General features: G+C 68.6%; 55 protein-coding genes (2 of these 55 only partly in view). 16 read left to right on the top strand and 39 right to left on the bottom strand.

Annotation, left to right across the window (positions count from 1 at the left end; genetic code table 11):
- The 9 genes from rpsC to G6N60_RS05565 form a co-directional block, all read right to left on the bottom strand.
- On the bottom strand, positions 1 to 498 hold the 5' portion of the coding sequence (rpsC, locus tag G6N60_RS05605; RefSeq protein WP_163733699.1) for a 30S ribosomal protein S3. Its footprint begins 375 nt before the window's first position; only the first 498 of its 873 coding nucleotides appear in the window; it begins with the start codon at positions 496 to 498; its stop codon lies beyond the left edge, outside the window.
- Positions 498 to 1,049: a 50S ribosomal protein L22 gene (rplV, locus tag G6N60_RS05600; RefSeq protein ID WP_163733696.1), complete on the bottom strand. Its 552-nt coding sequence runs from the start codon at positions 1,047 to 1,049 to the stop codon at positions 498 to 500. Before rplV ends, rpsC begins: the two co-directional genes overlap by 1 nt.
- Positions 1,050 to 1,051: 2 nt before the next feature.
- Positions 1,052 to 1,333 carry a 30S ribosomal protein S19 gene (gene rpsS, locus G6N60_RS05595; protein ID WP_057167020.1) on the bottom strand — a complete coding sequence of 94 codons (282 nt, stop codon included), beginning with the start codon at positions 1,331 to 1,333 and terminating at the stop codon, positions 1,052 to 1,054.
- A gap of 12 nt (positions 1,334 to 1,345) precedes the next feature.
- Positions 1,346 to 2,182 (bottom strand): 50S ribosomal protein L2, encoded by an 837-nt coding sequence (gene rplB / locus G6N60_RS05590; protein WP_163733693.1) that lies wholly within the window; start codon positions 2,180 to 2,182, stop codon positions 1,346 to 1,348.
- Positions 2,183 to 2,216: 34 nt separating this feature from the next.
- Complete coding sequence (gene rplW, locus G6N60_RS05585) at positions 2,217 to 2,519, bottom strand: 50S ribosomal protein L23 (protein WP_163733691.1); 303 nt, start codon at positions 2,517 to 2,519, stop codon at positions 2,217 to 2,219.
- Positions 2,519 to 3,196 (bottom strand): 50S ribosomal protein L4, encoded by a 678-nt coding sequence (gene rplD / locus G6N60_RS05580; RefSeq protein WP_163733689.1) that lies wholly within the window; start codon positions 3,194 to 3,196, stop codon positions 2,519 to 2,521. Before rplD ends, rplW begins: the two co-directional genes overlap by 1 nt.
- Positions 3,196 to 3,849, bottom strand: coding sequence for a 50S ribosomal protein L3 (gene rplC, locus G6N60_RS05575; RefSeq protein WP_163733684.1), 654 nt, complete (start codon positions 3,847 to 3,849; stop codon positions 3,196 to 3,198). Before rplC ends, rplD begins: the two co-directional genes overlap by 1 nt.
- Positions 3,850 to 3,875: 26 nt before the next feature.
- Entirely contained in the window at positions 3,876 to 4,181 is a 306-nt protein-coding gene (rpsJ, locus tag G6N60_RS05570; protein WP_003883485.1) for a 30S ribosomal protein S10, read from the bottom strand.
- Positions 4,182 to 4,571: 390 nt separating this feature from the next.
- Positions 4,572 to 6,155, bottom strand: a complete 1,584-nt coding sequence (locus G6N60_RS05565; RefSeq protein WP_163733681.1) for a carboxylesterase/lipase family protein — start codon at positions 6,153 to 6,155, stop codon at positions 4,572 to 4,574.
- Positions 6,156 to 6,269: 114 nt separating this feature from the next.
- Here G6N60_RS05565 and G6N60_RS05560 point away from each other — a divergent pair, with 114 nt between their 5' ends.
- Complete coding sequence (locus G6N60_RS05560; RefSeq protein WP_163733679.1) at positions 6,270 to 7,520, top strand: cytochrome P450; 1,251 nt, start codon at positions 6,270 to 6,272, stop codon at positions 7,518 to 7,520.
- On the opposite strand, the gene G6N60_RS05555 is transcribed toward G6N60_RS05560, so the two are convergent.
- Positions 7,517 to 8,146 carry a TetR/AcrR family transcriptional regulator gene (locus G6N60_RS05555; protein ID WP_163733676.1) on the bottom strand — a complete coding sequence of 210 codons (630 nt, stop codon included), beginning with the start codon at positions 8,144 to 8,146 and terminating at the stop codon, positions 7,517 to 7,519. The two genes, G6N60_RS05560 and G6N60_RS05555, sit on opposite strands and share 4 nt — an antisense overlap.
- 92 nt (positions 8,147 to 8,238) lie before the next feature.
- On the opposite strand from G6N60_RS05555, the gene G6N60_RS05550 reads away from it, so the two are divergent.
- Positions 8,239 to 8,406 carry a hypothetical protein gene (locus G6N60_RS05550; RefSeq protein WP_163733673.1) on the top strand — a complete coding sequence of 56 codons (168 nt, stop codon included), beginning with the start codon at positions 8,239 to 8,241 and terminating at the stop codon, positions 8,404 to 8,406.
- The gene (locus tag G6N60_RS05545) at positions 8,394 to 9,059 is read left to right on the top strand and encodes an aspartate/glutamate racemase family protein (protein WP_163733670.1); all 666 of its coding nucleotides are present in this window, start codon (positions 8,394 to 8,396) and stop codon (positions 9,057 to 9,059) included. Before G6N60_RS05550 ends, G6N60_RS05545 begins: the two co-directional genes overlap by 13 nt.
- Here the strand turns inward: G6N60_RS05545 and mftG are convergent.
- From mftG to mftA, 7 genes are all read right to left on the bottom strand, one after another.
- Entirely contained in the window at positions 9,049 to 10,461 is a 1,413-nt protein-coding gene (gene mftG, locus G6N60_RS05540; protein ID WP_163733667.1) for a mycofactocin dehydrogenase MftG, read from the bottom strand. The two genes, G6N60_RS05545 and mftG, sit on opposite strands and share 11 nt — an antisense overlap.
- Positions 10,462 to 10,469: 8 nt before the next feature.
- Positions 10,470 to 11,882, bottom strand: coding sequence for a mycofactocin biosynthesis glycosyltransferase MftF (gene mftF / locus G6N60_RS05535; RefSeq protein ID WP_163733664.1), 1,413 nt, complete (start codon positions 11,880 to 11,882; stop codon positions 10,470 to 10,472).
- The gene (gene mftE / locus G6N60_RS05530; protein ID WP_163733661.1) at positions 11,879 to 12,610 is read right to left on the bottom strand and encodes a mycofactocin biosynthesis peptidyl-dipeptidase MftE; all 732 of its coding nucleotides are present in this window, start codon (positions 12,608 to 12,610) and stop codon (positions 11,879 to 11,881) included. Before mftE ends, mftF begins: the two co-directional genes overlap by 4 nt.
- Positions 12,611 to 12,738: 128 nt before the next feature.
- The gene (gene mftD, locus G6N60_RS05525) at positions 12,739 to 13,923 is read right to left on the bottom strand and encodes a pre-mycofactocin synthase MftD (RefSeq protein ID WP_163733656.1); all 1,185 of its coding nucleotides are present in this window, start codon (positions 13,921 to 13,923) and stop codon (positions 12,739 to 12,741) included.
- Positions 13,924 to 13,926: 3 nt separating this feature from the next.
- A complete protein-coding gene (gene mftC, locus G6N60_RS05520) occupies positions 13,927 to 15,123 on the bottom strand; it encodes a mycofactocin radical SAM maturase (RefSeq protein ID WP_163733653.1) in 1,197 nt (398 codons plus the stop codon).
- Positions 15,120 to 15,419: a mycofactocin biosynthesis chaperone MftB gene (gene mftB, locus G6N60_RS05515; protein WP_163733650.1), complete on the bottom strand. Its 300-nt coding sequence runs from the start codon at positions 15,417 to 15,419 to the stop codon at positions 15,120 to 15,122. Before mftB ends, mftC begins: the two co-directional genes overlap by 4 nt.
- Positions 15,420 to 15,421: 2 nt before the next feature.
- Positions 15,422 to 15,517: a mycofactocin precursor MftA gene (gene mftA / locus G6N60_RS05510; RefSeq protein ID WP_163733646.1), complete on the bottom strand. Its 96-nt coding sequence runs from the start codon at positions 15,515 to 15,517 to the stop codon at positions 15,422 to 15,424.
- A gap of 91 nt (positions 15,518 to 15,608) precedes the next feature.
- Here mftA and mftR point away from each other — a divergent pair, with 91 nt between their 5' ends.
- The 3 genes from mftR to G6N60_RS05495 all read left to right on the top strand — a co-directional run bounded on the left by mftR (position 15,609) and on the right by G6N60_RS05495 (position 18,057).
- Positions 15,609 to 16,211, top strand: coding sequence for a mycofactocin system transcriptional regulator MftR (gene mftR, locus G6N60_RS05505; protein WP_246240344.1), 603 nt, complete (start codon positions 15,609 to 15,611; stop codon positions 16,209 to 16,211).
- 104 nt (positions 16,212 to 16,315) lie between these two features.
- A complete protein-coding gene (locus G6N60_RS05500) occupies positions 16,316 to 16,816 on the top strand; it encodes an RNA polymerase sigma factor (RefSeq protein ID WP_163733640.1) in 501 nt (166 codons plus the stop codon).
- The gene (locus G6N60_RS05495) at positions 16,813 to 18,057 is read left to right on the top strand and encodes a VOC family protein (protein ID WP_163733637.1); all 1,245 of its coding nucleotides are present in this window, start codon (positions 16,813 to 16,815) and stop codon (positions 18,055 to 18,057) included. Before G6N60_RS05500 ends, G6N60_RS05495 begins: the two co-directional genes overlap by 4 nt.
- A gap of 51 nt (positions 18,058 to 18,108) precedes the next feature.
- On the opposite strand, the gene G6N60_RS05490 is transcribed toward G6N60_RS05495, so the two are convergent.
- A complete protein-coding gene (locus G6N60_RS05490; protein WP_163733634.1) occupies positions 18,109 to 19,281 on the bottom strand; it encodes an NAD(P)/FAD-dependent oxidoreductase in 1,173 nt (390 codons plus the stop codon).
- Between the two features lie 44 nt (positions 19,282 to 19,325).
- Complete coding sequence (locus G6N60_RS05485; protein ID WP_163743509.1) at positions 19,326 to 19,772, bottom strand: Rv2324 family transcriptional regulator; 447 nt, start codon at positions 19,770 to 19,772, stop codon at positions 19,326 to 19,328.
- 123 nt (positions 19,773 to 19,895) lie between these two features.
- On the opposite strand from G6N60_RS05485, the gene ddaH reads away from it, so the two are divergent.
- Positions 19,896 to 20,744 carry a dimethylargininase gene (gene ddaH / locus G6N60_RS05480; RefSeq protein ID WP_163733631.1) on the top strand — a complete coding sequence of 283 codons (849 nt, stop codon included), beginning with the start codon at positions 19,896 to 19,898 and terminating at the stop codon, positions 20,742 to 20,744.
- Positions 20,741 to 21,976 (top strand): ornithine--oxo-acid transaminase, encoded by a 1,236-nt coding sequence (gene rocD / locus G6N60_RS05475; RefSeq protein ID WP_163733626.1) that lies wholly within the window; start codon positions 20,741 to 20,743, stop codon positions 21,974 to 21,976. The genes ddaH and rocD overlap by 4 nt, the downstream gene beginning before the upstream one ends.
- On the opposite strand, the gene G6N60_RS05470 is transcribed toward rocD, so the two are convergent.
- The 8 genes from G6N60_RS05470 to G6N60_RS05435 form a co-directional block, all read right to left on the bottom strand.
- Positions 21,973 to 22,815, bottom strand: coding sequence for a mycofactocin-coupled SDR family oxidoreductase (locus tag G6N60_RS05470; RefSeq protein ID WP_163733623.1), 843 nt, complete (start codon positions 22,813 to 22,815; stop codon positions 21,973 to 21,975). The genes rocD and G6N60_RS05470 overlap by 4 nt on opposite strands.
- A gap of 72 nt (positions 22,816 to 22,887) precedes the next feature.
- Entirely contained in the window at positions 22,888 to 23,745 is an 858-nt protein-coding gene (locus G6N60_RS05465) for an SHOCT domain-containing protein (protein ID WP_163733620.1), read from the bottom strand.
- 69 nt (positions 23,746 to 23,814) lie between these two features.
- Positions 23,815 to 24,585 carry a PP2C family protein-serine/threonine phosphatase gene (locus tag G6N60_RS05460; RefSeq protein ID WP_246240341.1) on the bottom strand — a complete coding sequence of 257 codons (771 nt, stop codon included), beginning with the start codon at positions 24,583 to 24,585 and terminating at the stop codon, positions 23,815 to 23,817.
- Between the two features lie 218 nt (positions 24,586 to 24,803).
- A complete protein-coding gene (gene tuf / locus G6N60_RS05455; protein ID WP_163733616.1) occupies positions 24,804 to 25,994 on the bottom strand; it encodes an elongation factor Tu in 1,191 nt (396 codons plus the stop codon).
- Positions 25,995 to 26,076: 82 nt separating this feature from the next.
- Positions 26,077 to 28,179, bottom strand: coding sequence for an elongation factor G (fusA, locus tag G6N60_RS05450; RefSeq protein ID WP_163733612.1), 2,103 nt, complete (start codon positions 28,177 to 28,179; stop codon positions 26,077 to 26,079).
- 76 nt (positions 28,180 to 28,255) lie between these two features.
- Entirely contained in the window at positions 28,256 to 28,726 is a 471-nt protein-coding gene (rpsG, locus tag G6N60_RS05445; protein WP_163733609.1) for a 30S ribosomal protein S7, read from the bottom strand.
- Positions 28,726 to 29,100 carry a 30S ribosomal protein S12 gene (rpsL, locus tag G6N60_RS05440; protein WP_163733607.1) on the bottom strand — a complete coding sequence of 125 codons (375 nt, stop codon included), beginning with the start codon at positions 29,098 to 29,100 and terminating at the stop codon, positions 28,726 to 28,728. Before rpsL ends, rpsG begins: the two co-directional genes overlap by 1 nt.
- Before the next feature lie 303 nt (positions 29,101 to 29,403).
- Positions 29,404 to 30,012: a TetR/AcrR family transcriptional regulator gene (locus G6N60_RS05435; RefSeq protein WP_163733604.1), complete on the bottom strand. Its 609-nt coding sequence runs from the start codon at positions 30,010 to 30,012 to the stop codon at positions 29,404 to 29,406.
- A 194-nt stretch (positions 30,013 to 30,206) separates the two neighbouring features.
- Between G6N60_RS05435 and G6N60_RS05430 the strand changes: the two genes are divergently transcribed.
- Both G6N60_RS05430 and G6N60_RS05425 read left to right on the top strand, forming a co-directional pair.
- On the top strand, positions 30,207 to 30,584 hold the full coding sequence (locus G6N60_RS05430) for a DUF3060 domain-containing protein (protein WP_163733602.1): 378 nt from the start codon (positions 30,207 to 30,209) through the stop codon (positions 30,582 to 30,584).
- A 2-nt stretch (positions 30,585 to 30,586) separates the two neighbouring features.
- Entirely contained in the window at positions 30,587 to 30,994 is a 408-nt protein-coding gene (locus G6N60_RS05425; protein ID WP_163733599.1) for a DUF3060 domain-containing protein, read from the top strand.
- A gap of 3 nt (positions 30,995 to 30,997) precedes the next feature.
- On the opposite strand, the gene G6N60_RS05420 is transcribed toward G6N60_RS05425, so the two are convergent.
- From G6N60_RS05420 to G6N60_RS05405, 4 genes are all read right to left on the bottom strand, one after another.
- Positions 30,998 to 31,777 carry a crotonase/enoyl-CoA hydratase family protein gene (locus G6N60_RS05420; RefSeq protein WP_163733596.1) on the bottom strand — a complete coding sequence of 260 codons (780 nt, stop codon included), beginning with the start codon at positions 31,775 to 31,777 and terminating at the stop codon, positions 30,998 to 31,000.
- On the bottom strand, positions 31,774 to 32,487 hold the full coding sequence (locus tag G6N60_RS05415) for a PaaX family transcriptional regulator C-terminal domain-containing protein (RefSeq protein WP_163743505.1): 714 nt from the start codon (positions 32,485 to 32,487) through the stop codon (positions 31,774 to 31,776). Before G6N60_RS05415 ends, G6N60_RS05420 begins: the two co-directional genes overlap by 4 nt.
- Positions 32,488 to 32,498: 11 nt before the next feature.
- A complete protein-coding gene (locus tag G6N60_RS05410; RefSeq protein WP_163733593.1) occupies positions 32,499 to 33,437 on the bottom strand; it encodes a crotonase/enoyl-CoA hydratase family protein in 939 nt (312 codons plus the stop codon).
- 85 nt (positions 33,438 to 33,522) lie between these two features.
- Positions 33,523 to 35,190: an acyl-CoA dehydrogenase family protein gene (locus G6N60_RS05405; RefSeq protein ID WP_163733590.1), complete on the bottom strand. Its 1,668-nt coding sequence runs from the start codon at positions 35,188 to 35,190 to the stop codon at positions 33,523 to 33,525.
- 62 nt (positions 35,191 to 35,252) lie between these two features.
- Between G6N60_RS05405 and G6N60_RS05400 the strand changes: the two genes are divergently transcribed.
- Positions 35,253 to 35,594, top strand: a complete 342-nt coding sequence (locus G6N60_RS05400; RefSeq protein WP_163733587.1) for a cupin domain-containing protein — start codon at positions 35,253 to 35,255, stop codon at positions 35,592 to 35,594.
- Positions 35,595 to 35,639: 45 nt separating this feature from the next.
- On the opposite strand, the gene G6N60_RS05395 is transcribed toward G6N60_RS05400, so the two are convergent.
- Genes G6N60_RS05395 through G6N60_RS05380 form a run of 4 tightly spaced genes read right to left on the bottom strand, consistent with a single transcriptional unit; the run spans position 35,640 to position 39,388 of the window.
- Entirely contained in the window at positions 35,640 to 36,389 is a 750-nt protein-coding gene (locus G6N60_RS05395; RefSeq protein ID WP_163733584.1) for a deoxyribonuclease IV, read from the bottom strand.
- A 31-nt stretch (positions 36,390 to 36,420) separates the two neighbouring features.
- Positions 36,421 to 37,359, bottom strand: a complete 939-nt coding sequence (locus G6N60_RS05390) for a 1-phosphofructokinase family hexose kinase (RefSeq protein WP_163733581.1) — start codon at positions 37,357 to 37,359, stop codon at positions 36,421 to 36,423.
- Complete coding sequence (locus G6N60_RS05385) at positions 37,356 to 38,129, bottom strand: DeoR/GlpR family DNA-binding transcription regulator (protein ID WP_163733578.1); 774 nt, start codon at positions 38,127 to 38,129, stop codon at positions 37,356 to 37,358. Before G6N60_RS05385 ends, G6N60_RS05390 begins: the two co-directional genes overlap by 4 nt.
- Positions 38,126 to 39,388 (bottom strand): FGGY family carbohydrate kinase, encoded by a 1,263-nt coding sequence (locus tag G6N60_RS05380; RefSeq protein WP_163733575.1) that lies wholly within the window; start codon positions 39,386 to 39,388, stop codon positions 38,126 to 38,128. The genes G6N60_RS05385 and G6N60_RS05380 overlap by 4 nt, the downstream gene beginning before the upstream one ends.
- A gap of 77 nt (positions 39,389 to 39,465) precedes the next feature.
- Between G6N60_RS05380 and G6N60_RS05375 the strand changes: the two genes are divergently transcribed.
- On the top strand, positions 39,466 to 40,305 hold the full coding sequence (locus G6N60_RS05375; protein ID WP_163733572.1) for a class II fructose-bisphosphate aldolase: 840 nt from the start codon (positions 39,466 to 39,468) through the stop codon (positions 40,303 to 40,305).
- Positions 40,306 to 40,379: 74 nt separating this feature from the next.
- Here the strand turns inward: G6N60_RS05375 and G6N60_RS05370 are convergent, their stop codons facing one another.
- The 3 genes from G6N60_RS05370 to rpoB all read right to left on the bottom strand — a co-directional run bounded on the left by G6N60_RS05370 (position 40,380) and on the right by rpoB (position 48,913).
- Positions 40,380 to 41,243 carry a type IV toxin-antitoxin system AbiEi family antitoxin domain-containing protein gene (locus G6N60_RS05370; protein WP_163733569.1) on the bottom strand — a complete coding sequence of 288 codons (864 nt, stop codon included), beginning with the start codon at positions 41,241 to 41,243 and terminating at the stop codon, positions 40,380 to 40,382.
- 140 nt (positions 41,244 to 41,383) lie between these two features.
- Entirely contained in the window at positions 41,384 to 45,334 is a 3,951-nt protein-coding gene (locus tag G6N60_RS05365) for a DNA-directed RNA polymerase subunit beta' (RefSeq protein WP_163733566.1), read from the bottom strand.
- Positions 45,335 to 45,394: 60 nt separating this feature from the next.
- A complete protein-coding gene (gene rpoB, locus G6N60_RS05360; protein ID WP_163733563.1) occupies positions 45,395 to 48,913 on the bottom strand; it encodes a DNA-directed RNA polymerase subunit beta in 3,519 nt (1,172 codons plus the stop codon).
- A 1,131-nt stretch (positions 48,914 to 50,044) separates the two neighbouring features.
- Here rpoB and G6N60_RS05355 point away from each other — a divergent pair.
- Positions 50,045 to 50,455, top strand: a complete 411-nt coding sequence (locus tag G6N60_RS05355; RefSeq protein ID WP_163733559.1) for a hypothetical protein — start codon at positions 50,045 to 50,047, stop codon at positions 50,453 to 50,455.
- An 83-nt stretch (positions 50,456 to 50,538) separates the two neighbouring features.
- Here the strand turns inward: G6N60_RS05355 and G6N60_RS05350 are convergent, their stop codons facing one another.
- Positions 50,539 to 52,278 (bottom strand): cellulase family glycosylhydrolase, encoded by a 1,740-nt coding sequence (locus tag G6N60_RS05350; protein ID WP_163733556.1) that lies wholly within the window; start codon positions 52,276 to 52,278, stop codon positions 50,539 to 50,541.
- Between the two features lie 1,003 nt (positions 52,279 to 53,281).
- Here G6N60_RS05350 and G6N60_RS05345 point away from each other — a divergent pair.
- The 3 genes in view from G6N60_RS05345 to G6N60_RS05335 are tightly spaced (at most 59 nt apart) and all read left to right on the top strand, a layout consistent with a single transcriptional unit that may run on beyond the window.
- The gene (locus tag G6N60_RS05345) at positions 53,282 to 55,234 is read left to right on the top strand and encodes a hypothetical protein (RefSeq protein ID WP_246241145.1); all 1,953 of its coding nucleotides are present in this window, start codon (positions 53,282 to 53,284) and stop codon (positions 55,232 to 55,234) included.
- Entirely contained in the window at positions 55,231 to 56,763 is a 1,533-nt protein-coding gene (locus tag G6N60_RS05340; RefSeq protein ID WP_246240338.1) for a hypothetical protein, read from the top strand. The genes G6N60_RS05345 and G6N60_RS05340 overlap by 4 nt, the downstream gene beginning before the upstream one ends.
- Positions 56,764 to 56,822: 59 nt before the next feature.
- Positions 56,823 to 57,165, top strand: the beginning of a protein-coding gene (locus tag G6N60_RS05335; RefSeq protein WP_246241142.1) for a glycosyltransferase. 1,133 nt of this gene lie beyond the right edge of the window; only the first 343 of its 1,476 coding nucleotides appear in the window; the start codon lies at positions 56,823 to 56,825; its stop codon lies off the right edge, out of view.

Raw genomic sequence — 57,165 nt, 5'->3', positions numbered from 1 at the left:
GCGACCCGAGCACTGCACCCGGATGCCCTTGACGTTCGGCTGACGCATGGCGGACTGAATCGCCTTGCGCATGGCGCGACGGAACGCGACGCGGTTGCTCAGCTGCTCGGCGACGCCCTGGGCCACCAGCTGGGCCACCGACTCGGGGCTCTTCACCTCGAGGATGTTGAGCTGCACCTGCTTGCCGGTCAGCTTCTCCAGCGTGCCGCGGATGCTGTCGGCGGCGGCGCCGCGACGGCCGATCACGATGCCGGGACGCGCGGTGTGGATGTCGACGCGAACCCGGTCGCGGGTCCGCTCGATCTCCACCTTCGCGACGCCGGCACGTTCCAGTTCGACGTTGCGCTCACCGGGGATGACGAACGGCGCGAAGAGGCGACGACGGATCGCGACGTCTTCCTTCACGTAGTCCTTGTACTGCTTGTCGGCGTACCAGCGGGACTTCCAGTCGGTGGTGATGCCGAGGCGGAAGCCGTGGGGATTGATCTTCTGGCCCACTACTCCGAGCCTCCCTTCGAGTCAGAGGTCTCTGCGGTTGGGGCCGAAGCCTTCGTCGGAGCTGCCTTCTTGGCAGGAGCCTTCTTGGCGGGCGCCTTCTTCGCCGGCGCGGTCGCCGCCGCCTTGCTGCCCTGCGCGCGACGCGCCCTGGCCGACGACGCCGAGGCCGAGCCCCGGGCGCCCTTGTCCTTGGCCGGACGGCTCTCGACGATCACCGTGATGTGGCTGGTGCGCTTGCGGATTCGGTACGCGCGACCCTGCGCGCGCGGCCGGATGCGCTTGGCGGTCGGGCCCTCGTCGGCGTACACCGATGCGACGATCAGCGTCGCCGGGTCCAGCCCGTCGTTGTTCTGCGCGTTGGCCGCGGCACTGGCGATCACCTTGGCCACCGGCTCACTGGCGGCCTGCGGCGCCCAGCGGAGGATGTCGAGGGCCTCGGTGACGGACTTGCCGCGCACCAGGTCGATCACCCGTCGGGCCTTGGAGGCCGAGATGCGCACGAAGCGCGCCTTGGCCACCGCGGACGGATATTCGGTCGTAGCTGTAGTCATCTCTACCGACGCTTCGCTTTCCGGTCGTCCTTGATGTGACCCTTGAACGTGCGGGTCGGGGCGAACTCGCCCAGCTTGTGCCCGACCATCGCCTCCGAGACGAACACCGGCACGTGCTTGCGGCCGTCGTGGACGGCGAAGGTGTGACCGATGAAGTCGGGGATGATGGTCGACCGACGCGACCAGGTCTTGATGACCTGCTTGGTGTTCTTCTCGTTCTGGACGTCGACCTTCTTCAGCAGATGGTCGTCGACGAACGGGCCCTTCTTCAGGCTGCGTGGCATCGCTGGATACTCCTAGCGCTTGTTCTTGCCGGTGCGACGGCGTCGGACGATGAGCTTGTCGCTCGGCTTGTTCTTGCGGGTGCGGCCCTCGGGCTTGCCCCACGGGCTGACCGGGTGGCGACCACCGGAGGTCTTGCCCTCACCACCGCCGTGCGGGTGGTCCACCGGGTTCATGACGACACCACGGACGGTGGGGCGCTTGCCCTTCCATCGCATCCGGCCGGCCTTGCCCCAGTTGATGTTGCCCTGCTCGGCGTTGCCGACCTCGCCGACGGTGGCGCGGCAGCGCACGTCGACGCGGCGGATCTCACCGCTGGGCATGCGCAGCGTCGCGTAGGTGCCTTCCTTGCCGAGCAGCTGGATGCTGACCCCGGCCGAGCGGCCCATCTTGGCGCCACCGCCGGGACGCAGTTCCACGGCGTGGATGACGGTACCGGCGGGGATGTTGCGCAGCGGCAGGTTGTTGCCCGGCTTGATGTCGGCGTTCGGCCCCTGTTCGATGCGGTCGCCCTGCGACAGTCCCTGCGGCGCGATGATGTAGCGCTTCTCGCCGTCGACGTAGTGCAGCAGTGCGATGTTCGCGGTGCGGTTGGGGTCGTACTCGATGTGCGCGACCTTGGCGTCGACGCCGTCCTTGTCGTGGCGACGGAAGTCGATGACGCGGTAGGCACGCTTGTGACCGCCACCCTTGTGCCGGGTGGTGATGCGTCCGTGCGCGTTGCGACCGCCGGTGCTGTGCAGCGGGCGGATGAGCGACTTCTCCGGCGTCGACCGAGTGACCTCGGCGAAGTCGGAGACGCTCGACCCGCGACGACCGGGGGTCGTCGGCTTGTACTTGCGAATGGCCATGTCTGTGTCTTGTCCTCTGTGCTTCCGCCGGCCGTTAGGCCGGTGCTCCGAACAGGTCGATGGGCTTGCTGCCCGCGGCCAGCGTGACGATGGCGCGCTTGGTGCTCTTGCGCTGGCCGACGCCGGCCCGGGTGCGCTTGCGCTTGCCGTTGCGGTTCAGCGTGTTGACCGAGTCGACCTTGACGCTGAAGATCTTCTCGATGGCGATCTTGATCTGCGTCTTGTTCGAGTCAGGGTGCACGACGAACGTGTAGGTGTTCTCCTCGATCAGCCCGTAGGACTTCTCGGAGATCACCGGCGCCAGGATGATGTCGCGGGGATCAGTGATGGTTGCCATCAGGCCGAGACCTCTTCCTTGTCTTCGGTGGCGCTGTGCGACGCGATGAAGGCGTTGAGCGCTTCCACGCTGAACACCAGGTCGTCGGCGTCGAGGACGTCGTAGGTGTTGAGCTGATCGGGCGCGATCACCTTGATGCCCGGCAGGTTGCGGACGCTCTTGGCGGCGACCTCGTCGGTGCGGCCGATGACGACGAGCACCTTGCGCTTTCCGGGCGTGCGCTCGGGGCGCAGCGTCTCGAGGAACGCCTTGACGGCCTTCGTCGACGGCGTCTGACCGCTGAGCAGCTCGGTGACCGCGAAGATGCGGTCGTTGCGGGCCCGGTCCGACAGCGCGCACCGCAGGGCGGCGGCGATCATCTTCTTCGGGGTCCGCTGGCTGTAGTCGCGCGGCTTGGGGCCGTGCACGATGCCACCGCCGGTGAACTGCGGCGCACGCGTCGAACCCTGACGGGCGCGGCCGGTGCCCTTCTGGCGGTACGGCTTCTTGCCGCCACCGGAGACCTCGGCGCGGGTCTTGGTCGAGTGCGTGCCCTGGCGTGCGGCGGCCAACTGCGCGATGACCACCTGGTGCATCAGCGCGATGTTGGGCTCGACGTCGAACAGCGCGGCGGGCAGCTCGACGCTGCCGTCCTGCTTGCCATCCGGGGTACGGACGTCAATGGACTTGCTAGCCATTACTTCTCACCTCGTTTGATCGCGGAGCGAACCACGACGAGCCCGCCGTTGCGGCCGGGGATGGCGCCCTTGATGAGGATCACGCCGTTCTCGGCGTCGACCTTGTGCACCTTCAGGTTCTGCGTCGTGATCTTGTCGCTGCCCATGCGGCCGGACATGCGGGTGCCCTTGAAGACGCGACCCGGCGTGGCGCAGCCACCGATCGAGCCGGGCCGACGGTGCACGGCCTGCGCGCCGTGCGCGGCGCCCTGACCCTTGAACCCGTGGCGCTTCATGGTGCCCGCGAAGCCCTTGCCCTTGCTGGTGCCGGTGACGTCGACGTAGCTGCCGTCGACGAAGATCTCGGCGGTCAGCTCCTGGCCGACCTCGTAGTCGGCGGCCGCGGACTCGTCGTCGAGCCGCAGCTCGGCGAGGTGCCTGCGCGGGTTGACGCCCGCGGCGGCGTACTGACCGGTGACCGGCTTGTTGACCTTGCGCGGGCTGATCTCGCCGTAGGCGAGTTGCACGGCGCTGTAGCCGTCGCGCTCGGTGGTGCGGATGCGGGTCACCACGTTGGGGCCGGCCTTGACGACCGTGACTGGGACGACCTTGTTGTTCTCGTCGAACACCTGCGTCATGCCCAGCTTGGTGCCCAGAATGCCTTTGCGTGCCATTGTTCTGGAATCTCCTACTGCGATGACTATTGAATGTTGACGTCGACGCTCGCCGGCAGATCGATGCGCATCAGGGCGTCAACGGTCTTCGGCGTCGGGTCGAGGATGTCGATCAGGCGCTTGTGGGTGCGCATCTCGAAGTGCTCCCGCGAGTCCTTGTACTTGTGCGGGGACCGGATGACGCAATAGACGTTCTTCTCGGTCGGCAGCGGCACCGGGCCCACGACGCTCGCGCCCGTACGGGTGACCGTCTCGACGATCTTGCGCGCCGAGGCATCGATGGCCTCGTGGTCATAGGCCTTGAGCCTGATGCGGATCTTTTGTCCCGCCACGCTTGTCCTACCTCACTATTAACGGGCCCACGATGGGGCCGTGCTCGTCTTGCCCGACCTAGTGCGCCACGCACTGGGTGCGTCACGCTGGCTATGCCGCCGCTGTTTACCTGTCTCTGGTTCACCGGCCCCCGCGCTCGGGTGTGTCGCCCTCGCGCACACTCTCCTGCGCCGCTGGTTTCGCCGCACTCGAGTGTTGGGACCGGACGCATCCGTAAGGACGCTGGTCGGATGCCCGAGCAGGTGTGAACCCGGCTCAAGGCAACCCGAACAGTATGCCTCAGATCCCGGTCTGCTCCAAATTCTTCCGCGATGCCGGTCGACCTGCGCCGACCGCGACGCCACCGCGAGGAATCCGCCCGCCGGCACGGCCGTCGCGGCGCGGCGTCCTCACCCCTGCACGCCCGCCCAGAACGGGCACTGGTGGACGTCGTCGAAGTCGGTCTCGACCCTGCTGCCGTCGGGGCGCAGCGACCATCGGTCCTCACCGGCACCGAACTTCGGCCAGTGCGGACCGGGGTTGCCGCCGCGGACGAACCGGGTCCAGGCGTCGATCATCTGATCGGAGAGCACCTGCTGGTCGGGGTTCAGCGGCGGGGCGCCGCCGATGTCGAACAGGTACCGCAGTTCCAGGGAGTGGCTCGCGCCCATCGGGAAGGGCAGCGTCCTGAACGGATCGGGCGCGGGAGCGCCGCGGTCGTTGAACTCGTAGGCGTAGACGTCCGCGTTCTTCGCCATCCCCTCGGCGGTGCGGTCGGCGACGCACGCGAACACGCCGTCGGTCACCGCGGCGGAGTAGGCCAGCGGCACGCTCCCCCGGTACCGCGTCAGCGGGTAGCGGGCGGCGACGGCGGGACCGTCGGTGCCGAACGTCTCGGCGAGCAGCTGGGGATACTGACCCTGCGTATACGGTCGATTCAGCCGGAGGTACTGCAGCGCGACGAACAGCGTGAACTCGTCGGCGTTGCTGCCGACCAGGACCGGCACCTTGGCCGCACGCCCCTCGCCGATCGCGACCATCGGATCCACCGGCAGGACGTCCGTACCGGTCACCGGGCCGCTCAGCGAGTCGTCGCCAATGTGGTAGTACCACACCGGTTTTCGCAGCTTGTTCGCCGGCAGCGCGCGCAGGCAGGCGGCGGCCGTCGCGGGGTTGCCGCAACCGGCGTCGCGGGCGTAGTCGAGGCTCGCGCGCTGGGCGACGGGGAGGGCGACCTGCGCCTGGCACGGGCCGCTCTGGATGAGCGCCGCCCGGAACAGGCCCGACGAGCCGGGGGCGACGAGGTGGTCGCAGACCGACATGCCGCCCGCGGACTCACCGGCGATCGTGACGGCGCCGGGGTCGCCGCCGAAGCGGGCGATGTTGTCGTGCACCCAGCGCAGCGCGGCCTGCTGGTCGGCCAGTCCGAAGTTGCCGACGGCGCCGGTGGAGCCCAGCGCGGGGTGGGCGAGGAAGCCCAGCGCGCCCAGTCGGTAGTTCAGGGTGACGACCACGACGTCGCCCCGGTCGACGAGCCAGTGCGAGTCGTACAGCCCACCGCTGCCGTTGATGAACGCGCCGCCGTGGATCCACACCATGACGGCGCGCTTGGCGCCCGACACCGGTGGCGTCCACACGTTGAGCGTCAGGCAGTCCTCGGACGTCTGACGGCCCATCTCCAGGTCGCTGGTGTCCTGCATGCAGCGGGGTCCGTTGTGCGTGGCGTCCCGCACCCCCGGCCAGGGCAGTGCCGGCGCGGGCGGTTGCCAGCGCAGCGGCCCGACCGGCGGTGCCGCATAGGGGATTCCGGCGAACAACCGATGGTCGGCGGTGACGACGCCACGCACCCACCCCGTCGCGGTCTGCACCAGTTCCGGATCGACGGGCGGCGCGGGCTTGGCGGCCTCGCCCTCACCACGCGCACACCCCGTGACGAGGACCAGGATGGCCAGGAGTATCGCGGTCGTGCGGCGCCCCACCGATTCAGATCGCATTGCCGCCGAGCCTACTGAACACCTGGATCCCGGCAATCCGACCCTGAGGTTCGGGCGGTCGCCATAAAATCCCGCTTGACACCCGTCAAGAGTCGACCGTGATTCAGGAGTCCGATGAGCACACCGATCGTGAACCCCGCCGCCAAGGTCCTGGCCGATCCCACGGCCTATGCCGACGACGACCGGCTGCACGCCGCGCTGGCCGAGCTGCGCGCTCACGATCCCGTTGCCTGGGTGGACGTTTGGCCCTACCGACCGTTCTGGGCGATCACCAAGCACGCCGACATCATGGCCATCGAACGCGACAACGAACTGTTCCTCAGCGAGCCGCGCCCGCTGCTGTCCACCGCCGCGGCCGACGACCTGGCCAAGGCGCAGCTCGAGGCGGGCATGGGCCTGCGGACGCTGATCCACATGGACGACCCGCACCATCGCAAGGTGCGCTCGATCGGCGCCGACTGGTTCCGCCCGAAGGCAATGCGCGCGCTCAAGGTCCGGGTGGACGAACTGGCGAGGCGCTACGTCGACAAGATGGCCGACATCGGACCGGAATGCGACTTCGTCACCGACGTCGCGGTCGACTTCCCGCTGTACGTGATCATGTCGCTGCTCGGGCTGCCCGAATCCGACTTCGGCCGCATGCACGCGCTCACCCAGGAGATGTTCGGCGGGGACGACGACGAGTACAAGCGCGGCACCACCCCCGAGGAGCAGATGGCCGTGCTCCTCGACTTCTTCGCCTACTTCTCGGAGTTGACGGCGTCGCGGCGCGCGCAGCCGACCGACGACCTGGCCTCGGCCATCGCCAACGGCACGATCGACGGTGAGCCGCTGTCCGAGGTGGACACCGCCTCGTACTACGTGATCGTGGCCAGCGCCGGCCACGACACCACGAAGGACGCCATCTCCGGCGGGATGCGCGCGCTGATCGACAATCCCGCCGAACTTCGACGGCTACGCGAGGATCCGGGTCTGATGCCGACCGCCGTCGAGGAGATGATCCGGTGGTCGACCCCCGTCAAGGAGTTTATGCGCACGGCGTCCGCCGACACCACGGTGCGCGGGGTGGACATCGCGGCCGGTGAGTCCGTGTATCTGGCGTACGTGTCGGGCAACCGCGACGAGGAGGTGTTCACCGACCCGTTCCGGTTCGACGTCGGCCGCGACCCCAACAAGCACGTGGCCTTCGGCTACGGCGTGCACTTCTGCCTGGGCGCCGCGCTCGCGCGGATGGAGATGAACAGCCTGTTCACCGAACTCGTCCCGCGGCTGTCGTCCGTCGAATTGGCCGGGCCCCCAGAGCTTTCCGCGACGACGTTCGTCGGGGGCCTCAAGCACCTCCCGATCAGGTACGCGCTGCGCTAGTCGTCGCCGGAACGCTTGGCGAAGGCGGTCAGGAAGCCGTCGACGGCCGCGACGGCGACCGCGCGGTAGTCGAAGTCGGCGAGCGTGCTGATCCGGCCGAAGGCCAGGGGTCCGATCAGTAGCGCGAAAGCCGTTGTGCGGTCGAAGGGTTTGAGCTCGGCCGCGGCCTGCGGACCGTCGAAGATGACGTCGAACGGCGCCGAGTACTGCTGAGCGATCCGCTCCCGCAGCGAGTGCAGCTCCGAACCGGGGGCACCGTCGGGCCGTGACGAGGGCACGTGATCGATGTCCGGCCCCAGCGCCAGCCACGACATGGCGGTCAGGATGGTGGGCGCCTCGGCGACCGACTCCCCCCAGGCCACCACGATCGCGGTCAACCGCTCCCGCAGCGTGCCGTCCTCCGGCGGCATCGGCGGCGGTGGGATCAGGCTGGTGAAGCTGGCGGCCAGCAGATCGTTGGCGCCGGAGAAGTGCCGGTACAGCGTCGCGCGCGCCACGTTGGCGCTGCTGGTGACGGCGTCGATGGTGACCGCACCGGGGCCGCCCGAGCGCAGGAGCGCCGTGGCGGCCTCCAGCAGCCGCGCCCGTGAGCGGGCGGGGCGTGGATCGCCTCGTCCCTCGGTCATCTCACCTCCCGCCCCGCACTCACTTTTGAGACTATGGGTTCATCACCAAGACTGTTAGTCTCGAAACGCTGCCGACGAAGGAGCGCACCGCCATGGTCGACACGCTCGCGTCGTCCGACCAGGATATCGATCCGGCGATGGCACGGCTGTCGCCCGCGCGCCGCTGGTGCTCGTTCGCCGTCTGGGCACCGGGCCGCGACGGCAGACGGTTCGGCCTCGTCGCACGCACCGGCCGTAAACTGGGCGCGTGCGGCTCCTGATCGTCAATCCCAACAGCACCGCGTCGATGACCGAGGCCATCGGGGCGAGCGCGCGCGCCGTCGCCGGGCCCGGCACCGAGGTCGTCGCGGTCAACCCCGTGGGCGGTCCCGCGAGCATCGAGAGCGACGACGACGAACGTCGTTGCCTCCCAGGGCTTCTCGACGAGGTCTTCAAGGCTGCGGCGTCCGCGCAGGCACCCGACGCCGTCGTGATCGCCTGCTTCGGCGACCCCGGCCTGGAACGGGTGCGCGCCGCGGTCGACGTGCCCGTGCTCGGCATCGCGCAGGCGGCCATGCACGCCGCGGCCCTGGGCGCAGGCAGCTTCTCGGTGGTGACCTCGATGTCGTCGACGGTGCCGACGGCGTGGTCGCTGGCGAAGACGTACACGCCCAGTCAGTGTCTCGGCGTGTACGCCTGCGACATCCCGGTGCTGGTGCTCGATTCCGATCCCGGCACGATCGAGCCGGTCGGCGATCTCTGCGAGAAGGCGCTGGCGCAGGACGGCAGCCGCGCCATCGTGCTCGGCTGCGCCGCGATGGCGCCGTTCGCCGCGCCGCTCGGTGCACGGCTCGGCGTCCCCGTCGTCGACGGGGTGGTGGCCGCCACTCTGCTGGCCGAGGCGCTGGTCACGATGCGCCGCGTCAACGGATGAATTCCGCTGCGCGGTGGCCGATCATCACGATCGTGGCGTGCGGTCCGCGGCTGGTGATGGCGGGCAGGATGGAGCCGTCGACGACCCACAGCCCCTCCAATCCCCGCACCCGGCAACGCTCGTCGAGCGGCGCCTGACCGTCTTCGCCCATCGGCACCGTGCCGCACAGGTGCTGCGACGTCGACCAGTTCGACTCCCTGGCGTGGTACCCCGACCCCGCCAGGTCGTGGGCGAGCTCGGCGCCCGCGGCGAGCAGTTCGACGTCGCGGGCGTCGTCGTCGTAGCGGTGCCGGATGAGCGGCGCCACGTCGGGATCGGCCGAGGCCAGGGTGACGGTGCCGCGGGAGTGCGGGCGCATGAGCGTCACCCCGAGGTGCGGCCGGTCCGCCGGATCGTGGTCGCCACCGATCATCGCCCCGAAACCCGTCGTGTAACAACGGATCTCGAGACCGGTTGCGGTGGTGAGCAGGGCTTCCAGCGGCGGATGCCCCGGCGCCGCGGGCCAGTCGACGGGCAGCACCCATTCGGGATGATCGACGCTGCGCGTCCCCACCGGTAGGTCGGCGAGCACTGGCACGCCCGCGGCGGACAGCAGCCCGGCCGGCCCGATGCCCGACAGCATGAGCAGGTGTGCCGAGCCGATCGCGCCCGCCGCGAGCACGACGCGGTCGGCGGTCAGTCGCTGCCGTCCCCGCGCGCCGACGCAGTCGACGCCGATGGCGCGGTGGCCGGCGAACGCGATGCGCAGGGCCCTGGTGTGCGGATGCACGGCCAGGTTCGGTCGGTCCGCGGCCGGTCCGAGGAACGCCTCGCCGGGCCCGAGCCTGCGGCCCGCGTCGATGTTGAGCGGGACGGCGCCCACGCCGGCGCGCCCCGGCGCGTCACCGTTGAGATCGTCCACCCACGGGTAGCCGTGGTCGCGCGCCGCGTCGATGAAAGCGGCTGCGCCCGTCTCGAATTCGGTCACCCGGCGAATGCGCATCGGGCCGGCGGAACCGTGTAGCGGCCCGGTGAAGTCCAGGTCGGTCTCGACGTCGAGGAAGTGTGGCAGCACGTCGGCCCAGGACCAGCCGGGAATGCCCCAGCCGTCGAAGTCGGTCGCCAGCCCGCGCACGAAGTAGCCGCCGTTGACCGCGCCCGACCCGCCGACGACGGCGCCCCGCATGATCGAGGCGGACCGCGCGGGACGTTCGGTCAGCGTCGTCTCGTAGCGTCGCACCACCGAGCTCCGTGGCCCGATCGGCAGGGCGGTGCCGTTGCCGATCTGGTCGACGACGGCCGGGTCCGACGGTCCCGGACCCGCTTCGGCGACCGCCACGTGGCAGTGCGGATCACGCGAAAGAGCTACGGCGAGAACGCAACCGGCGCTGCCAGCACCGACGATCAGGACGTCGGAATGCAAGGCGCCGGCTAGGTCCGGATCTGCGGCTTGAGCGCGCCGAGATGACGTTCGCGCAGGACGCCGCGCCACAGCCCGTAGCCGTAGGCGAGGTCGTCGAGACGCTTGAGCAGCAGGTAGCCCAGCAGACCGACCCGCTTGCCGTCGTCGTCGGCGTTGCCGTTGCGGCCCACCCAGTCGACGACGCCGTCGACGACGGCGGCCACCAAGACCACCTGGCGGCACCGGCGGAACAGGATGGCGGCCACCAGCGCCACGGGCCAGTAGTGCCGGCAGATCGCCGATGCCAGCTGCAGGGCCGCCGACCAGAGTCCCTGGGCCGCGACGGCGGCCACCTCTCTGGGCTCGGTGTCGACGGTGTCGAGCGCCTTGGCGATCTTGCGGCCCGTGATCGCCGCGACGACGGTCGAGGCGACGAGCCCGACGCTCGAGCCCATCGCCAACAGCACCCACACCAGCATCGTCCATCCGGACAGCACCAGCGGCGCGGTCTTGCCGGGATGGCGGATCGCCAGCGGCGCTGCCGACGATCCGTAGAAAGCCTTGCGCACCAACCAGTCTCGTAGCTTCGTGCGATGGTCGTGACCGACCAGCGCGATCGGCTCGTAGCGCAGCCGGGCCTCGGCCTCGATGAAACGCCAACACAGGTCGACGTCCTCCCCGGAGCTCAGCGACTCGTCGAAACCACCGACCTGCTGCAGGGTGGACCGTCGGCAGATGATCGCGGCGCTGGGCGCGTAGGACACCGTGCCGTAGGGCACGATGGGCGCCTCGCGCAGGCCGAGGTCGAGCGACGACCGCACGGCCTCGTAGCGGGCGACGAGATTGCCCGGTTCTCGCAACCCGACGATGCGCGGCGCCACCAGGGCCACCGCGGGATCGCAGAAGTGTCCGAGCAGCGCCTCGAGCCATCCGCGACGGGGCACGACGTCGGAGTCGAGGAACGCGACGAAGTCCGTGTCGCAGGCCGCCAGTCCGGTGTTGCGCGCGGCCGCGGGGCCCCGGCTCGCGTCGTGGCGGAGCAGGCGGATGTCGCAGTGCGGCCCGGCGAAGTCAGCGACCTCGACCGGCGGCGACGATCCGTCGTCGACCACGATCACCCGCATCCCGCGCAGCGACCGGACCAGACGATTCAACCCAATCGCGTTGTCCCGCACCGGAATGACGACGGTGACGTCGCGGTGCGACGGTCCGCTGGCCGGTCGCGGATGCGCCACGGTCGCGTCGAGCAGGGTCCTGGCCAGCTGGGCGCTCTGCGCGTCGTGGACTTCCAGCCGCCCACTGCTCAGCATCGTCTGCGCGGCGGGCGCGAGGCGCAGCAGCCGGGTCGGCGAGCCACCGAGAAGCGCCGACCCCTCCCCGAGCACCCTGACCCGCCTGTCCACCTGCACGGCGAATCCGTCGGGCAACCGCGGTCCCGTCACTGCAGGAACCCCCCGGCGCCGGGTTTCCACGCCGTGATGCGGCTGGCGCAGTCGTCGACCATTTCAGCAAAGATACGCGACCCGTCTTGGGCGGTTGCCGTGGTGGGGTTGCCGAGCACTCCGACCGGGCTGACGGCCGCGACTCCGCCCGCGCGCATCCGCGGCATCAGGTCCGACAGCGGCGCCTCGTTGCCCGCCACCCAGTCCGCGGTGCGCACCACCTCGGGCGAAATATGTAGCAATACAGACGTTTCGGTGTGTCCGGCATGGGCGTCGGCGCCGTCCACGCGGCACGCGCACCACGCCGCGTCGCGACCCTCCCGGCGCAGCAGCCCGACGGCCGCAGCAACCGCGGATACGTTGCCTCCATGGCCGTTGACGAACACCAGCCGACGAGCCCAGCCACCTGCCGATCGGCCGTACTCGACCAGCAGGAGCTGCAGCGCAGCGGTGCCAATCGAGACGGTGCCGGGAAATCCCTCGTGCTCTCCGCTGGCCCCATAGCCGATCGCGGGCGCCAGCAGCCAGTCCCCGGCCAGTCGCTCAGCAATCCCGCTGGCAACAGCGGATGCGATCCGGGTGTCGGTGTCGACCGGCAGGTGTGGCCCATGCTGCTCGGTTGAACCTAGCGGGATGATCAACGCTGGGGACAGATCGTGGAGCTGCCTCGCCGTTGAGTTCCCAAGCTCGCTGGGGAAGACCACCCGCCGATCGTAGGCCGAATCCACCTGGCGTGCGCCGATTGTTGGGGTTTGCGCAGCAATTGATTCGGCAGAAATACACCCGCGTACGGTCAGCGCATCACGTCCGCCACGTGAGCACCGCCCGCCCCACCGGGACCAGCTCGGCCGGCCGCCTAGGTGGTCGGGGCGCCCAGGGTCCTGGTGAACCCCGGCGGCACCAGGACGTCGTCGGGGGTCAGGTCGTGGATGGAGGCCTTGCCCAGGCCCATGAGGGCGGAGTCGATCCCCGCGCGCATGATGTCGAGGACGTTCTCCACGCCGGGCTGCCCCTCGGCGGCCAGGCCCCACAGGTACGCGCGGCCGAGCATCACCGCCCGCGCCCCCAGCGCGACGGCCTTGACGACGTCGCTGCCGCGTCGGATGCCACCGTCGAGCAACACCTCGACCTGGTCTCCCACCGCCTCGGCGATGACCGGCAGCGCGCGGATCGACGCAGGCGTGCCGTCGAGGTTGTTGCCGCCGTGATTGGACACCGAGATGGCCGAAACCCCGGCATCCACGGCACGTTTGGCGTCGTCGAGGCGCATGATGCCCTTGAGCATCAGCGGTCCACCCCACAGTTCGGCGACCCAGGCGATGTCCTCCCACGTCGGTGGCGGCGTGGTCATCCACTGGCCGTAGGCGGCGAAGAACGGCGGGCCCTGCTCACCGGCGGCGCCCTGGTTGGGCACGCGCAGGTTCGGCGGTCGCAGCGTCTTGCCCCACTGCACCATCCACCGGGGCCGGGTCAGACCCTCGGGCATCATCTTGATGATGGTCTTGAGATCCATCTCCTGCGGAATCTTCGGGCTGCCCCAGTCGCGGCCGTGACTGAACGTCCAGTCGGTGGTGACGATGATGCCGACCGCACCCGCCGCCCGCGCCCGCTCGATGCGCGCGGCGATCTCGTCGCGTCCACCCAGCCAGTAGACCTGGAAGAAGAGTTTGGGGTTGGCGGCGATGACGTCCTCGATGGGCTTGCTGGCAAATGACGACAGCCCCATCGCCGTGCCGCGCGCGGCGGCCGCCCTGGCGACGGCGACCTCACCGTCGGGGTGCACGGCCTGCACACCGGTCGGGGAGATCATCACCGGCAGCGAGATCTCTTGTCCCATCACGGTGGTGGCGAGGTCACGCTTCTCCAGCGCACCGATGACGTGCGGGGCGAAGCCGAGCTCCCCGAACGCGTCGACGTTGTCGCCGACGGTGATGCCACGCTCACTCGCCGCGATCAACGCGCTGTAGACCGACTTGGGCAGCCGCTTCTTGGCGCGCTGCTGAGCGATGGAGACGGTTTCGAACCAGACGTCACGAGCCATGAGCTATAAGGGACTTTCGTTGCAGGGTTTGCCTTGCGGCGGACGGGTGAGGAGTTTCAGTGGAACGGGACCCTGGCCGGAGCGCGTCGCGCCCGCGCCGCGGGAGTGGTCGCCGCTGGGCTTGGGCCGCTCCCGCTCGCGCGCCAACGCCGGTTCGCCGTAGCCGACCACGCACTCGGGGTCGGGGCCGTCCATCGGTAGACCGGTGAAGAACTTGGCGGCCATGCAGCCGCCACGGCAACCGTCGTAGTGGTCGCAGCTGCCGCAGGCCCCGGCCGACTGCGGCTCACGCAGTTCGCGGAACAGCGTGGAGTTCTGCCAGACGTTCTGAAACCCGCTGTCGGACAGGATGTTTCCGGCGAGGAACCGATCGTGGATGGCGAACGGGCACGCGTACACGTCGCCGACGGGGTCGATGAGGCACACGACGCGACCGGCCCCGCACAGGTTCAGTCCGGCCAACGCGCCCGGTGCGCCCAGCCCCGACAGGTGGAAGAACGAGTCACCCGTCAGCACGCCCTCGCCGTGGGCGACCAGCCAGTCGTAGAGGCGCACCTGCTGGGCGGCGGTCGGGTGCAGTTCGTCCCACACGTCGGCGCCGCGACCCGACGGCCGCAACCGGGTGATCCGCAGCGTGGCGCCGAATCGGTCTGCCAGCGCCTTGAATTCGTCGAGCTGATCGACGTTGTGCCGGGTGACGACGACGGAGATCTTGGCGTCGCGGAAGCCCGCCGCGGCCAGGTTCTCCAGGGCGCGCACCGCCATGGCGAACGATCCGGCGCCACGGACGGCGTCGTTGACCTCCGCGGTCGCGCCGTCGAGGGAGATCTGGACGTCGACGTAGTCGCTGGCGGCCAGCTTGGTCGCCACCTCGGGGGTGATCCGCACGCCATTGGTGGAGAACTTGACCCCGACCTGGTGGGCGGTCGCGTAGTCGACCAACTCCCAGAAGTCCGAGCGCACGGTCGGCTCACCGCCGCCGATGTTGACGTAGAACACCTGCATGCGCTGCAGCTCGTCGATGACGTCCTTGCACTGCTGCGTCGACAGCTCGCGCGGATCGCGTTTGCCCGACGACGACAGACAGTGCACGCACGCCAGGTTGCAGGCGTAGGTCAGTTCCCAGGTCAGGCAGATCGGCGCGTCCAGACCGCGCTCGAACTGATCGACCAGCCGGGGAACGGGCTGCATCGTGGTCACGTGTTCTCCTCGCGGACGAGCATCTGGGATGAGACGAGCACGCCGAGCGCGTGCAGATAGGGCGCCGCCGAGGCGTCGTCGACGCCGGCGGCCCGCAACGCGGACCTGGCGTCGGGGTGGTCGTTCAGCGACGTGACGACTTCGACGATGGTCGTGTTCTTCAGGAACGAAAGCTTGCGCGTGCCAAAGTGATACAGCAGCGCGCCGAACGGCTCGGGCCGCACCGCGACCTGATGGTGCACCCGCCATCGAACGTCGGGATCGAACGCGCGCGCGTCCGTGACGGGTGCCGCCACGATCAGTAGACCCCGCACATACCGTCGATCGAGACCTCTTCGACGAGGCTCTCGGTGACGAGTTCGGGCTCGGTCTCCACCTGCTGGTTCGGCTCCATTCGTGCACCCCTTCGAGTCGCGTGCTTGCACAATAGTGATACAGGTCGCAACAATATGGCATCGAGTGCCGAAAAGGAAGGGTGGGTTTCGATGAATTCCGGGCCCTCCCACCGCGTCGGTCGACGGCGGTCCACCACGCAGGACCACATCACCAACGTGGCCCTCGACCTGTTCGCCGAGCGCGGCTTCGACGACGTCAGCGTCGACGACGTCGCCCGCGCCGCCGGCATCTCCCGTCGCACGCTGTTCCGGTACTACCCGACCAAGAACGCCATCCCGTGGGGCGACTTCGACGCCCATCTCGGCCTCATGCGAGGTCTGCTGCACGCCGAGCCGTACGACGCGCCGATGAGCGTCGCCCTGCGATCGGCCCTGCTCGCGTTCAACCGGTTCGACGAGACCGAGACCGCCCGGCACCGCGAACGCATGCGGGTGATTCTGGAAACAGCTGCGCTGCAAGCACATTCGATGACCATGTACGCCGGGTGGCGCGCCGTGGTCGCCGACTTCGTCGCCCGCCGGCTCGGCGTCAAGGCCGTCGACCTGGTGCCCCAGACCATCGCATGGACGATGCTCGGCGTGGCGATGTCGGCCTATGAGAACTGGCTGGCCGACGAGTCCGCCTCGCTGCAGACGGCGCTCGGGGCGGCGTTCGACGCGGTCAGCTCGGGCCTGGCCGCCCTCGACCCCTAGCTCCCCCGGCGATTCGTGTCAGTTGCGTCGCGCCGAGCGCTCCGGAAACGACACGAATCGCTAGAGGACGTCGGAGTTCGGCCGTCTCCGGCGACGATGACGGTGTGAGCGCAGAATCGCGAGCGCTGCTGGCGCTGTACGACGACGCGTTGCCGGCTGTCTACGGGTATTTCATCCGACGATGTGGTGACCGTGGCACGGCCGAGGACCTGACGTCGGAGACCTTCCTCGCCGCGATGGACGCCGCGCAACGGCACGAACCGCCGCAGCTCAGCGTGCCCTGGCTGATCGGCGTCGCGCGACACAAGCTCGCCGACCACTACCGCCGACGCCACGACCGATTCACCGAGCCGGTGGCCGAGGTGCCCGAGCCCGTCGAGGCCAGCGATGGCTGGGATGCCCAGCTGGACCGCATCGTCGCCGAAGGCGTGTTGGCCCGACTGCCCGATCACCATCGGACCGTCCTGGTGCTGCGCTACCTCGACGACCGGTCGGTCCCCGAATGCGCCGAGTTGATCGGCCGTACGGTGCACGCCACCGAAGCCCTGCTGGTGCGGGCTCGGCGGGCCTTCAGATCGCTCTACCCGGAGGGAGGGACGCCATGACCGAGCACGACCCACTCGCGGTGCTGACCGGCGACGACCCCCCGGTTCGACCCGACCCCGCCTTCGCCGCCCGCCTGCGGGCCCGCCTCGAATCAGCCATGTCCCGATCCCCCGAAACCGAAGGAGCCACCGTGACGAACACCGAGATCTTCGCTGCGCCCCGTCCCGCGGCGCTCCCCTACCTCACCGTGGCAGACGCGTCGGCCGCACTCGCCTGGTACGTCGACGCACTGGGTGCCGTCATGGTCGGCGAGCCGACCACCATGGCCGACGGACGCATCGGTCACGCGGAGCTGGCGCTGGCCGGCGGCGTACTGTACCTGGCCGACGAGTTTCCCGACATCGGCCTCAAAGGCCCTGCTGCGCAAGCGGTCTCAGTCAGCTTGATGCTCAGCGTCGCCGACACCGACACCACGCTGGACCGCGCCCGCGACCGTGGCGCCTCAGTGCAGCGCGAGCCCTACGAGAACCACGGTGCACGCACCGCCACGATCATCGACCCCTTCGGCCATCGGTGGATGCTGAGCGGGCCCGTCCTGGGCTCCGTGCCCCAGATTCGGCACGGCGACATCGGCTACGTCTCGGTGTGGACGGCAGACCCCGCGCGGTCGGCCGCGTTCTACCGCCACGTGCTCGGGTGGACGTACGACGCGGAGTCTCGCCGGGTGACCAACACGGCGCAGCCCATCGGCATCGTCGCAGCCGCCGGCCCGCGCACCCTGTTCTGCTGCTACGCGGTCGCCGACGCGGCGGCGGCCCGGCAGGCGATCCTCGACGCGGGCGGAACGGCGGGTGAGGTGACGATGAATCCGCATGGACCGACGGTCGACGGCACCGACCCATTCGGCACCGCGTTCGCGGTCTATCAGCCCGTGGCCGCCAACCCACGACCCGCGCTGAACGGCGCTGGGCCAGGCCAACTCTCGTACGTCACCTACCAGGTGACCGACTCCGCGGCCTTCCGCGAGTTCTACGGCCGCGTGCTGGGCTGGAGCTTCGACCCCGGACGCATCGACGACGGTTGGGAGCCGCGCTCGGTGCATCCGATGGCCGGCGTGGCGGGCGGGAGCGACGAGCCGATGACCGTGCCGATGTGGACGGTGACCGACATCGTCGCCGCCGTGCAGCGCGTGCGAGAGGCCGGCGGCACGGTCATCGAGGAGCCGTCGCGGCAGTCCTACGGCGGCTCTGCGCTGTGCGCCGACGACCAGGGGGTGCGCTTCTACCTCGGCCAGCTCTAGCGATTTCGGCGCGGTAACCGTCCCTCCGCGGGCGAAACCGCGCCGAAATCGCTACAGGACGTCGGCGATGGGGGCGGCCGCCGCGATCTTGGCGCGGGCCTTCATGACCTTGCCCGGCATCCCGCCGCCCACGACGCCGACGACCGCGCCGTCGCGCTCGTAGTAGGCCAGGAACTTGCGGCCGTCGTCGGTGACCACGTGCACGACGTCGTCAGCCTCCGGCTCGCCGAGACACTGGATCTTGACGTCGTACTGGTCGCTCCAGAAGTACGGCACCACGACGGCCGACGACGCCTCCGCACCGAGCATCGCCGGCACGATGACCCGCGCCTGCTCGGCCACGTTGCTCCAATGTTCCACGCGCACTTGGTGTCCCTGCGCATCGCGCCAGGAGGCCACGTCGCCGATCGCCCAGACGTTGGGGGCCGTGGTGCGCCCGGAGACGTCGCACACCACGCCGTTGTCGACCGTGACCCCGCTGCCCTCGAGCCAATCGGTGGACGGCCGCGAGCCCACGCCGATCACGACGATGTCGGCATCCAGCACGCTGCCGTCGGCCAGCACGACCTGTTCGACGTGGTCGGTGCCGCGCAGCTCGGTCACCCCGACGCCGCAGCGCACGTCGACGCCCTCGGCGCGGTGCAGCCGCGCGACGAGCTCACCGATCCGTTCGCCGAGCACCGAGGCCAGCGGCGTCGGCTGCGGCTCGACGAGCACGACGTCGACACCCAGCGTGCGCAGGCTGGCCGCCACCTCGCAGCCGATGAACCCCGCGCCGATCACGACCGCATGTCGCGCCGTGCCGGCCCGCTCGCGCAGCGCCAGGCTCTCGTCGAACGTGCGCAGCACGCACACGCCCTCCAGGTCGGGGAACGACGGAATCCGCTTGGGCGTCAACCCCGTTGCGATCACCAGCTCGTCGTAGGCGATGACGTCGCCGTTGGCCAGGGTGACCGTCTGCGCCTTGGTGTCCAGGCTCGTCGCCGCCGCGCCGAGGCGCAGTGTGATGGCCTGCTCGTCGTAGAACTCGGCGGGCTTGAGCAGGACGTCGTCGGTCTCGCCGCGCAGCACGTCCTTCGACAGCGGCGGCCGGTCGTAGGGCAGGTGGTCCTCGTCGCTGACGAGCGTGATCGCACCCTCGTATGCGGCGCGGCGCAGCTGTTCGGCCGTCCGCGTCGCGGCGAGTCCGCCACCGACGATGACGATGCCACCACTAGTAGTCACACGGCTTTCCTACACGATCGACTAGGAGCGGTGTCCGCCACCCGTCAGGCGCGGGCCCGTTCGATGATGTTGGACAGCACGACGATGCTCTCGCTGCGTTCGATGTCGGCGCTCGCCCGGATGCGTTCGAGGGCCTCTTCGAGATGGCGCATGTCGCGTGCGAGCACGTGCAGGATCGCGTCGGCCGTGCCGGTCACGGTCGCCGCACTCACGACCTCGGGGATGCCGACCCACGCCGCGCGCAGTTCGGCGGGGGCGATCGTGCCGTGGCAGAACACCTGCACGTAGGCCTCGGTGTTCCACCCGAGCGCGTTGCGGTCGACGACGGTGGTGAAGCTGCGGATCACACCGTCGTCGAGCATGCGGTCGACGCGTCGCTTCACCGCGGGCGCGGAGAGGTTCACGCGCTGACCGATCTCGGCAAAGGTAGCGCGAGCGTGGTCGGCCAACTCGGCGAGAATGCGTTCGTCGGTCTGGTCGAGCCGGTCCATCGGCGTCACCTCTCGTCCTTGCACAATGAATCGCCGCCATCCTACGTTTGGCACAACGAACTGCAGGTCGACGCGCAACGGACGACGATTGCTTGCGCCAGAGCGCGCTCATATCGTCGATTCATGACGATTTCCGACGTCGGGGGCGCCCCGGCCGTCACCACTCCGCGACGGGCCGCACGGCTGCGCCGCTACGCCATGACCGCACCGACCTTCTTCGCCGTCGAGTACGCCATCAACCCGTGGATGGACACGTCCGTTCCCGTCGACACCGCACTCGCCACGCGGCAGTGGGAGATTCTGCTCTCGACGTACCGCGACCTCGGGCACGCCGTCGAGTTGATCGAGCCGATCGCCGGGCTGCCCGACATGGTCTACGCCGCCAACGGCGCCCTCGTCGTCGGCGACCGGGCCGTCGTGGCCCGCTTCGCGTTCCCCCAGCGCGCCGGGGAGGCCGTGGCCCACGCCGAGTGGCTGACCCGTCGCGGCTTCGAGCCGGCGTTCACCCGACACACCAACGAAGGCCAGGGCGATCTGCTCGTCGTCGGGTCGATCATCCTGGCGGGCTACGGCTTTCGCACCGATCGGCGCGCCCACGACGAGGTCGCACACCTCACCGGTCTGCCCGTCGTCAGCCTCGAGTTGGTCGACCCGCGCTTCTATCACCTGGACACCGCGCTGGCGGTGCTCGACGACAGCACCGTCGCCTACTACCCGCCGGCCTTCAGCCCGCAGGCCCGCGCGCGGTTGCGCTCGACGTTCCCCGACGCCATCGAGGTGGGCTCCGCCGACGCCTACGCCCTCGGGCTGAACGTGGTGTCCGACGGCAGGCACGTGCTGCTGCCCGCCGCGGCAACGGGTTTCGCCGACCAGCTGTCGCAGGCCGGCTTCGAGCCGATCGGGATCGACCTGTCCGAACTGCTCAAGGGCGGCGGCTCGGTCAAGTGCTGCACGCTGGAGTTGTACTCGTGATCGCCGTGGACGCCGACACCGCGACGCAGGAGGCCATCGCGCTCGACGAATGCCATGTCGCACACAACTATTCGCCCCTGCCGGTCGTCGCCGCCAGCGCGGAGGGCGCCTGGATCACCGACGTGGAGGGCCGCCGCTACCTGGACTGCCTGGCGGCGTACTCGGCGGTCAACTTCGGCCACCGCCACCCCGAGATCGTCGCCACCGCCCACGCTCAGCTCGACGCGGTCACCCTCGTCAGCCGGGCGTTCCATTCGGACCGGCTCGGACCGTTCTGCGCCGCGCTCGCCGAGTTGTGCGGCAAGGAGCTCGTGCTGCCGATGAACAGCGGCGCCGAGGCCGTCGAGAGCGGCATCAAGGTGGCGCGCAAGTGGGGCACCGACGTCAAGGGCGTACCGGCCGGGCAATCCACCATCGTGGTGGCGCACGGCAACTTTCACGGTCGCACCACCACGATCATCAGCTTCTCCGACGACGACACCGCGCGCCGCGGCTTCGGGCCTTACACCCCGGGGTTCCGTTCGGTGCCGTTCGGGGACGCCGACGCGCTCGCCGCGGCGATCGACGAGAACACCGTCGCCGTGCTGCTCGAGCCGATCCAGGGCGAGGCGGGCATCATCGTGCCGCCCGCGGACTATCTGCCGACGGTGCGCGCGCTGTGCACTCAGCACGACGTGCTGATGATCGCCGACGAGATCCAGTCCGGGCTCGCCCGCACCGGGCGCACCTTCGCGTGCGACCACTGGGGCGTCGTCCCCGACGTGTACCTGCTGGGCAAGGCCCTCGGCGGCGGCGTCGTCCCCCTGTCGGCCGTCGTGGCCGACCGCGCGGTGCTCGGCGTTCTGCACCCCGGTGAGCACGGGTCGACGTTCGGCGGCAATCCGCTGGCCGCCGCCATCGGCATCATGGTCGTCGGGATGCTGCGCAGCGGTGAATTCCAAACGCGCTCGGCGCAACTCGGCGACGTCCTGCATGCGCGGCTGGGCGAGCTGCACGGTCGCGGCGTGCGGGCCGTGCGCGGTCGCGGCCTGTGGGCGGGTGTCGACCTGGACCCGCGGCTGGGCACCGGCAAGCAGATCAGTCTGGCGCTCGCCGAGCGCGGCGTGCTCGTCAAGGACACCCACGGCTCGACGCTGCGCTTCGCACCGCCGCTGGTGATCACCGCCGCCGAGATCGATTGGGCGGTGCAACGATTGGCCGCCGTCCTCGCCGAACGGGGTGCAGGCAGCTAGTACTTCATGGTGCCACGGTCGACGGCGATCTGAGATCCCGAGATCGTCGACGAGCCGTCACCGGCCAGCCACGCCACGACGTCCGAGACCTCTTCTGCCGTCATGAATTCCTGCAGCCCCTTCTTTCCATCGTGGTTGACCGGATGAAACGGCATGGGAGAGAAGCTGTGGAGGTAGGTCGGGTACTTGGCGAAGATCTCCATCATGGCCTCGGGTTCGACCATCGGCGTGCCGATCGAGTACGGGTGGATCGAGTTGACCCGAATCCCGTACTCCCCCACCTCGAGTGCGAGTGAGTTGGTGATGGCGACCAGACCGTGCTTGGAGGCCGCGTAGTGGCTGTTGCCGGGCGTGGCCTTCAGGCCGGCCGAGGAACTGACGACGATGATCGACCCGCCGTTGCCCGCCTCGATCATGGCGGGCACGGCCGCGCGCAGCGTGCGCCACGTCCCGTTGAGGTTGACGTCGATCACGGAGTCCCACTGCTCTTCTGACATCTCGAACATCCGGCCCCAGCTCAGGACGCCGGCGTTGGCCACCACGACGTCGAGCCTGCCGAACTGTTCGACGGCGTCGGCGACGACCTGCTGCAGCGCGGCGAGATCGCGGATGTCGACCTCGCGGGCGAGCACCTTGCGACCGGTCGCCTCGACCTGCCGCGCCGTGTCGGCGAGGTCCTCCGACGTCGGCGCGGGGTAGGTGATGGTGTCCGAGATCGGCCGGCAGACGTCGATGGCGACGACGTCGGCGCCCTCGGCGGCCAGGCGCGCGGCGTGCGCCCTGCCCTGTCCGCGTGCCGCTCCGGTGACGAGTGCTACGCGCCCCTCGAGTGTTCCCATCAACCGCCCTTTCGTCGCCCGCGCCCAGGCTAGCAGCCGAACTGAAACGTGTTCTAGAAAGCTCCCCGCGCCTCAGAGCTCGGCGATGATCTGCTGCCTCTTGGCGGTGTACTCGGCATCGGAGATGGTGCCCATGGCGCGCAGCGTCTCGAGCTCCTGCAGCCGCCGGGCGGTCGACTCGGACGGGCCGGGCGGGGGCGGCGGGTACGGGGCGACCGGGTCGACGGGCGCCGTCGACATGTGCGCCGCCGGTGGAACCTGTTGTGCAGCAGCTCTTCTCACGACCGTCATCACCTGTTGACGCACCGCGGGATTGGACCGGATGTCGATGGTGCCGTCCATCGCGACGCCATGGGCCTTGAGGATCTGCATGATCTCCATCAGCGGCCCCGCCTGCCCGGTGAGGTCGTAGGTGCGGTTGCCGTCCTCGGCGAGCGTGAACTGCGCGGGCATCATGCCGCCGACCAGGGCGCTGCGATTCCAGTCGATGCGGAATTCGCGGGTCGCGGGGTCGACGAGCACCACCAGCTTGCGGCCGGTGATGAGCGGAAGTCGCGTCACCGAGGCCAGCACCCGGTCCGTGACGTCGAACGGCGTCAGGCCCGGCCCCTCGACGTGCAGGTCGAGCGTCACCAACGGTTGTTCGTTGATGCGCGTGCCGGTCTCGCCGATGCCCCGCACCTGTGCCAACGCCAGCACGCCGGTGGCCTCCAGCCTCTTGGCCGCGGCATCGGACTTCGCTCCGCGGTTGGTCAGCGCAATCGCGACGAGCACGTCGGCGACGGTCACCAGCAGACCCACCCACAGCATCCACCCGACGTAGGGCTGGGCGACTGCGCCGAGCGCGACGTACACCACCAGGAAGACGGGACCGACCAGACCGCCGCACAGCAACACCATCAGCTGCGTCTTCACGTATCGCCCCAGCATTGCCACGCTCCTCGAAAGACGGGCCCTTCGCCGGTCAGACTAACGCCAAGGTGGCGAACAGTGTGCCGGTCAGCCCGTCTCGACGGTCCGCTGGGCCAGCGTGGTCGCGTCCGGTGACGACAGGTCGGGTATCTCGACGACGATGAACGAGAAGTTGTCGTGAGCGCCGTTGCGTCGCGTGGTGTCGATGATGTCGGCGGCCATCTCGTCGAGGTCGGGCCGGCGCACGGCCGCCTGCAACTCCTCCGGTGACATCACGCCGCTGACGCCGTCCGAACACATCAGGTAGGTGCCCGCCTCCCACGGCAGCACCTTGAGGTGCGGCTGCACCGGCGGGAACTGACCCAGCGACTGGGTGATGATGTTCGTGGGTCTGCCGTTGACGTCGAACACCGAGTCGTCGATCGAGATCTGCGTCAGCACGCCGTCGGTGATGGAGAACAGCGGGCTGTCGCCGACGTTGAAGACGACGATGCCGTCGGCGGTCAGGCACAACCCGGCGACCGTCGTGCCCAGTCCCTGCAGCTCGGCGTCCGCGCCGACGGTGCGCACCTCGTCGCTGGCGTCCTGCAGGGTCTTCGCGATGTCGTCTTCGGAGCGCCAGTCGCGCGAGCGTTCGGAGATGACGGTCAGCGCCACGCGGCTCGCCAGATCGCCGCCGACGTGTCCCCCCATGCCGTCGGCCACGGCGCACACGAACGGTACCGTCGGTGCGAAATCCATTGCCACGAGCGATCCCTCGCGCGTCTGGCTGAGCCAGCCGGCGACCAGGATGGCGTCCTCGTTGCGCTTGCGCACCAGGCCGACGTCGCTGAACGCGCGCACGTTGATCACGGACACGCCGTACCACCCTTCTCGATGTCACCTGCTCAGCAGGCTCATCGTAGACGGCACAGGAGCGAAAACGTCGAGACTGCTGTGAGAGTCGTGGTTCACGCTGAAACACGATCTCGCAGCAGCCTCGACGGGTGTCGCGAAACCGAAAGCGGCGCCCACCCTTTCGGATGAGCGCCGCTTTGCGACTAGGTCAGATCACTTGATGATCCCGTAGGCGGTGCCTACTTGATGATCTTGGTGACGCGGCCTGCGCCGACGGTCTTGCCGCCCTCGCGGATCGCGAACCGCAGACCCTCGTCCATGGCGACGGGCTGGATCAGCTTCACCGAGATGTCGACGTTGTCGCCGGGCATCACGATGTCGGTGCCCTCGGGGAGGGTCACGACGCCGGTCACGTCCGTGGTACGGAAGTAGAACTGCGGGCGGTAGTTCGAGAGGAACGGCTTGTGACGGCCGCCCTCTTCCTTGCTCAGGATGTAGACGGAGCCCTCGAACTCGGTGTGCGGCGTGGTGGTGCCGGGCTTGACCACGACCTGGCCACGCTCGACGTCCTCGCGCTTGACACCACGGATCAGCAGGCCGACGTTGTCGCCCGCCTGACCCTGGTCGAGCAGCTTGCGGAACATCTCGACACCGGTGACCGTCGTCTTGGTGACGGTCGGGCGGATGCCGACGATCTCGACTTCCTCGTTCACGTTGACCACGCCGCGCTCCACACGACCGGTGACCACGGTGCCGCGGCCGGTGATCGTGAAGACGTCCTCGACGGGCATCAGGAACGGCTTGTCGGTCTCGCGAACCGGGTCCGGGATGGACTCGTCGACGGCGTCCATGAGGTCCTCGACGGACTTGACCCACTTCGGGTCACCCTCGAGTGCCTTGAGCGCCGAGACCTGCACGACGGGGGCTTCCTCGTCGAACTCCTGGGCGGCCAGCAGTTCGCGGACCTCCATCTCGACGAGCTCGAGGAGCTCCTCGTCGTCGACCATGTCGGCCTTGTTCAGCGCGACCAGGATGTAGGGCACGCCGACCTGACGGGCGAGCAGCACGTGCTCCTTCGTCTGGGGCATGGGGCCGTCGGTGGCGGCCACCACCAGGATCGCGCCGTCCATCTGCGCGGCACCGGTGATCATGTTCTTGATGTAGTCCGCGTGGCCGGGGGCGTCGACGTGTGCGTAGTGACGCTTCTCGGTCTGGTACTCGACATGCGAGATGTTGATCGTGATGCCACGCTCACGCTCCTCGGGCGCATTGTCGATCTGGTCGAATGCGCGCGATTCGTTCAACGCCGGGTACTTGTCGTGCAGAACCTTGGTGATTGCTGCGGTCAACGTGGTCTTGCCGTGGTCAACGTGACCGATGGTCCCGATGTTGACGTGCGGCTTCGTCCGCTCGAACTTCGCCTTCGCCACTTCTGTGTCCTCCTGGACTTCGATGATGCTGTTTGAATTTGGGTCTGTCTTCAGTTGTGTGGTCGCCGCCGGGGCGCCGGGTCTACTGGCCCGTTGCCTTGGCGATGATTTCCTTCGACACGTTCGCCGGAACTTCGGCGTACGAGTCGAACACCATGGAGTAGTTCGCCCGGCCCTGAGTCTTCGACCGTAGGTCTCCGACGTAACCGAACATCTCCGATAGCGGCACAGTCGCCCGCACGACGCGGGCGCCACTGCGCTCCTCCATGGCTTGAATCTGACCACGGCGGGAGTTGAGGTCGCCGATCACTTCACCCATGTAGTCCTCGGGTGTGGTGACCTCGACGGCCATGACCGGTTCCAGGATGACCGGCTGCGCTTGCGCGGCAGCCTTCTTCAGCACCTGGGAGCCGGCGATCTTGAAGGCCATTTCCGACGAGTCCACGTCGTGGTAGGCACCGTCGAGCAGGATCAGCTTCAGGTTGACCAGCGGGTAGCCGGCCAGCACGCCGTACTGCATGGCGTCCTGTGCACCGGCATCCACCGACGGGATGTACTCGCGGGGGATGCGACCGCCGCTGACCTTGTTCTCGAACTCGTAGGTCGCACCGTCTTCGCCGGTGAACGGCTCGATGCTGACGAGGACCTTCGCGAACTGGCCGGAGCCACCGGTCTGCTTCTTGTGGGTGAACTCGACCTTGTCGACCGCGCGCTTGATGGTCTCCTTGTAGGCGACCTGCGGCTTGCCGACGTTGGCCTCGACCTTGAACTCGCGCCGCATGCGGTCGACGAGGATGTCGAGGTGGAGTTCGCCCATGCCGCCGATGACGGTCTGGCCGGTCTCGTTGTCCTGGTGGACCTTGAACGTCGGGTCTTCCTCGGCCAGCTTCTGGATGGCGATGGAGAGCTTCTCCTGGTCGCTCTTCGTCTTCGGCTCGATGGCCACCTCGATCACCGGATCGGGGAACGTCATCGATTCGAGCACGACCTGCTGCTGGGCATCGCTCAGGGTGTCACCGGTGGTGGTGTCCTTGAGGCCGATGACGGCGTAGATGTGGCCGGCGGCGGCGGTCTCGACCGGGTTCTCCTTGTTGGAGTGCATCTGGAAGAGCTTGCCGAGGCGTTCCTTCTTGCCCTTGGTCGCGTTGATGACCTGGGCGCCGGAGTCGACCTTGCCCGAGTACACCCGGACGTAGGTCAGCTTGCCGAAGAAGGGGTGCGTCGCGACCTTGAACGCCAGCGCCGAGAACGGCTCCGACGTCGAGGGCTTGCGCGTGACCAGCTCGTCTTCCTTGCCGGGCACGTGACCGGTGACGGACTCGACGTCCAGCGGGGACGGCAGGTAGTCGATGACCGCGTCGAGCATGGGCTGAACGCCCTTGTTCTTGAACGCGCTGCCGCACAGCACCGGGTAGATCTCGGAGTTGACGGTCAGCTTGCGGATCGCGCCCTTGATCTCCTCGACGGTGAGCTCCTCGCCACCGAAGTACTTGTCGAGCAGCGCCTCGTCGGACTCGGCGACCGTCTCGAGCAGCTTGGTGCGGTACTCGTCGGCCTTGTCCTGCAGTTCGGCGGGGATGTCGATGGTCTCGTAGGTCTCACCGAGCTTGGTCTCGCCGCGCCAGACCTTGGCCTTCATCTCGACCAGGTCGACGATGCCCTCGAAGCCACCCTCGGATCCGATGGGCAGCTGGATCGGCAGCGCCTTGGCGCCGAGGCGCTCCTCGATGGTCCGCACGGTGAAGTAGAAGTCCGCGCCGATCTTGTCCATCTTGTTGACGAAGCAGATGCGCGGCACGTCGTACTTGTCGGCCTGGCGCCACACCTGCTCGGACTGCGGCTCGACGCCTTCCTTGCCGTCGAAGACGGCGACGGCGCCATCGAGCACGCGCAGGCTGCGCTCCACCTCGACGGTGAAGTCGACGTGCCCGGGGGTGTCGATGATGTTGATTTGGTTGCCGTCCCAGAAGCAGGTGGTGGCAGCCGAGGTGATGGTGATACCCCGCTCCTGCTCCTGCTCCATCCAGTCCATCGTGGCGGCACCGTCGTGCACCTCACCGATCTTGTAGCTGATACCGGTGTAGTAGAGGATGCGCTCGGTCGTCGTCGTCTTACCGGCATCGATGTGCGCCATGATGCCGATGTTGCGGACCTTCGTGAGGTCGGTCAGCACGTCCTGTGCCACGGCTAAATCCCACTCTTTCGCTTGCTAGTTAGGTGTTCTGATGTGCCTGCGCTCGACACCGACCGCAGGCGGTTGATCACCAGCGGTAGTGCGCGAAGGCTCGGTTGGCCTCGGCCATCTTGTGGGTGTCCTCGCGTCGCTTGACGGCGGCACCCAGACCGTTGCTCGCGTCGAGCAGTTCGTTGGCCAGTCGCTCGACCATCGTCTTCTCGCGGCGGTTCTTCGAGAAGCTCACCAGCCAGCGCAGTGCCAGCGTGGTGGACCGCTCGGGGCGGACCTCGACGGGGACCTGGTAGGTGGCGCCACCGACGCGGCGGCTGCGCACCTCGAGGGCGGGCTTGACGTTGTCGAGAGCGCGCTTGAGGGTGACCACCGGATCGGTGCCGGTCTTCTCACGAGCCTGTTCGAGCGCACCATAGACAATGCGTTCGGCGAGGGATTTCTTCCCGTCCAGCAGCACCTTGTTCACGAGCTGGGTGACCAGTTGCGATCCGTAGACCGGGTCGTTGACCAGCGGACGCTTGGGTGCGGGGCCCTTGCGCGGCATTAGCTCTTCTCCTTCTTGGCGCCGTAGCGGCTCCGGGCCTGCTTGCGGCTCTTGACACCCTGGGTGTCCAGCGAGCCGCGGATGATCTTGTACCGCACGCCGGGGAGGTCCTTCACGCGACCGCCGCGCACCAGCACCATCGAGTGCTCCTGCAGGTTGTGGCCCTCACCTGGAATGTAGGCGGTGACCTCGACCGCGCTGGTCAGACGCACGCGCGCGACCTTGCGAAGTGCCGAGTTCGGCTTCTTCGGGGTGGTCGTGTACACGCGGGTGCACACGCCGCGGCGCTGTGGGCTGCCCTTGAGGGCCGCGGTCTTGACCTTGGCGATCTTGTCCCGGCGACCCTTGCGGACCAGCTGGTTGATGGTTGGCATGTACCGGCTTTCTGTGTTGCTTCTCGTGACTGCTCTGCGGTTACTACTGTCATTCTCAAGTCTGTGTACTGCGGTTACGCCCTGCCACGTCACCCCGCGGCCGGGTGTGTCGCACGCGCCCGTGCACCGGAGCTCGTCGATGCGTCGTGGACATGCGAATTTGCCCGGCGTGCAGGCTTGCTTGCGGGCATCACGGCCCCAAGCGCCCTAACGGCCAGGCACGATCGACCACGATACCCGTCTGCGGGGGCTCGGGTCAAAAGCCGACGGACCGGCCGCTGAGCAGGTCGGTCGACGACCCTATCAGCGCCTCTCCATGCCCGCGGCCAACCTCAGCACCATGTCCGTGAACACGGCGTCGGTGTCGACCGCGTCCATCACGCCCGTCATCTCCAGCAGGACGAAGCCGTGCAGCGCCGACCAGAACTCCAGCGCCGCGAAGAATCCGTTCTCGCCCTCCAGCCCGTAGGACGCCAGCACGTCGATCACCGGCTCGGCCGCCGCCCGCGTGGCCGCCGTGTACTCGGGGTCGTCGCCGCCGAGCGGCATCCTGGTGAACGCCGAGTACCGGCCGGGGTGGTGGTGGGCGTAGCTGCGATAGGCGCTGGCCATCGAGACGACGGCGTCGTCGCGGGTGCGGCCCTCGCCGACGTTGTTGAGCATGCCGATGATGTCGCCGATGACCCGCATGCGCACCGTGCGGCGCAGGTCCTCGAGGCTGTCGACGTGGTTGTAGAGCGACGGGCCCTTGGTGCCGAGCTGGGTCGCCAGCGCGTTGATCGTCAGCGCGTCCCAACCCTCGCGGTCGAGGAACGTCAGCGCCGCGTTGACGATCGCCTCGCGACTGAGCCGCGCCGTCCTGGCCGGCCCGCGCGTTCGGCCGGCCGGCTGCGACTCCGACCGTGGCGGCATGGGATGGGTCCTTCGGGTCGACGAGCAACGGCGGCGTCCCCGACTGGAGGACGGCCTGACTTTAACCCGTGGTCAGTCCGGGCAGAGGCAGGCGCGGACCGGGCCGCAGCCGAACGGGCCAACTGCCGTCCGCCCGGGCACCCGCCGACGTAGAGTCCCCCCAACGGGGAAGGCTGCGAGCAAAGGGGACCACCGTGGGATGGAGAGCGTCGAGCGGGTCGCTGGCGGTGTGCGTGACCGTCGTGTCGGCGAGCCTGGTCGCAGGTGCCCCCCTCGCCCAGGCGAAGAACGGTGACACCCACATCACCGGCCAGGGCACCGTCCAGACGGTCGACTGCAACGACTCCACGCTGATCGTCGTGGGCACGTCGAACACCATCAACGCGGTCGGCACGTGCTGGGCGGTCACGGTCCAGGGGTCCTCGAACGTCATCGTCGCCGACGACGTCGTCAACGACATCACGGTGTTCGGATTCGACCAGACGGTGCTCTACCACGGCGGCGATCCCGCGATCCTCGACCGCGGCCGCGAGCTCGGCTTGACGAACCGCATCGATCGGGTATCCACGTAGGCATGGTCTTTCGGTCGTCCCGGCTCGTCGTCCCGCTGACCGCGGCGGCCGCGGTGGCCCTGGCGGGATGCGGGGCCGACGGCTCCGACCCCAACTCCCCGTCGATGACCGCGGGCACGTCCGGGCTGCAGGTCGAGATCGCCAACACCATCAACTACGGCTCGGTGGGAACCACCGCGACGATCGACTGCGCCAATCGCAAGTCCCTGACCATCGGCGGCTCGAACAACACCCTGACCGTCACGGGCACGTGCGACCGCGTCACGATCGGCGGCGCCGACAACCGGGTCACCTTTCAGGAGATCGACGGCGGCCTGAACGTCGTGGGCCTCAACAACACCGTGTCGTACGCCGCCGGGGACCCGAAGGTCGACGACACCGGATCCGGGAACACGATCAAGAAGGGCTGACCGTCACGCCTTGGCGCCGTGCCTGCCCGCACCGTCGGCGAAACGCCTTGCCCCCGAGAGTGATTCGGACGCCACCTGGGACATGCTACCGAACTCGACGTCCATCGCCTCCCGCTCCGACATGCCCCACTGCCCGATCGCCGACAGCCGGTCGGCGCGCAGACACTGCTGGGGCAGCGCGGCGAGCTCGGCGGCCAACGCCTCGGCGGCCGCGCGGGCCTGACCGTGCGCCACCACCCGGTTGGCCAGCCCGATCGCGAACGCCTCACTCGCGTCGACGCTGCGACCGGTGAGGATCAGATCCATCGCCCGGCTGTGACCGATCAGCCGGGGCAGACGCACGGTGCCGCCGTCGATCAACGGCACGCCCCATCGCCGGCAGTAGACCCCGAAGACGGCGTCCTCCTCGACCACCCGCAGGTCGCACCACAGCGCCAGCTCGAGACCACCCGCCACGGCGAAACCGCTCACCGCGGCGATCACGGGCTTGGACAGCTCCATGCGCGACGGGCCCATCGGACCGGGCCCGGTGCGATGGACCGGGTTGGCGTCCGGCGTGCCGAAGGCCTTCAGATCCGCTCCCGCACAGAAGGTTCCGTTATCACCCCACAGCACCGCGACCGCGGCGGAGTCGTCGCGGTCGAACTCCTCGAACGCGGCGTGCAGTCCCGCCGCGGCAGGCCCGTTGACGGCGTTGCGCGCCTGCGGTCGGTTCATGATCACCGTGGTGACCGGGCCGTGGCGTTCGACGCGGACGCCGCCGCCGGTGCCGTCGTCCGTCATGTCGCCTCCATCAGTTCGGTGTTCGTGCGTCGGGTCGCCAACTCGGCGGCGAAGTCGTGATAAGCCTGCCGTAGCGCCGCGCCGGGCCATCCGTCGGGCAGCAGTTCCTCCGGCAGCACCGGGTCGGCGAGCAGGTGCCTGACCATCCCGGCCGCGGCGACGAAACGCGCGGGAACGTCTGCTACACCCGACATCTCGTCGAGCAGGCGGTGCCCGGTCAGGGCCCACGTCGGCAGGTCCCACAGGGCCGTGACCAACCCCGCCGGATCGTCGTCACAGGCCGTCAGCACGCGCAGCCGGGCCGCCACGTCGTCGGGCAGGTGCTGGTCCAGGTTGGCCGGGCGCATCCAGACGCCTTCGCGTAACTCGCCGAAACGCATGTCCTGCAGGGTCGTTCGCAGTGCAGCCCGGGTCCTGGCGTCCGTGCCGACGCTGGTCACCACCAGCGTCGTCCAGGTGCCGTCCCAGCGCCGCACCCTGGGGTTCAGCGCGTCGTCCTGGCGCTGCTGCCGGGCCAGCAGACGGTCCGATAGTCGGTAACCGTCGGCGGAGCGGACCAGGTCACCCGCGCCCACCATCCGCGTCAGCGCCACCCGCAGCGTGGCTTCGCGGATGCCGAAATCAGATGTCAGCGTGATCAATTCGGCCGCCGATGCCCACGCGGGGTGCGCGCCGAGCAGGACGCTCAACACCACCGAGCGCGCCGTCAGCCGAGTGAGCACTAGACCCCCGACGTCTTGCGGCCGGCATCGCCGAAGGGTTCGTCGCGGGCCCTGACCGCCTCGCGGAAACCGTGCTCGGTGGCCTGGGCGACGAACGCGTGCCCCTCCGGCGTGTGCCGGGCCACGCCGTCGAACACCGTGCTGACCATGCTGCTGGTGGCGACGCCCTGGTTGTACAGCGCGGTGTTCAGCGCCAGCTTGGCCATGATGAGCTGATTCACCGGCATGGCGGCGATGCGCGCAACGAGGTTCTCGGTGCGCTCGTCGAGGTCCTCCGGCGCGGGCGCCTCGACGGCCAGCCCCCACTCGGCGGCCTGGGCTCCGCTGATGCAATCACCGGTGAAGAGAAGGCGTTTCGCGCGCTGATCACCGAGGCGGTGCGCCCACAATCCGGCGGCGGGCACGCCCCACACCCGCATCGGCGGATAACCGATCTTGGCGTCGGACGCCGCGATCACCTGGTCGGCGTGCAGGGCGATGTCGGTGCCGCCCGCGACGCAGTAGCCGTGGATCTTGACCACCGTCGGCTTGTCGGCGTGCATCAGGCTGGCGAACCCGCGCACGAAGCGACTCATCATCTGGTAGTCGACCATGGGGTCCCACGGCTGATCGGGCAGGTGGTTGACCGCCTGGGTCCTCCCGTCGAGCACCGTGCCCCGGTAGCTGCCGGTGCCGCCCGCCGACGACGTGCGGTCGGCGTAGGCCGACAGATCGAAGCCAGCGCAAAACCCTTGTCCCCGACCGGAAACCAGGATCACGTGCACGTTGGGGTCGAGATCGGCGCGCTCCACCAGAGCCGACAGCTCCAGCGGGGTGTCCGCCACGATCGCGTTGCCCTTCTCCGGCCGGTTGAAGGTGATGCGCGCGACGCGATCGGTCACCTCGTAGGTCATCGTCTTGAGGTCGTCGAAGTTCACGGGTCTGATCGCGTGCGTCATGCCCCCACTCCCCTGCGCGAGCAGCCGCAAAGGTGCGCGACACGCCGAGGTTCAGTGCATGTTTGCGGCTGCTCGGCGGGAGAAGTCATCCCTTGACCAGCGCGCGCTCGATGATCGGACCGAGGTCCAGCCCCGTCGGGAGCGTGCCGAACGCGCCGCCCCACTGCCCGCCGAGTCGGCTGGCCAGGAACGCCTCGGCAACCGCGGGATGGCCGTGGCGCACCAGCAGCGAGCCCTGCAGCGCGAGTGAGATGTCCTCGGCGGTCTGGCGGGCCCGGTACTGGATGGCCACCAGGTCGTCCGCCGCACCGAGGCTCGACCGCAGCGCGCCGACGTGGGCGTCGAGCCGGGGATCATGACCGGCGGTACGGTCCAGTTCGTCGAACAGCACGTCGATGCACTCGGGTCGAGTTGCCATGGCGCGCAACGTATCCAGCGCACTGACGTTCCCGGAACCCTCCCAGATGCCCATCAGCGACGCCTCGCGGTAGAGCCTCGGCATGCCCGATTCCTCGACGTAGCCATTGCCGCCAAGGCACTCCATCGCCTCGGCCGCGTGCGGGGTGGCGCGCTTGCAGACCCAGTACTTGCCCGCCGCGAGGCCGATGCGCCGCAGCAGGGTCTCCCGCTCGTCGCCGCGAGTGGCCGCGTCGGTGGCGCCCGCCATGCGCATCGCGAGCATCGTCGCGGCCTCGGCCTCCACCGCGAGGTCGGCGAGTACGTTGCGCATCAGCGGCTGGTCGATCAGGTACGCGCCGAACGCCTTTCGGTGCTGAGCGTGATGGATGGCCCGCGTCAGACCCATCCGCATGCTGGTGGCGCTGCCCAGCGTGCAGTCCAGTCGGGTGAGGTTGACCATCTCGATGATGGTCGACACGCCGCGCCCCTCCTCGCCGACGAGCCACGCGGTCGCGCCGTCGTACTCCACCTCGCTGGACGCGTTCGCGTGATTGCCCAGCTTGTCCTTGAGGCGCTGCAGGAACATGCGGTTGCGGGTGCCGTCGGGCAGCACGCGCGGCAGGAAGAAGCAGCTCAAACCCCCCGATCCCCCGTCGCTTCGCTCGCCCCCGGTCGGCGCCTGGGCGAGCACCAGGAACACGTCGCTCATCGGCGCGGAGGTGAACCACTTGTGGCCCCGCAGCGAGTACGTGCCGTCACCGTTCGGGGTGGCCTCGGTGGTCCCGGCGCGCACGTCGGAACCGCCCTGCTTCTCCGTCATCGACATGCCCGCGGTGAGACCGGCCTTCGTCGCGGGGACCTTCAGTTCGGGGTCATAGGACCGGCTGCTCAGCAACGGCTCGTAGACCGCGGCCAGTTCTGGATTGTGCCGCAGCGCGGGGACGACGGCGTAGGTCATCGAGATGGGGCAGACGTGCCCCGCCTCCGGCGTCCACACCGATTCCTTGGCCGCCCGGACGACGTGCGCGCCCGGCCGGTCGTCGGCCCACGGCGCGGCGTGCACGCCGTGGGCGATGGCCGTGCGCATGAGTTCGTGATAGGCGGGGTCGTACTCGACCTCGTCGATGCGATGGCCGTAGCGATCATGGGTGTGCAATACGGGCTGGTTGCGGTCGGCCAGCTCACCCCAGCGTTGGGCCTGCCGCGAGCCGCCGACCGCCCCCAACTCGGTGACCTCGTCGACGCCCCATTCGCCGCCCTCGCGGATCAGCGCCTCGGCCAGCACGGGGGATGTCGCGGGGTTGTAGTCCTCGAGTGGGGGAACCTGGTTGGTGACGACGTGGGTATCGCTCATGGCTTCACTGTTACATTTTCTCGACAGCTGCACAAGAGTCGTAATAGCGCGATACTCGACCCATGCAACCGAACTCCGTCGTCCCCGCCGCGACGATCGCCCTCGACCACGAGCCCGTGCCCCCGGCCCAGACCGTGCGCGGCGAGCCCACCACCGCCGCGGCAGCGCTCGATGCGTTCGCCGGCCTGGAGGTCGGGGTCTGGGAGATGACGCCGGGCGTGATGAGTGACGTGGAGACCGACGAGGTGTTCGTCGTGCTATCGGGTTCGGCGGCAGTCGAATTCGCCGACGGTCGGCCGACGATGCACCTCCGCCCCGGCGATCTCGTCCGACTGACCGCAGGCGCCGAGACGGTGTGGACCGTCACCGAGACCCTCAGGAAGATCTACCTCGTCAGCATGTGATGACGGCCGCGGGAGCGATGTGCCGGCCAGAGCTCGACCGGCGCGTCAGACGTTCTCGCGGAGGAACGCGATGTCGTCCTTGCGGCCCTCGTCGGACGTCTCGCAGATGACGGGGGCGTCGGCGGCCTTCACGACGGCCACCAACAACTGCGGGTCGATCTGCCCGGTCCCGAAGTTGGCGTGCCGGTCGGCGCCGGAGCCCGCGGCGTCGCGCGAGTCGTTGCAGTGCACCAGGTCGATGCGGCCGGTGATCGACTGGATGCGTTCCACGGCATCGATGAGTGCCTCACCAGCCGCCCACGCGTGGCACGTGTCGAGGCAGAAGCCAATCCCCTTGTCGCCGATGCGATCCCACAGTCGGGCGATGGTGTCGAAGTGCCGCGCCATGGCATGGTCGCCGCCCGCGGTGTTCTCGAGATAGACCGGCACGTCGCTCTTGAGGTAGTCCAGCGCCTTGACCCAGCGCTCGAATCCGGCCTCCATGTCGTCGTCGTCGGCGTGCCCGCCGTGCACGATGACCGCCGTCGCCCCGATCGCGGCAGCCGCGTCGCAGGTGTCCTGCAGGATCTTGCGCGACGGGATGCGGACGCGGTTGTTGGCCGACGCGACGTTGATCAGATAGGGCGCGTGCACATAGAGCGGCACACTCGAAGCGCGCAGGGCATCGGCGTCCTCGCGGGGCTTCGGCTTCTTCCAGCTCTGCGGGTTGCCGAGGAAGAACTGCACCGCCTCGGCGCCTTCGGCCGCCGCGGCGGCCAGGGGATCTTCGTCGTGGACATGCGAACCGATCAGCACCCGGCCAGTCTAGTGACGGGGCCCGACAGCCTCAGCTCAGCGGCGTATCCGCCCTGGCCGGGCCGACGTGCACGGGCCGGTGCGGATCGAGCGTCCCGAGAAGCGTGCCCGCCTGCTCGACGGCGGCGGCGCCGAAGCGCAGTGCGTTCGCCAACCCGTCCGCGCCGCCGTGGGGAGAAGCCAGGAAGCCGGCGAGGAACGCATCGCCCGCGCCGACAGTGTTCACGACCCGGCTCGGAGCGGCGGTGCCGTACAGCGGGGTCGGCAGTGCCGCGTCGACGAGCACCGCCCCGTCGCCGCCGAGGCTCACCAGGACCGTCCGCACGCCGCGCGCCAGCAGCGCGTGGGCCGCGGCCGTGACGTCCCCGACGGTCCGCAGCGTGGCACCGACCACCTCGGCCAGCTCGTCGGCGTTGGGCTTCACGAGGTGGGGCAGGCCGTCGCGGGGATTCTCCAGAACGGTCCGCAGCGCCGTACCCGACGCGTCGAGCGCCACCCGGCGACCCGCGGTCCGCGCCGACGCCACCGCGCCGGCGAGCCGGGCCGGGGTGAAGCCCGCAGGCAGGCTGCCCGCCCACAGCACCCAGTCATCGGGGGCGCCCACCGACAGCGCCGCCGCGCACAACGCGTCGGCCTCCGCGTCGGTGAGGTGGGGCCCCGGCTCGTTGACCTTGGTGCTGCGCCCGTCGGCCTCGACGAGGGAGAGGTTGCTGCGGATTCGACCAGCGATCGGTACTGCCACGACGCGCAGGCCCGCATCGGTGAGCCGGGCGCCCATGTCGTCCTCGGCCCCGGTCGGCAGGACCGCGCACACGCCGACGCCGACACCGTGCAGGGCGAGCGCGACGTTGACCCCCTTGCCGCTGGGCTCCACCATCGTCGCGGTGGCGCGGTTCACCCCGCCCAGCGTCAGGTGGGGCAGGTGCAGCGTGCGGTCCAGGCTCGGGTTGGGGGTCACGGTGACGATCACGGAGCGACGACCTCCACCGCGATGCCCGCCGCTCGCAGTCCGTCGAGTTGGCCCCGGGTCACCCCGTCGTCGGTGATGAGCACGTCGACGTCGGACAGCTCGGCGTGGCGCGCGAGGCTCGCACGACCGAACTTGCTCGAATCCACCAGGAAGACACGCTGTTTGGCCGCCGCGAGCATCAATCGCTTGACGTCCGCCTCGTCGGGGTCGGGCGTGGTCAGCCCGCGGTCGAGGGTCAGCCCGTTCGTGCCGAGGAAGGCCACGTCGACGTTGACCGACGCCAGCGCCTGGGCCGTCAGCGCCCCGACGGCCGCCATCGTCGCCGGCCGGATGCGGCCGCCGAGCAGTACCACGTCGACGTCCCGTCTCTGCAGGGCAGCGCCGACGGGCCAGGAATTGGTGTAGGCGACCAGGTTTCGATCGACGGGCAGCAGCTCGGCCAGCCGCAGCGTCGTGGAGCCGGCATCGAGCAGAAGCGATCCCCCGTCGGGCACGAAGTCCACGGCGCGGTGGGCGATCGCCGACTTCTGCGCCACGCGATCCCCGCGATCGGCGACGTGCGGTTCGGCCCGGCTGGGCTCGCGGGGCACGGCGCCCCCATGGACGCGCCGCAGCAGACCCCGCGCCTCGAGCAGGGCGAGATCCTTGCGAACGCTCTCGGCACTGACCCCGAACAACGTTGTGAGGAAGGCACTTTCGACGCGACGCTCGTCGCCAAGGAGCCGCAGGATCTCGGCGTGCCGCTCGTTTGCGAACCACGTCCTGGTCACGGTTGACCCAGGTGGTCGTGCGGGCCGATCGCGTCGATCGCGCGGGCAGCCAGGGTGGCCGCACCGAGCGCCCCCGCCTCCTCGACCGCGGACACCTCGACGGGCCCAAACCGAGCGGCCTTAGCGCGCATGACCTCAGCGGAATGACGCCAGCCCCCGGTGACCACCACGCGCACCGCAGGCCCGACCACGTCGTCCATCGCCTGGTGCAACGCCGACGCCTCGTCGGCCGCGGCGGCCACCACGGCACGCCACTCGGCGCCGCGTTCACTGCCGGGGCGCTCGGCGGCGGCGTCCAGCTCGGCGACGTCGCCGGGGTCCACGCCGAAGCGCTCCAGCACGCGCAGCTGGGCCAGTCCCCCCTCCGTCCCGCCCAGCAGGTTCCAACGCCCGGGCTCGATGCTCGGGTCGGTCGTGATGCCCGCCGCCGCGAGCCGTGCGACGTCGGCGCGGGCAGGCACCGCGGCCACCGTGCGCACCAGCGCCTCGGCCGTACCCGACGAATCCAGTTCGACGCCTTCGTCATTCGCGCGCGCGCCGAGCGCGGCTGCCTGGTGGTCGTGGCCCGCCAGTGTCAGCACCGCGCCCCGCAGGTGCGGGCTGACGGCCTCGGACGTGACGGACCCGACGGCCACGCCTGCCCCAACCAGCGGCGGCATCAGCGCACGCGTGGCGCCGGACCAGTCCAGCGCATCGTCCCACCAGTCGCGGGACGCCACGTCGAGCCATCCCGTGCGCCCCGCGAGGGACAGTTCGAGGACGGCGTCGCCCCCGAGGCGCCGCACCACCCAGCCGCCGACGTCGAACCGCGTCGTCGCCGCGCGGCTCAGCGGCACGTGACGCAGCAGCCAGCGGTGCTTGGTGAGCGAGAACTGGCCGCGCAGAGGCTTTCCCGCGATGCCGCCGAAGGTGTCGGCGCCGATCGCCGCGGCGAGGTCGGCCACCTCGGCGTCGTCTCTGCCGTCATGCCAGGCGATGACGGGGGCGAGCACGCGCTCGTGCCCGTCCACCAGCACACCGGACTCCCCCATGCTGGTGACGCCGACGGCCGCCACGGGCACGGCCGCCGCGGTGGCCGCCGCGCTGAGGGCATCGAAGGCGCTGCGGCACAACGACTCTGCGTCGATCTGGGTGCCGTCGCGGCCGGTGTCCCAGGTGGTGTCGGCGCGGCCCGTGCCGAGGACGACGCCGTCGGCGCGGTACACCACGGCCTTGCTGGACGTCGTCCCGACGTCGAGGCCCGCGAACGCCGTCACCATTGCTCCTTGCCCCCATTGGGTTTGTCTGGATATGGTTGCGTCTGATTGGACTTTCGTCAAGCCCCGTGAGGAGCCGCATGGCACTGGTGACCACCGCCGAACTCGTCGCGAATGCGGCGACTCGCGGGCACGGCGTCGCGGCCTTCAACGTGGTCACGCTCGAGCACGCCGAGGGAATCGTCGCCGGCGCGCAGCGGGCGTCGGCCCCCGTCATCCTGCAGGTCAGCGAGAACACGGCCGCGTTCCACGGCACCGTGCACCCGATCACCGCCGCGTTGGCCGCGCTCGCCGCCGCGGCCGACGTCCCCGTCGCCCTGCACCTCGACCACGTCGAGGCCGCCGAGCTGTGGGAGCAGGCCGCCGCGGCGGGCTTTTCGTCGGTGATGGTCGACGGCGGCGCACTCCCCTACGACCGCAACGTGGCCGTCACGGCGGCCGCCACCGCCACGCTGCACGACCGGGGCCTCGCGGTCGAGGCCGAGCTGGGCTACGTCGGCGGCAAGGGCACCCAGGTCACTAGCGCGCACGCCCCTGGCGTGCGCACCGACCTGCGCCAGGCGGCCGAATTCGTCTCTGCGACAGGGGTTGACGCGCTCGCCGTCGCCGTCGGCAGCTCCCACGCCATGACGACGCAGACCGCCGAACTCGACGTCGACCTCATCGCCGCCCTGCGCGACGCGGTCCCGGTACCCCTGGTGCTGCACGGGTCTTCGGGCGTGCCCGACGACGCGCTGCGGGCCGCAGTGCGGGCGGGCATCGTCAAGGTGAACGTCGGCACCGCGCTCAACGTCGCCTACAGCGGCGCCCTGCGCAATGCGCTGGCCGCCGACACCGTCGATCCCCGCCGCGCGCTGACGGCGGCCCGGGCCGCGGTGGCCGACACCGTCGCGCACCTCGTGGACGTCGTCAGCGGCTAGGTCCTTCCCCGCGAGCAGACGCAAAGGGCCCTCGTTTGCCCCCAACGAGGGCCCTTTGCGTCTGCTCGGCGGGGTTAGGTGAGGAGTCGCTCGATGCGGCTCACCAGCGGCCGGGCGTGTAGACGCACGTCGTCGACGACCATCGGCACCGTCGTCCATCCGCAGTCCTTCAACCGCTCCACCTTCAGACGATCGCGTTTCCAGGTGGTGGGGTTCGCGTGCCATTCAATGCTGTCGTACTCCGCCACCACCTTGGCCTCGAGCCAGGCGAAGTCGACGCGCCACAGATCACCGCACAGGTCGACGATTTCGTACTGCAATTCGGGCAGTGGCAGGCCGTGATCGATGAAGACCAGTCGCGCTTCGCTCTCCATGGGGGACTCGGCGCGGCCGTCTGCGTGCTCCAGCATTTCGCGCACCCGCACGATTCCGCGGCGCCCCTTCTGCTCGTCGACGGCAGCGCGGAGATCATCCGTGCTGCAAGCGTTTACGTGGAGTGCGGCATCGAGAATCGCCAGGGCGCGCGGTCTCCGCAGAGTCCGCGCCACCTCGACCGCCGTCCATGCCGGCGCAGTCGCCAGTCTCCCGTCGACCTTGCACAGTGGCGCACCCACCCGTTGGTGCACCATGACCCCGTTGGTGGGCCGAACCCGTAGGCCGGGGTCAAGCACGTGCACGCGTGCATCCTTCTCGGTGTCGAAGCCGTGCAGCTTGGCCGCAGTTCCCATGCACGCAACCATCGTGCAACCCACCATCATGTCGAGTGCCGCAAGTTTGCCGACCGTATTGGGTTGCCGGAGCCCGTAGACGCCGTGGCACACGCGCACCACATCTCCCGACCGGACGAGCGTTCGGAACATCTTGCGCGACATCACGGCCTGCATCTGCTCGGCCGTGATCAAGCCGCCGCCGCGGGTGATCAAATCGTGGATGTACATCTCATCGAGGCTGCCGCCGTGGCGAGTGCCGCGCTAGACCACTCCGCCGTCCTGTGGATAACTCCCTCGCGAACAGACGAAAAGGGCCCTCAATCCAGTGGATTGAGGGCCCTTTGCGTCTGCTCGCGCAGAAGGACTTCTTACCGGTAGTCGCTGAATCCGTAATCGTCCAGCGGCACGGCCTGGCCGGAGCCCTGACCGAAGTCGGGGCTGTAGTACTGATCCTCGTAGGACGGGATCGTGTACGCGGCGGCCCGAGCCTCCTCGGTCGGCTGCACCGTGATGTTGCGGTAGCGGCTGATGCCGGTACCGGCCGGGATCAGCTTGCCGATGATCACGTTCTCCTTCAGACCGTTGAGCCTGTCGCTGCGGCAGTTGATCGCCGCATCGGTCAGGACTCGCGTGGTCTCCTGGAACGACGCCGCCGACAGCCACGAATCCGTGGCCAGCGATGCCTTCGTGATACCCATCAGCACCGGACGACCGGCCGCGGGCTCGCCACCCTCGGCCACGACGCGACGGTTCTCGGACTCGAACTCGGCACGCTCGGTGAGCGAACCGGGCAGGAATTCCGTGGAACCCGAGTCGATGATCGTCACGCGACGCAGCATCTGCCGCACGATGACCTCGATGTGCTTGTCGTGGATCGACACACCCTGAGCGCGGTACACCTCCTGGACCTCCTTGACGAGGTGGATCTGCACCTCGCGGGGACCCTGGACGCGCAACACCTCGTGCGGATTGGCCGAGCCCTCCATGAGCTGCTGGCCGACCTCGACGTGGTCACCATCGGCGAGCAGGCGCTCCGAGCCGTCCTCGTGCTTGAACACCTTCAGGCGCTGACGGCGGGTGAGCTTGTCGTACACGACTTCTTCGCCACCGTCGTCCGGCACGATCGTCATCTTGTAGAACTTGTCGCCCACTTCGATGTTGACCCGACCGGTGACGTCCGCGATCGGAGCGGTGTTGCGGGGCACGCGGGCCTCGAACAGCTCCTGCACGCGAGGCAGACCGCCGGTGATGTCCTCACCGACGCCACCCTCCTGCTTGAAGGTACGCATGGTCAGCTGCGTGCCGGGCTCACCGATGGACTGCGCGGCGACGATGCCGACGGCCTCACCGATGTCGACCAGCTTGCCGGTGGCCATCGAACGGCCGTAGCAGGTGGCGCACACGCCGGTGCCCGTGGTGCAGGTCAGCACGGAGCGGACCTTCACCTCGGTGATGCCGGCAGCGAGCAGCGCGTCGATCGCCGGGTCGCCCAGGTCGTGTCCACGCTCGACCACCACGTTGCCGTTGGCGTCGATCGCGTCCACGGCCAGCGTCCGCGCGTACGTCGAGGTCTCGACGTGCGCGTCGCGGGTGAGGGTGCCATCGGCCTCCAGCGTCGCGATCGTCGTCATGATGCCGCGCTCGGTCTCGCAATCGTGCTCGCGCACGATGACGTCCTGAGACACGTCGACCAGACGACGGGTCAGGTAACCCGAGTCCGCCGTACGAAGAGCGGTGTCCGCCAGACCCTTTCGGGCGCTGTGCGTGTTGATGAAGTACTCCAACACGGTCAGGCCCTCGCGGAAGGACGACTTGATCGGGCGCGGGATGAACTCACCCTTCGGGTTCGTCACCAGGCCCTTCATGCCGGCCAACGTACGGGTCTGGTTGAAGGTACCCGTGGCGCCGGAGTCGATCAGCGTGATGATCGAGTTCGTCGACGGGTAGTGCTCCCGCAACGCGTTGCCGACCTCTTCGGTGGCTTCCTTCCAGATCTTCACCAACGCGTCGGTGCGTTCGATCTTCTCCAGGAGGCCACGCTGGTACTTCTTCTCGATCGCGTCGGCCTGCTGCTCGTAGGCGTCGAGGATCTGCGCCTTGTTCGGCGGCACCAGCACGTCGGCCATGGACACCGTGACACCCGAGCGGGTGGCCCAGTGGAAGCCGGCGTCCTTGAGCTTGTCGACGGTCTGCGCGACCACGATCATCGGGTAGCGCTCGGCGAGATCGTTGATGATCGACGCCTGGACCTTCTTGTGCATCTGCTTGTTGACGAACGGGTAGCCCCGCGGCAGCAGCTCGTTGAAGAGCACGCGACCCAGGGTGGTCTCCGCCAACCAGGCGTCGCCCATCTTCCAGCCGTCCGGGAACTGCGCAGCCTCGACGTCGGCCGGCGGACGCAGGTGCGTCAGCCGAACCTTGATCTTGGCGCGCACCGACAGCGTCTCCCGGTCCATGGCCATGATGGCCTCGGCGGGCGAGCTGAACACACCGGTCTCCGGCTGATCGTTGGCGGCGGGGACGTATTCGCCCTTGTCGCCCTCGATCTCGGTGGTCAGGAAGAACAGACCCGTCACCATGTCCAGACGCGGCATGGCCAGCGGGCGGCCCGACGCGGGAGACAGGATGTTGTTGCTCGACAGCATCAAGATGCGCGCCTCGGCCTGCGCCTCGGCGGACAGCGGCAGGTGGACTGCCATCTGGTCACCGTCGAAGTCGGCGTTGAACGCCTCACACACCAGCGGGTGCAGCTGAATGGCCTTGCCTTCGACCAACTGTGGCTCGAAGGCCTGGATGCCCAACCGGTGCAGCGTGGGCGCGCGGTTCAGCAGCACGGGGTGCTCGGAGATGACCTCTTCGAGGACGTCCCACACCTGCGGGCGCTGACGCTCGACCATCCGCTTGGCGCTCTTGATGTTCTGCGCGTGGTTCAGGTCGACCAGGCGCTTCATCACGAACGGCTTGAACAGCTCGAGTGCCATGAGCTTCGGCAGACCGCACTGGTGCAGCTTGAGCTGCGGGCCGACGACGATGACCGAACGGCCCGAGTAGTCGACGCGCTTGCCGAGCAGGTTCTGACGGAACCGACCCTGCTTGCCCTTCAACAGATCCGACAGCGACTTCAGCGGACGGTTGCCCGGCCCGGTGACCGGACGGCCACGACGCCCGTTGTCGAACAGTGCGTCGACGGACTCCTGAAGCATGCGCTTCTCGTTGTTGACGATGATCTCGGGCGCGCCGAGGTCGATCAGTCGCTTCAACCGGTTGTTGCGGTTGATGACGCGGCGGTACAGGTCGTTCAGGTCGGAGGTGGCGAAGCGGCCACCGTCGAGCTGGACCATCGGGCGCAGCTCCGGCGGGATCACCGGAACGGCGTCGAGCACCATGCCCATCGGCGAGTTGCGGTTCATCTGGAACGCGGCGACGACCTTCAGTCGCTTGAGGGCGCGAAGCTTCTTCTGACCCTTGCCGTTCTTGATGGTGTCGCGCAGGCTCTCGGCCTCGGCGTCGATGTCGAAGTTCTCGATGAGCTTCTTGATCGACTCCGCACCCATCGCTCCGGTGAAGTACTCGCCGTAGCGGTCGATGATCTCGCGGTAGAGCACCTCGTCGACGATCAGCTGCTTGGGAGCCAGCTTCACGAACGTCGTCCACACCTCGTCCAGGCGGTCCAGCTCGCGCTGGGCCCGGTCGCGGAGCTGACGCATCTCGCGCTCGCCACCGTCGCGCACCTTGCGGCGGACGTCGGACTTGGCGCCGTCGCGCTCGAGCTCGGCCATGTCGGCCTCGAGCTTCTGGCTCCGCTCGGCGAGGTCCAGATCGCGCTGGTCCTCCACGGCCTTCTTCTCGACGACCATCTCGGCCTCGAGCGTCGACAGGTCGTTGTGGCGCTGCTCGGTGTCGACCGAGGTGATCACGTACGCCGCGAAGTAGATGATCTTCTCGAGATCCTTCGGGGCGAGGTCCAGCAGGTAGCCCAAGCGCGAGGGAACGCCCTTGAAGTACCAGATGTGCGTGACGGGCGCGGCCAGTTCGATGTGGCCCATCCGCTCGCGACGCACCTTGGCGCGAGTGACCTCGACGCCGCAGCGCTCACAGACGATGCCCTTGAAGCGCACGCGCTTGTACTTGCCGCAGTAGCACTCCCAGTCGCGAGTCGGTCCGAAGATCTTCTCGCAGAACAGGCCGTCCTTCTCTGGCTTGAGCGTGCGGTAGTTGATGGTCTCCGGCTTCTTGACTTCGCCGTAGGACCAGTTGCGGATGTCGTCCGCAGTGGCGAGGCCAATGCGGAGTTCATCGAAGAAGTTGACGTCGAGCACGTAACTCCCTTTCCCCTTGCGGGACTAGATGACTATCAATCAAAAGCAGCTGAGGGTCGGTTATGCGAGATCCTCGACGGACGGAGATTCGTTGCGGGACAAGTTGATTCCCAGGTTCGCGGCAGCGCGCTCCAGGTCCTCGTCGTCGCTGTCGCGCATTTCGATCGCGTGACCCTCCGACGACAGCACCTCGACGTTGAGGCACAGCGACTGAAGCTCCTTGAGCAACACCTTGAACGACTCCGGAATACCGGGCTCGGGGATGTTCTCGCCCTTGACGATCGCCTCGTACACCTTGACCCGACCGACGGTGTCGTCGGACTTGATGGTCAGGAGCTCCTGCAGCGTGTACGCCGCGCCATAGGCCTGCATGGCCCAGCACTCCATCTCACCGAATCGCTGACCACCGAACTGCGCCTTACCACCGAGCGGCTGCTGGGTGATCATCGAGTACGGGCCGGTCGAGCGGGCGTGGATCTTGTCGTCGACCAAGTGGTGCAGCTTGAGGATGTACATGTAGCCGACCGTCACCGGGTACGGGAACGGCTCGCCACTGCGGCCATCGAACAACTGCGACTTGCCGTCGGCGTCGACCATCACGTCGCCGTCGCGGTTGGGCAGCGTCGCGCCGAGCAGACCCTGCAGCTCGTTCTCGCGCGCACCGTCGAAGACGGGCGTGGAGACGATGCTGTTGGGCTCGGACGACAGCAGGTCCTCGGGCAGGTTCTCCGCCCACTCGGGCAGCTCTCCGGTGGCGCCGGCGACCTGAATGTTCCAGCCCGCCTTGGCAACCCAGCCCAGGTGCGTCTCGAGGATCTGGCCGATGTTCATCCGTCGCGGCACACCGTGCGTGTTCAGGATGATGTCGACCGGCGTGCCGTCCGGCATGAACGGCATGTCCTCGATCGGCAGGATCTTGCCGATGACGCCCTTATTGCCGTGGCGTCCGGCGAGCTTGTCGCCGTCGGAGATCTTGCGCTTCTGGGCCACGTAGACGCGGACCAGCTCGTTGACGCCGGCGGGCAGCTCGTCGTCGTCCTCGCGGGAGAACATCCGCACGCCGATGACCTTGCCGGACTCGCCGTGGGGCACCTTGAGCGACGTGTCGCGGACCTCGCGGGCCTTCTCACCGAAGATGGCACGCAGCAGGCGCTCCTCCGGGGTCAGCTCGGTCTCGCCCTTCGGCGTGACCTTGCCGACCAGGATGTCGCCGTCGCGGACCTCGGCACCGATGCGGACGATGCCGCGCTCGTCGAGATCGGCCAGCACCTCGTCGGAGACGTTCGGGATGTCCCGGGTGATCTCCTCGGCGCCCAGCTTCGTGTCCCGGGCGTCGATTTCGTGCTCCTCGATGTGGATCGAGGTGAGCACGTCCTCTTCGACCAGACGCTGCGACAGGATGATCGCGTCCTCGTAGTTGTGACCCTCCCACGGCATGATCGCGACGAGCAGGTTCTTGCCCAGCGCCATCTCGCCGTTCTCGGTGCACGGCCCGTCGGCGATGACCTGACCGGCCTCGACCCGCTGCCCCGAGTCCACGATCGGGCGCTGGTTGGCGCACGTGCCGTGGTTAGAGCGGGCGAACTTGCGCATCCGGTAGGTGTGCCGGGTGCCGTCGTCGGCCATCACCGTGACGTAGTCCGCGGACACCTCCTCGATGACGCCCGCCTTGTTGGCGACGACCACGTCACCCGCATCGATCGCGGCGCGCAGTTCCATGCCCGTGCCGACCAGAGGTGCCTCGCTGCGCACCAGCGGAACCGCCTGGCGCTGCATGTTGGCACCCATGAGGGCGCGGTTGGCGTCGTCGTGCTCGAGGAACGGAATCATGGCCGTGGCCACCGACACCATCTGGCGCGGCGAGACGTCCATGTAGTCCACGTCGCTCGGCGAGACGTTCTCGACCTCGCCGCCCTTGCGGCGCACCAGGATTCGATCCTCGGTGAACCGGTTGTTCTCGTCGATCGGCGAGTTGGCCTGCGCGACGACGTAGCGGTCCTCCTCGTCGGCGGTGAGGTGGTGGATCTCGTCGGTGACGACACCGTCGACGACCTTGCGGTACGGCGTCTCGATGAAGCCGAACGGGTTGACCCGTGCGTACACCGACAGCGAGCCGATCAGGCCGATGTTCGGGCCTTCCGGGGTCTCGATCGGGCACATCCGGCCGTAGTGGCTGGAGTGCACGTCACGGACCTCGAGGCCGGCGCGCTCACGGGACAGACCACCCGGGCCCAGCGCCGACAGGCGACGCTTGTGGGTCAGGCCCGACAGCGGGTTGTTCTGGTCCATGAACTGCGACAGCTGGCTGGTTCCGAAGAACTCCTTGATCGCGGCCACGACGGGACGGATGTTGATCAGGGTCTGCGGCGTGATCGCCTCGACGTCCTGAGTCGTCATCCGCTCGCGCACGACGCGCTCCATGCGGGACAGGCCCACGCGGATCTGGTTCTGGATCAGTTCGCCGACGGTACGCAGACGGCGGTTGCCGAAGTGGTCGATGTCGTCGACCTCGACGGGGACCTCGACGCCGCCGGGGGCGGTCATCGTGGTCTGGCCCTCGTGCAGGCGCACCAGGTACTCGATCGTCGCGACGATGTCCTCTTCGGTCAGCGTCGAGGACGTGATCGGCTGGCCGGCGTTGAGGCCCAGCTTCTTGTTGACCTTGTAGCGGCCGACACGGGCCAGGTCGTAGCGCTTCTCCTTGAAGAACAGGTTCTCCAGCAGGGTCTGCGCGGACTCCTTGGTCGGCGGCTCGCCCGGGCGCAGCTTGCGGTAGATGTCGAGCAGCGCCTCGTCGGGACCGGCGGTGCTGTCCTTCTCGAGGGTGGACATCATGATCTCGGAGAAGCCGAAGCGCTCCGTGATCTTCTCGCTGGTCCAGCCGAGCGCCTTCAGCAGCACCGTGACGGGCTGGCGACGCTTGCGGTCGATGCGCACGCCGACGGTGGCGCGCTTGTCGACGTCGAACTCGAGCCAGGCGCCGCGGCCGGGGATGACCTTGACGCTCGTCAGGTCGTTCTCGGTGGCCTTGTCCTTGCTCTTGTCGAAGTAGACACCCGGCGAACGGACCAGCTGGGACACCACGACACGCTCGGTGCCGTTGATGATGAAGGTGCCCTTCTCGGTCATCATGGGGAAGTCGCCCATGAAGACGGTCTGGCTCTTGATCTCGCCGGTGGTGTTGTTGATGAACTCGGCGGTGACGAACAGCGGCGCCGCGTAGGTCTGGTCCTTCTCCTTGCAATCGTCGACGGGTGCCTTCACCTCGTCGAAGCGCGGATCGGAGAAGCTCAGCGACAGCGTGCCCGCGAAGTCCTCGATCGGCGACAACTCCGTCAGCACCTCTTCGAGGCCGCCGACGGGGGAGACCTCGCCGCGCTCGAGCGCCTTCTCGCGCCAGCTGTCCGAACCGATCAGCCACTCGAAGGAGTCGGTTTGCACGTCGAGCAAGCCGGGAACCTCGAGAGGCTCACGGAGCTTGGCGAACGACACGCGGTTAGGTGCTCCAGGAACGGAGTTGTTGGGGTTTTCTACTGACTTGCTCTGGCGAGAGACTGCCAAGATGCATCCTTCCAGCACCGGATGCGACTATCGGAGACCGGCCGTGGCCGAACCCCTCCGCCGCGTTATCTGCGTTAGGTCGGCTGGCGTTCTCAAGCCTGGTCTCGGCCTGGTGACACGCGCCTAGCTCACCGAGCAGAGCTCAGAAGTAGGTCGGCCGAGTCAGAAGGCGGATGAGGGAGGGCAGGATGCAGCCAGCGCAACGTCCAACAGTAGCGCAGGACGGCGCATTCCTCAACTACCGCATGCGGCGCCGAAGCGTTCACGGAATCGGCGCTGGCTGGCAATCTCGACCCGTGCACACATGCTGACCAACAGATTGACCCGTTTGCACCCTTCCGTCAAGACTTGACGCGCCGATCGAGGCGAACTTCTTCGCCGAATTCACCGTCCGGTCGCGCCGCGGGCGGATGGCGCTCGCGCCGGGACCTCTACACCGCGACGGCGCCGAAGGCCCTCGAGCCCGCCGCCGGCGGCTGCGGTCGGCGTCCCCGTCGTCTCATCGTCGGTCGCCGCCCGTCCCGTAATTGACGATCGCGCAAGACCCTGGCAATCCCCTCCCGCCCGGGACGAGCCACCGCCGGATGCGCGGTAGACCCTCGTCGGCGATCCGCGGGCTGCACCCGTTCCCGTCGGCGTCCGTGGCCTCACCTCGGGCGACGCCGGTCCGACTCCAGGGACCCCGCCGCTGCGAAAGTCGCCCCAACGGCGGCCCGCGAGCGCCAACTTGTCCTCACTTCGCAATCGCAGCAATTCGCTGGAGGCCCCCCTTCCATGCCGTCACCTGTGACTTGGTGACGACCACCCCGGGGATGGCGAAGGCCGGGCCAGATCCGGTTAGCCGCTACGTCACTATCCGGGGGTGAGACCGCACCGGTATCGAACTGGGATGGGCCCGAAACACCGCTTCCACCTGCCATCTTGGTGATTTTTAAGAACTTGGTTAGTTGCCCACGGCAAGCAAAAGTCCGTTGACCAGCAAATCTGCGCGCGGGTCAAGATCGAATCCGCGACAGTTTATTTGCCAACGCAACTACCAGCCCCTCGAGACGCATTTCTATGTTTGCCCCAGGGTGTGACGTGGCTAATCTGCTTCCTGTACGGAGGCCATCAACGGGGCGTCCACGAGTGTTTTGAAGGAGATTCATCATGGGAGATATTCGTGCACTGTCCGTCGGGCGTGCTCAGAAGATGGTCGGCGCAGCCCTGTTCGCGGGCGGCCTGCTGCTCGCGGTTCCGGCAGGAACCGCGTCGGCCAACATCGGCGACAACATCCAGAGCATCGCCGGAGGCATCGGCAAGAACGTCCAGAGCATCGCCGGTGGCGCGGGCAAGAACCTGCAGAGCGCCGCAGGCGGCACGGGTAAGAACCTCCAGTCCATCGCCGGCGGGTTCGGCACCAACCTGCAGAACGCCGCGGGCGGGACCGGCACCAACCTGCAGAACGCCGCGGGCGGCACGGGCAAGAACGTCCAGAGCATCCTCGGCGGGCTCGGCAACAACCTGCAGAAGATCTTCGGCGGCAGCGCCCAGACCAACACCGGCTCGATCGGCGGCTAACCCGGACCCGGCGCTCGCGCCGGTCCATTCACGAAAGACAGGCCAGGCCGAAAGGCCTGGCCTGTCTTGTCGTTTCGGGACCGTTAGGAACCGGTGGCCTGCTTCGCGTGCTTGCCACCCTTGCTGGCGGACGACGCCGCACCGGCCCCGGCAGACCCGGCTGCGGACGTTCCCTTCGCCGCGGCGCCCTTGGCGGCACCCGCCGTGCCGGTCGATGCGCTGGTGGCACCGCCGGTCGATGCGCTGGTGGCACCGTTAATCGACGCACTCTGGCCGGCCGCAGCCGCCTCGAGGTTCTTGCCGACCGCCCCAACGGCCGCCTCGAGATTGCGGCCCAGTCCACCGACCGCGTTCTCCAACGCCTGACCCGGCGTGGCCGCACGCGTGACGGCCGCCGTCGGCGTCGTCGTGTCCGTGGCCACAGCCGCAGTGGCCGTGGTGGCAGCCGCCGTGGCCGTGGTGGCAGCCGTATCGGTCTTGGCAGCCGTATCGGTCTTGGTCGCCGCGTCCGTCTTGGTGGCCGCCGTGTCGGTCGTCGTGGCCGTTACGTCCGACGCCGTCGTGCCCGCGGCCGTCTTCACGGGCGTGGTCGCCGCCTTCACGGCCGTGTCGACCTTGACGTCCGCCTTGACCGTCGCCGCCGTGGCCTGCGTCGTCGCCGGCGTCGTGAAGGCATTGGCCAGGGCGGTGAGGAACGCCTTGACGTAGGCCTGCATCACCTGCTGCACGAACGACGCGAGGGCCGCGGCGAAGGCCGCCTGCGGGTTGGTCGTGACGGGCGGCGGCGGGGTGATCGTCAGCGGGTGCGCGGCGATGAACGCGGCGATCGCTTGCTCAGCGGGGGTCGGCGTGCCGTCCACGTTGAAGACGCCGTAGGTGTCACTGGGGTCTGCCTGATCGGCAGCCGTCGTTTGCTGGACGGTGTAGATGAACTGCGGCCCCACATACGACAGCCCAGACCAGGAATTCAGGAAGTCCGAAATGAAGGTGGCTTGGGTCTGCTGGCTCACCTGACTGGTCTCCAGCCCGTACTCCGTCGCCCAGATCAGCTTGCTGGAGTCACCGTTGGCGACCATCAGCTGGCGGATGGCCTCCAGCTGCGAGAGGGCCGAGTTGGGCACGTCGGCGCCCTGCGAGAACTCCAGGGTGGGCGAGTACGGGTGGAACGACAGGGCGTCGAAGTAGCCCCCTCCCCCGTCCGCATAGACCTTGCTGAGGAACTCCACGGGGTTCTCGGTCAAGTTGCCGAAGTCGATGACCGAGCCGACCGCGCCTGCCACGACGAGCGCCGACGGATCAGCGGCCTTGATCGCCGGGTAAGCCGCCTTGAGCAGCGCCGTATAGGCGGCAGCGTCGGGACCCGTGGACCAGAACTGCGCGCTGTTGGGCTCGTTCCAGATCTCGTAGGACGAGATCTGGCCGGCGTAGCGGGTGGCGACCTGAGAGGCGAAGGCAGCGTAGGCGGCGTCCGACGCAGGCGGGCCGCTGATCGGAGGCGTCCCGCTCGTCGCGGCCCAGTACGGCGTGGAGTTGATGTCCGCGTCGATCGCCATGCCGCGGCTCTCGGCGGCCTGCACGATGTCGTCGACCTCGGACCAGTCGTACGTCCCCTGCAGTGGCTCCACCCCCGCCCAGGGAATGTCGATGCGCACGGTGTTGCTACCCGTCGACTGCAGCAGGTCGAGGTTCGCGTTGATCTCCGCAGGGGTCTCACCGTACAGCTGCGAGTCAGCAAATCCGACCGTATCGGAGGACTGGACGATCTCGGCAGTGTCGACGATCGCGTAAGCCGTCGGATGCGGTGGAGGTACAGCAATGTTCATTACCGCCGCTGAGATCAGCGCTGACGATCCACCTGCAACCATGAGCCGACTGGCGACGAAACGCGCCCTCCGCCTTCTGTTACCCCTCATGAACACTCCAAACTCGCTATTCGACGCGGCAGTAAGTGCGCGTCTCGACCAACCGAAAGTAACACCGCAAATGGCCTTATGACCACGTAGAAAATGAATCCAGCAAATAGTATGTTTCGTCAGAAGGGGTCTGCGGCGCGGTCCGACAGGCAGCTCACAGGCAGCCTCGGGACTGGTCATCCCGCAAACTTCCCCGATCGTGCCGATTTAGCAAAGTTCCGCACCTGGCCAGTAAAGTTCAGCCATGCGCCCGGATTTGGCCGCTGACATGCGCGAACGACGCTGTTCACAGCGTCGGCCCGGCTCGCGGGCACTCACGTCGCACACAGGTCGACGATTACGGAAAAGCTGGTGGCCCTGCCGAGGCCGAGTTAGCTGCAAACCGACCTGTGAGCCAGCTGAACCACCCCGTGGAGCGGGGTCGGCGGAGGGTGTCCAAAAGGTTGCTGGAGCTAAGTCACACCCGCCCCACCAGCACCACTTATTGACGAACCGGGTAATTGCGTTCCATACTCTAGGTATCTTTTGCGGCTCTTTTCATACCTATGGACGGGAAAACTGATGACGATGACACTGTGGGTGGTCTTGGCGGTCGTGGCGATCGCCGTGGTCGTCGGGTTGGCCATGGACGAGAAGACGTACTAGGTGCCTCGGGCGCCGCGAATTCGCCGCCAAGCTCCGCAGCAACGGGCGGTCGCGTTAGCCGGGCATGCCGAGCTTCAACGGTTTGACGTGCACGTATATTTGCCGACGGGCGCTGGCGCGTTTGCCAGTTTCTCCCAGGCAACCCATAGCCAACCGCACCATGACGCCCTGAACAGCGATCCCGAGTGTTTCACCTACGCAAAATTTCACCGATTAAACGGTTCGGGTTTAGCAAACCCGGATAGCTAGCTACTATCGCGCCGTGCACATGGGTCGGGCGCGTGGGGTCGCTGGCGCGCTGGTGAGCGCGGTCGTTCTGGTCGTGTCGGCGGGTACGGGGCTGGGCTCGGCCGAGCCGGCCGCAGTATCCCCGGACGATGGTGCGGGCGAGGCGGTCGCACCCCAGCTCAGCCTGACCAGCGTGGGGTCGGATTCGACGCTGGCGTTCTTCGGGGCGGAGGGCACGGCGTCGGTCACCATTCCCGTACCTCCTGGGCTGGTTCCGGCCTCGATCGACGCGGTCCTGGAGATCCCGGTGAACATGGCGAGCGGCGTCATGACCGTCACGCAGGATGATCGCGTCCTGTCCCGGGTGGACCTTCCCGTCGTCGATCGCACGCCGGTCTCCATCCCGCTGGCCGGTGCGTCGATCGTCGACAACGCGGTGACCGTGGTCCTGCGGACGTACCTCGCGCCGACCGATGGCTACTGCTTCGAGCCCACCAATCCGCTGCGACTGGCCGAGAGCAGCGTCCGCTACGACGGCGTCGAGGCGCCGCCGCAGGTCGTCGCCGACTTCCTGCCGCCCGTGCTGCAGCAGCTCGACGTCTACCTCCCCGAACGGCCATCGCGTACCGAGACCGACGCAGCGGTGCGGCTGGCGACCGCGGTCGTGGCCCGGTACGGCACGCAGCGCCCCAACGTCGTCGTGCTGCCCCTGCCCGCCGGCGCCACCGCACCCCCGGTGGCGTCACTGCCGCTGCAGCGCCAGGTGGTGATCCGCGAGGATCCCGGCACCGGCGTGACCCTGCTGCCCGGCAACGGGGTGCCTGCGCTGGCCATCACCGGACCGGCCGGCGAACTGACGAACCAGGCGCGCATGGTGTCGAGCAATCTGGGCCGGCTGGCGATCAGCTCCAAGGCCGTCGCGGGTCCGCTGCGCTCGAGCGCCCAACTGCCCCCCGACGACACCACGATCCGCCAGCTCGGCCAGCCGGGCGTCAACGCCACGGCCCTGACGCCGCAGGTCTCGATCGCGCTCGACCAGACCCGGCTGGGACGCTCCGCCCACGACGTGCGCGTCCGGCTGCGCGGCTCCTATACGCCGCTGCCCGCCTCGGTCGGCGGCCAGTTGGTCGCCGCCATCGCCGGCCAGACCGTCGACCGCTGGCCCGCCGATCCCTCGGGCGCCATCGACCGCTGGGTGGACGTGCCCGACCGCCTCCTGCAGCGCTACACCAACCTCGGGGTCGCGATGCAGATCAGTGGCAACACCGGGCACTGCGGTGACTTTCAGCCCGTGACGCTCACCATCGACGGCGACACCGCGGTGCAGAGCGTCCGGTCGACGCCCCCGCTGCCCGGTGGGTTCCAGTCGCTTCCGCAGGCGCTGATGCCGCGCCTGGAGATCGGCGTCGAGGACGGGTTCGACGACGCTCGGCGCGCGGTGAACATCCTCGTCGCCCTACAGCGCCTCAGCGCGTTGCCGATCGACACCGCGGTGACGAACCTGTCGGACGCCGCGGCCTCGGCCAACCCCGCGGTCCTGGTGAGCGCCGGCGGCTGGACCAATCCGCGGTTGAAGCTGCCGGTGTCGGTCGACGCGAATGCCCGGCTGACCGTCGGAAACCCCGATGGCACAGGCGATCCCGGCACGCTGACCCTCGACCCGGCGATGGCGTTCGGGTCGCTGCAGACGGTGCTCGACGGCGATCGCACCGTGCTGGTCGCCACGTCGAACGGCAACCCCGGACGGCTCGACGCACTGCTCGACTGGGTCAACGCCGACACCGCGCGGTGGTCCCAGGTCAAGGGCAGCGCGCTCATCGCCGCGACCGGTCACGATCCCGTCGCGTTCGGCGCCGGTGATCCCTTGCCCCCGCAGGCCGCCGCCTCCTCGGGGCACCGTGGCGTGCTGTACGGGGCGGCTGCCGCGGCCCTGGCCACGCTCGTCGCGGTCGGCGCCATCGTGGTTCTGCGCCGACGCCGACGGCCCGCGTGAGCACGGCGGTCAGTCCGGCGATCGCCCCGCCGCGGCGGCGAGCAGCGTTCGCAGGGTGGATCTATGCCCTGCACCCCACCTACCGCCTGGTGGCGCGGTGGGCCATCATCGCGATCGCGGCGTGCGTCGCGTTCCGTGCCAGCCTGTTCAGCCTCGCTGCAACGAGCCGCGCGGAGAGCCTGGGCGCCTACGTGTGGACCGTGCCGGCGGCGGCGATCCTGGTCGCCATCGGCGTGGCCCGTCGGCACCGGACCGAGCTGCCCATCCACGACCGCCAGACCGACGTCATCGTCGGCGTGATGGGCTTCGTGCTGGCCGTGCTGCTGCAGGGCGTCCTGATGCCGCGGTATGCGCTGTACTTCAACCTCCTTCGGCTCGACCTGCTGGCGATGTGGCTCTACGTCGTCTGCTGCTGCACCGTGCTGTTCGGACTGCGCCCGGTGATGCGCTTCGCGTGGGTGTGGGGATTCCTGCTGCTGGTGTTCCCGCTCCCCTATCAGCTGACGGTCGCCTCACTGGGCGGGGGTAACTTCGCGGCGGGCAGTGCCGCGTTGGTCATCGCGGGGGTCGGTACGGGAATTGCCGTGGGCCGCACCATTCGTCGCGGATTCTGGGGATCAGTGTTCGCGTGGATCGTGGGCTTCGCCGTCCTCATCCTCATCGACAGCACGTTCACCGATGCCCCACTCCAGGTCTATCAGGAGGTGCCCGCCCTGACCGCCATGGCCGTCGTCGGTCTGGCGATGTTCGCCGCCGCGCGGCGCGGCATGCCCAAGCAGGTTCTAGAGCGCAAGATCGAACCGCTTGCGGCCAAACAGGTGTGGTCGGGCATCCCGATGGTCGTCGGGGTCGCCGTGGTGCTGGCGACCCTGCCGTTGCCCGCCGACACGACGACGGCGGCGATCTCGCGCTCCAGCCCGGCGCCACTGGTACCCGGCCGTCCGCTCGTCACTCCCCCGACCTGGTCGACCGTCGCCACGCGAGACTTCAACGACGTGAACCGCCTGTACGGCGCGAAGGCGGTCCTCGTCCGGCAGACGATGGTGGCCGACACCGGAAGCTTTAGGTGGGACAAGCTGTCTCGGCCCCGAACCCTGGTGGTCGACAGCCTGATCAGTGAACGGCCCTTCTCCTTCGGCGTGTATCCCGGCCGGGTGCTCTACGGTCTGACGGGTGCCCGCTTCAGCGCACTGCGCCCCGTCAATCTCGGAATGGGCGTCACCGGCCAGCTGGCGTCCGTCGTCGACGACAAGCTGCTCATTACCTGGAATGCACTGCAATTCGCCTGGGGCAACGCCGATCTGGCCGAGCGTGTGACCATCTTCGCCGTCGACGACCACCGGCCGGATGCCCCCTTCCCGACGCCGTCGACCGACCTGACGTCGACGCTGCGCACCCTGCTGACCCTGCTCTTCCGCGGCAACGCCGTACTCGACGAGCGGACACCGACGTTCAAGGACGCCGACCTGCTGACCGGCTTCGGCCGTGCCCTGGTCGCCGCGCAGAGCCCGCCGGCGGCAGCGTCGTGACCGACCAACTCGAACGGCCGACGACACCCGCCACGGCGCAGGCGCCCGACACCGCGGCGGTGCGTCCCTCGCCGGCGACCGTGACCGTCGCCGAGCAGCACTGGATTCTGGACCGGGCGATCAACGGTCTGCGCGACGACAACCCGACGCGCTCGGCGTCGATCACCGTCACCCGTTGGCAGCGGGTCGCCCTGTGGACGATGCTCGTCGTCTCGGTGGTGTGTGCGATCTGGCAGCCCATGGTCACCGCGGTCGGGGTCATCGCCGTCTGCACGCTGGGCTATCTGCTGACCATGCTCGACCGGGTGCTGATCTTCCGCGAGGGACTCAATTCGCGGCCCATCGTGATCACCGACGAGGCGGCCAGGGCGCTGACCGACGACGAGCTCCCCCGCTACACCA

This window comes from Mycolicibacterium madagascariense, assembly GCF_010729665.1.
In the GTDB taxonomy this organism is placed as follows: domain Bacteria; phylum Actinomycetota; class Actinomycetes; order Mycobacteriales; family Mycobacteriaceae; genus Mycobacterium; species Mycobacterium madagascariense.
The sequence above is the reverse complement of the archived record's forward strand: the minus strand, read 5'-3'. Positions and strand labels throughout refer to the sequence as shown.

Coding starts and splice junctions, on each gene's coding strand:
- G6N60_RS05400 (WP_163733587.1), top strand. CDS start 35,253: ATGCAACCGAACTCCGTCGTCCCCGCCGCGACGATCGCCCTCGACCAC.
- rplW (WP_163733691.1), bottom strand. CDS start 2,519: ATGGCAACCATCACTGATCCCCGCGACATCATCCTGGCGCCGGTGATC.
- mftA (WP_163733646.1), bottom strand. CDS start 15,517: ATGGAGCCGAACCAGCAGGTGGAGACCGAGCCCGAACTCGTCACCGAG.
- G6N60_RS05375 (WP_163733572.1), top strand. CDS start 39,466: ATGGCACTGGTGACCACCGCCGAACTCGTCGCGAATGCGGCGACTCGC.
- G6N60_RS05370 (WP_163733569.1), bottom strand. CDS start 41,243: ATGTACATCCACGATTTGATCACCCGCGGCGGCGGCTTGATCACGGCC.
- G6N60_RS05380 (WP_163733575.1), bottom strand. CDS start 39,388: ATGGTGACGGCGTTCGCGGGCCTCGACGTCGGGACGACGTCCAGCAAG.
- G6N60_RS05555 (WP_163733676.1), bottom strand. CDS start 8,146: ATGACCGAGGGACGAGGCGATCCACGCCCCGCCCGCTCACGGGCGCGG.
- rplC (WP_163733684.1), bottom strand. CDS start 3,849: ATGGCACGCAAAGGCATTCTGGGCACCAAGCTGGGCATGACGCAGGTG.
- rpsS (WP_057167020.1), bottom strand. CDS start 1,333: ATGCCACGCAGCCTGAAGAAGGGCCCGTTCGTCGACGACCATCTGCTG.
- rpsL (WP_163733607.1), bottom strand. CDS start 29,100: ATGCCAACCATCAACCAGCTGGTCCGCAAGGGTCGCCGGGACAAGATC.
- G6N60_RS05345 (WP_246241145.1), top strand. CDS start 53,282: ATGGGTCGGGCGCGTGGGGTCGCTGGCGCGCTGGTGAGCGCGGTCGTT.
- G6N60_RS05435 (WP_163733604.1), bottom strand. CDS start 30,012: ATGCCGCCACGGTCGGAGTCGCAGCCGGCCGGCCGAACGCGCGGGCCG.
- mftR (WP_246240344.1), top strand. CDS start 15,609: ATGAATTCCGGGCCCTCCCACCGCGTCGGTCGACGGCGGTCCACCACG.
- G6N60_RS05425 (WP_163733599.1), top strand. CDS start 30,587: ATGGTCTTTCGGTCGTCCCGGCTCGTCGTCCCGCTGACCGCGGCGGCC.
- G6N60_RS05560 (WP_163733679.1), top strand. CDS start 6,270: ATGAGCACACCGATCGTGAACCCCGCCGCCAAGGTCCTGGCCGATCCC.
- G6N60_RS05495 (WP_163733637.1), top strand. CDS start 16,813: ATGACCGAGCACGACCCACTCGCGGTGCTGACCGGCGACGACCCCCCG.
- rplD (WP_163733689.1), bottom strand. CDS start 3,196: ATGGCTAGCAAGTCCATTGACGTCCGTACCCCGGATGGCAAGCAGGAC.
- G6N60_RS05565 (WP_163733681.1), bottom strand. CDS start 6,155: ATGCGATCTGAATCGGTGGGGCGCCGCACGACCGCGATACTCCTGGCC.
- G6N60_RS05485 (WP_163743509.1), bottom strand. CDS start 19,772: ATGGACCGGCTCGACCAGACCGACGAACGCATTCTCGCCGAGTTGGCC.
- mftD (WP_163733656.1), bottom strand. CDS start 13,923: ATGGCTCGTGACGTCTGGTTCGAAACCGTCTCCATCGCTCAGCAGCGC.
- G6N60_RS05350 (WP_163733556.1), bottom strand. CDS start 52,278: ATGAACATTGCTGTACCTCCACCGCATCCGACGGCTTACGCGATCGTC.
- G6N60_RS05405 (WP_163733590.1), bottom strand. CDS start 35,190: ATGAGCGATACCCACGTCGTCACCAACCAGGTTCCCCCACTCGAGGAC.
- G6N60_RS05470 (WP_163733623.1), bottom strand. CDS start 22,815: ATGGGAACACTCGAGGGGCGCGTAGCACTCGTCACCGGAGCGGCACGC.
- G6N60_RS05410 (WP_163733593.1), bottom strand. CDS start 33,437: ATGACGCACGCGATCAGACCCGTGAACTTCGACGACCTCAAGACGATG.
- rplB (WP_163733693.1), bottom strand. CDS start 2,182: ATGGCCATTCGCAAGTACAAGCCGACGACCCCCGGTCGTCGCGGGTCG.
- G6N60_RS05355 (WP_163733559.1), top strand. CDS start 50,045: ATGGGAGATATTCGTGCACTGTCCGTCGGGCGTGCTCAGAAGATGGTC.
- rpsG (WP_163733609.1), bottom strand. CDS start 28,726: ATGCCGCGCAAGGGCCCCGCACCCAAGCGTCCGCTGGTCAACGACCCG.
- G6N60_RS05465 (WP_163733620.1), bottom strand. CDS start 23,745: ATGCTGGGGCGATACGTGAAGACGCAGCTGATGGTGTTGCTGTGCGGC.
- G6N60_RS05550 (WP_163733673.1), top strand. CDS start 8,239: ATGGTCGACACGCTCGCGTCGTCCGACCAGGATATCGATCCGGCGATG.
- G6N60_RS05420 (WP_163733596.1), bottom strand. CDS start 31,777: ATGACGGACGACGGCACCGGCGGCGGCGTCCGCGTCGAACGCCACGGC.
- rplV (WP_163733696.1), bottom strand. CDS start 1,049: ATGACTACAGCTACGACCGAATATCCGTCCGCGGTGGCCAAGGCGCGC.
- ddaH (WP_163733631.1), top strand. CDS start 19,896: ATGACGATTTCCGACGTCGGGGGCGCCCCGGCCGTCACCACTCCGCGA.